Source organism: Wenzhouxiangella sp. YN1 (assembly GCF_056324145.1).
Window position 1 is genome coordinate 1 of record NZ_JBJNIO010000154.1, and the last position, 57,671, is coordinate 57,671.

At 63.5% G+C, this 57,671-nt stretch carries 41 protein-coding genes and 1 tRNA gene (1 of these 42 running past the window's edge); 27 read left to right on the top strand and 15 right to left on the bottom strand.

The features are described from left to right. Positions 1-187: 187 nt before the first annotated feature. From ACEWQZ_RS09885 to ACEWQZ_RS09940, 12 genes are all read left to right on the top strand, one after another. A complete protein-coding gene (locus ACEWQZ_RS09885) occupies positions 188-337 on the top strand; it encodes a transposase (protein ID WP_476482927.1) in 150 nt (49 codons plus the stop codon). Positions 338-410: 73 nt separating this feature from the next. Continuing rightward, the gene (locus ACEWQZ_RS09890; protein WP_476482928.1) at positions 411-1,601 is read left to right on the top strand and encodes an O-antigen ligase family protein; all 1,191 of its coding nucleotides are present in this window, start codon (positions 411-413) and stop codon (positions 1,599-1,601) included. A 174-nt stretch (positions 1,602-1,775) separates the two neighbouring features. Further along, positions 1,776-2,849, top strand: a complete 1,074-nt coding sequence (wecB, locus tag ACEWQZ_RS09895; RefSeq protein ID WP_476482929.1) for a non-hydrolyzing UDP-N-acetylglucosamine 2-epimerase — start codon at positions 1,776-1,778, stop codon at positions 2,847-2,849. Positions 2,850-2,881: 32 nt separating this feature from the next. Next, the gene (locus ACEWQZ_RS09900; protein ID WP_476483180.1) at positions 2,882-3,979 is read left to right on the top strand and encodes a glycosyltransferase; all 1,098 of its coding nucleotides are present in this window, start codon (positions 2,882-2,884) and stop codon (positions 3,977-3,979) included. Positions 3,980-4,277: 298 nt separating this feature from the next. Continuing rightward, positions 4,278-4,727, top strand: coding sequence for an asparagine synthase-related protein (locus tag ACEWQZ_RS09905; RefSeq protein WP_476483181.1), 450 nt, complete (start codon positions 4,278-4,280; stop codon positions 4,725-4,727). Next, entirely contained in the window at positions 4,724-5,842 is a 1,119-nt protein-coding gene (locus tag ACEWQZ_RS09910) for a glycosyltransferase family 4 protein (RefSeq protein WP_476482930.1), read from the top strand. Before ACEWQZ_RS09905 ends, ACEWQZ_RS09910 begins: the two co-directional genes overlap by 4 nt. 295 nt (positions 5,843-6,137) lie before the next feature. Next, positions 6,138-7,040 carry a sulfate adenylyltransferase subunit CysD gene (gene cysD / locus ACEWQZ_RS09915; RefSeq protein ID WP_476482931.1) on the top strand — a complete coding sequence of 301 codons (903 nt, stop codon included), beginning with the start codon at positions 6,138-6,140 and terminating at the stop codon, positions 7,038-7,040. A 52-nt stretch (positions 7,041-7,092) separates the two neighbouring features. After that, entirely contained in the window at positions 7,093-7,524 is a 432-nt protein-coding gene (locus ACEWQZ_RS09920) for a four helix bundle protein (protein ID WP_476482932.1), read from the top strand. Beyond that, a complete protein-coding gene (gene cysC, locus ACEWQZ_RS09925; protein ID WP_476482933.1) occupies positions 7,524-9,707 on the top strand; it encodes an adenylyl-sulfate kinase in 2,184 nt (727 codons plus the stop codon). Before ACEWQZ_RS09920 ends, cysC begins: the two co-directional genes overlap by 1 nt. Before the next feature lie 68 nt (positions 9,708-9,775). Continuing rightward, entirely contained in the window at positions 9,776-11,182 is a 1,407-nt protein-coding gene (locus ACEWQZ_RS09930; RefSeq protein WP_476482934.1) for a hypothetical protein, read from the top strand. Then, positions 11,179-12,810 carry a hypothetical protein gene (locus ACEWQZ_RS09935; protein WP_476482935.1) on the top strand — a complete coding sequence of 544 codons (1,632 nt, stop codon included), beginning with the start codon at positions 11,179-11,181 and terminating at the stop codon, positions 12,808-12,810. Before ACEWQZ_RS09930 ends, ACEWQZ_RS09935 begins: the two co-directional genes overlap by 4 nt. Positions 12,811-12,812: 2 nt before the next feature. Further along, positions 12,813-13,883 (top strand): MraY family glycosyltransferase, encoded by a 1,071-nt coding sequence (locus ACEWQZ_RS09940; protein WP_476482936.1) that lies wholly within the window; start codon positions 12,813-12,815, stop codon positions 13,881-13,883. 677 nt (positions 13,884-14,560) lie between these two features. Here ACEWQZ_RS09940 and ACEWQZ_RS09945 read toward each other — a convergent pair. After that, positions 14,561-14,647 (bottom strand) — tRNA-Leu (locus tag ACEWQZ_RS09945). A gap of 413 nt (positions 14,648-15,060) precedes the next feature. Between ACEWQZ_RS09945 and ACEWQZ_RS09950 the strand changes: the two genes are divergently transcribed. From ACEWQZ_RS09950 to ACEWQZ_RS09970, 5 genes are all read left to right on the top strand, one after another. Beyond that, entirely contained in the window at positions 15,061-16,224 is a 1,164-nt protein-coding gene (locus tag ACEWQZ_RS09950) for an acyl-CoA dehydrogenase family protein (protein ID WP_476482937.1), read from the top strand. Positions 16,225-16,280: 56 nt separating this feature from the next. Next, on the top strand, positions 16,281-21,239 hold the full coding sequence (locus ACEWQZ_RS09955) for an NAD-glutamate dehydrogenase (protein ID WP_476482938.1): 4,959 nt from the start codon (positions 16,281-16,283) through the stop codon (positions 21,237-21,239). A gap of 24 nt (positions 21,240-21,263) precedes the next feature. Beyond that, positions 21,264-22,022: an NAD kinase gene (locus ACEWQZ_RS09960; protein WP_476482939.1), complete on the top strand. Its 759-nt coding sequence runs from the start codon at positions 21,264-21,266 to the stop codon at positions 22,020-22,022. A 527-nt stretch (positions 22,023-22,549) separates the two neighbouring features. Further along, positions 22,550-23,071 carry an REP-associated tyrosine transposase gene (locus tag ACEWQZ_RS09965; RefSeq protein ID WP_476482940.1) on the top strand — a complete coding sequence of 174 codons (522 nt, stop codon included), beginning with the start codon at positions 22,550-22,552 and terminating at the stop codon, positions 23,069-23,071. Positions 23,072-23,787: 716 nt separating this feature from the next. Continuing rightward, entirely contained in the window at positions 23,788-27,102 is a 3,315-nt protein-coding gene (locus tag ACEWQZ_RS09970) for an amidohydrolase family protein (RefSeq protein ID WP_476482941.1), read from the top strand. A gap of 88 nt (positions 27,103-27,190) precedes the next feature. On the opposite strand, the gene ACEWQZ_RS09975 is transcribed toward ACEWQZ_RS09970, so the two are convergent. From ACEWQZ_RS09975 to tdh, 6 genes are all read right to left on the bottom strand, one after another. Next, positions 27,191-27,679 (bottom strand): hypothetical protein, encoded by a 489-nt coding sequence (locus ACEWQZ_RS09975; protein ID WP_476482942.1) that lies wholly within the window; start codon positions 27,677-27,679, stop codon positions 27,191-27,193. Positions 27,680-27,718: 39 nt separating this feature from the next. After that, a complete protein-coding gene (gene rimO / locus ACEWQZ_RS09980) occupies positions 27,719-29,089 on the bottom strand; it encodes a 30S ribosomal protein S12 methylthiotransferase RimO (RefSeq protein ID WP_476482943.1) in 1,371 nt (456 codons plus the stop codon). A 209-nt stretch (positions 29,090-29,298) separates the two neighbouring features. Then, positions 29,299-30,072, bottom strand: a complete 774-nt coding sequence (locus ACEWQZ_RS09985) for a cobalamin-binding protein (protein WP_476482944.1) — start codon at positions 30,070-30,072, stop codon at positions 29,299-29,301. 116 nt (positions 30,073-30,188) lie between these two features. After that, the gene (locus tag ACEWQZ_RS09990; RefSeq protein WP_476482945.1) at positions 30,189-31,523 is read right to left on the bottom strand and encodes an MFS transporter; all 1,335 of its coding nucleotides are present in this window, start codon (positions 31,521-31,523) and stop codon (positions 30,189-30,191) included. A 43-nt stretch (positions 31,524-31,566) separates the two neighbouring features. Continuing rightward, positions 31,567-32,760: a glycine C-acetyltransferase gene (gene kbl / locus ACEWQZ_RS09995; RefSeq protein ID WP_476482946.1), complete on the bottom strand. Its 1,194-nt coding sequence runs from the start codon at positions 32,758-32,760 to the stop codon at positions 31,567-31,569. Between the two features lie 61 nt (positions 32,761-32,821). After that, positions 32,822-33,868, bottom strand: coding sequence for an L-threonine 3-dehydrogenase (gene tdh, locus ACEWQZ_RS10000; RefSeq protein WP_476482947.1), 1,047 nt, complete (start codon positions 33,866-33,868; stop codon positions 32,822-32,824). 245 nt (positions 33,869-34,113) lie between these two features. Between tdh and ACEWQZ_RS10005 the strand changes: the two genes are divergently transcribed. Further along, complete coding sequence (locus tag ACEWQZ_RS10005) at positions 34,114-34,314, top strand: hypothetical protein (protein WP_476482948.1); 201 nt, start codon at positions 34,114-34,116, stop codon at positions 34,312-34,314. 48 nt (positions 34,315-34,362) lie between these two features. Continuing rightward, the gene (locus ACEWQZ_RS10010) at positions 34,363-35,736 is read left to right on the top strand and encodes a hypothetical protein (RefSeq protein ID WP_476482949.1); all 1,374 of its coding nucleotides are present in this window, start codon (positions 34,363-34,365) and stop codon (positions 35,734-35,736) included. Here the strand turns inward: ACEWQZ_RS10010 and ACEWQZ_RS10015 are convergent. Together ACEWQZ_RS10015 and pspF are read right to left on the bottom strand one after the other, a co-directional pair. Continuing rightward, entirely contained in the window at positions 35,730-36,506 is a 777-nt protein-coding gene (locus ACEWQZ_RS10015) for an SIR2 family NAD-dependent protein deacylase (RefSeq protein ID WP_476482950.1), read from the bottom strand. The two genes, ACEWQZ_RS10010 and ACEWQZ_RS10015, sit on opposite strands and share 7 nt — an antisense overlap. A 69-nt stretch (positions 36,507-36,575) precedes the next feature. Continuing rightward, positions 36,576-37,589, bottom strand: coding sequence for a phage shock protein operon transcriptional activator (gene pspF / locus ACEWQZ_RS10020; RefSeq protein ID WP_476482951.1), 1,014 nt, complete (start codon positions 37,587-37,589; stop codon positions 36,576-36,578). Positions 37,590-37,819: 230 nt separating this feature from the next. Between pspF and radA the strand changes: the two genes are divergently transcribed. The 8 genes from radA (at position 37,820) to ACEWQZ_RS10060 (ending at position 45,857) form a co-directional block, all read left to right on the top strand. After that, on the top strand, positions 37,820-39,196 hold the full coding sequence (gene radA / locus ACEWQZ_RS10025) for a DNA repair protein RadA (RefSeq protein WP_476482952.1): 1,377 nt from the start codon (positions 37,820-37,822) through the stop codon (positions 39,194-39,196). An 81-nt stretch (positions 39,197-39,277) separates the two neighbouring features. Beyond that, positions 39,278-39,859 carry a YdbL family probable chaperone protein gene (locus ACEWQZ_RS10030; protein WP_476482953.1) on the top strand — a complete coding sequence of 194 codons (582 nt, stop codon included), beginning with the start codon at positions 39,278-39,280 and terminating at the stop codon, positions 39,857-39,859. Positions 39,860-39,984: 125 nt separating this feature from the next. Continuing rightward, complete coding sequence (rlmD, locus tag ACEWQZ_RS10035) at positions 39,985-41,310, top strand: 23S rRNA (uracil(1939)-C(5))-methyltransferase RlmD (RefSeq protein ID WP_476482954.1); 1,326 nt, start codon at positions 39,985-39,987, stop codon at positions 41,308-41,310. After that, complete coding sequence (gene nagZ / locus ACEWQZ_RS10040; protein WP_476482955.1) at positions 41,307-42,326, top strand: beta-N-acetylhexosaminidase; 1,020 nt, start codon at positions 41,307-41,309, stop codon at positions 42,324-42,326. The genes rlmD and nagZ overlap by 4 nt, the downstream gene beginning before the upstream one ends. A gap of 34 nt (positions 42,327-42,360) precedes the next feature. Beyond that, entirely contained in the window at positions 42,361-43,518 is a 1,158-nt protein-coding gene (locus ACEWQZ_RS10045) for a mechanosensitive ion channel family protein (protein WP_476482956.1), read from the top strand. Beyond that, the gene (locus ACEWQZ_RS10050) at positions 43,508-44,068 is read left to right on the top strand and encodes a phosphoribosyltransferase family protein (RefSeq protein WP_476482957.1); all 561 of its coding nucleotides are present in this window, start codon (positions 43,508-43,510) and stop codon (positions 44,066-44,068) included. Before ACEWQZ_RS10045 ends, ACEWQZ_RS10050 begins: the two co-directional genes overlap by 11 nt. Further along, positions 44,065-44,802, top strand: a complete 738-nt coding sequence (locus ACEWQZ_RS10055; protein WP_476482958.1) for an S-methyl-5'-thioinosine phosphorylase — start codon at positions 44,065-44,067, stop codon at positions 44,800-44,802. Before ACEWQZ_RS10050 ends, ACEWQZ_RS10055 begins: the two co-directional genes overlap by 4 nt. 125 nt (positions 44,803-44,927) lie before the next feature. Beyond that, positions 44,928-45,857 (top strand): hypothetical protein, encoded by a 930-nt coding sequence (locus ACEWQZ_RS10060; protein WP_476482959.1) that lies wholly within the window; start codon positions 44,928-44,930, stop codon positions 45,855-45,857. Positions 45,858-46,085: 228 nt separating this feature from the next. Here ACEWQZ_RS10060 and dnaE read toward each other — a convergent pair whose 3' ends face one another. From dnaE to ACEWQZ_RS10090, 6 genes are all read right to left on the bottom strand, one after another. Next, positions 46,086-49,580, bottom strand: a complete 3,495-nt coding sequence (dnaE, locus tag ACEWQZ_RS10065) for a DNA polymerase III subunit alpha (protein WP_476482960.1) — start codon at positions 49,578-49,580, stop codon at positions 46,086-46,088. 247 nt (positions 49,581-49,827) lie between these two features. Then, positions 49,828-51,486 (bottom strand): Na+/H+ antiporter NhaC family protein, encoded by a 1,659-nt coding sequence (locus ACEWQZ_RS10070; protein ID WP_476482961.1) that lies wholly within the window; start codon positions 51,484-51,486, stop codon positions 49,828-49,830. Beyond that, entirely contained in the window at positions 51,483-54,191 is a 2,709-nt protein-coding gene (locus ACEWQZ_RS10075) for a DUF349 domain-containing protein (RefSeq protein ID WP_476482962.1), read from the bottom strand. Before ACEWQZ_RS10075 ends, ACEWQZ_RS10070 begins: the two co-directional genes overlap by 4 nt. Positions 54,192-54,254: 63 nt before the next feature. Next, the gene (locus ACEWQZ_RS10080) at positions 54,255-55,541 is read right to left on the bottom strand and encodes a TraB/GumN family protein (RefSeq protein WP_476482963.1); all 1,287 of its coding nucleotides are present in this window, start codon (positions 55,539-55,541) and stop codon (positions 54,255-54,257) included. 144 nt (positions 55,542-55,685) lie between these two features. Then, positions 55,686-56,690, bottom strand: a complete 1,005-nt coding sequence (locus tag ACEWQZ_RS10085) for a GGDEF domain-containing response regulator (protein ID WP_476482964.1) — start codon at positions 56,688-56,690, stop codon at positions 55,686-55,688. A 49-nt stretch (positions 56,691-56,739) separates the two neighbouring features. Continuing rightward, positions 56,740-57,671, bottom strand: the 3' end of a protein-coding gene (locus ACEWQZ_RS10090) for a DUF6701 domain-containing protein (protein ID WP_476482965.1). Its footprint extends 3,274 nt past the window's final position; 932 of the gene's 4,206 nt are visible here — the last part of the coding sequence; its start codon lies off the right edge, out of view; its stop codon occupies positions 56,740-56,742.

A 57,671-nucleotide genomic window follows, 5' to 3' on the forward strand; every position in this document is an offset into this window, starting at 1 on the left:
GTGCTCCAGCGCGTAGGTCAGCACCCGGCCAGCAAAGTCGAGCAGCTCACGCCCAGGCTGTGGAAAGAGCACTTCGCCAGCAAGCCGCTTGTATCAGACGTGCAGTGGATCGACCAGTAACGGTCGGGAATGAACGCTTACTTCCGCTCGCGGTTCGAGCCGGGCAAGCGTCGTACTTGAGGACATCATGACGATCATAGTCATCGGCGCGACCAATGCCCGAGCCGAGGGCTTCAACACCATGATCCAGAAGACCCAGCGCGACGCCCGCGGGTGCAGAAACAAGGAACGATTTATGGCTGCGATCTGCTTCTACCTGCGTGACCTCGATCTCTAATCCAGAGGCGGTCTGGAAATAACTGTTACCCATACGAATCAGTGAAAAGCCAGTTTCATTTTGGATGCCAAAGTTGATTATTAAAGAAAACAGTTTGTATAGGTGGATCGCAGCTGCGTGTTTTTTGTTGCTGTTATCACATTATTACACTTATGTCTTTTTCATGGGGCAGCCACTCCCTGTAATAAGTATCCTTGCCCCTTTTGCGCTCCTAGTGTTTATGCCTCTAGAGTTCAAGCGGCCTACTGTGGGCCACTTGGGTGTTCTTTGTTATGGGGTAGTTGGAGCCGTATACGTTCTTCTTTCTGTGATGTGGTTCGGAAACGTACGGTGGTTAGGTGGCCTGCCAGCGTTCGTCTTTGTGCCGATCCTCTTCTTTTCTCTAGGTAAATATACAGACGAGAGAATAACAAGAAGTGCGATAGCGATTCTTCTCATTTTGACTGCGTTATTCTCGTTCTTTCACATGAACAAGCAAATTAATTTTTTGGGTCTTAGTGAGATATCAAGCCTTGTTTCACGAAATACCCAAGACCTCTGGGCTGGACGAGTTCTGTATGGTCGGCCAGTAGGCGTGTGGCCAGACCCGAATATTAACAGCTTTTATGCAGCCTTATGCTTTTGGTATGTTCTAACTTTTCGTGAGAGTTACGGTCGACTTCTGTCCGCTATTCTTATAACAATTTCTCTTTACGTTATGAGTGTGGCGGGAAGCCGCGCAAGCTTGTTGGCTCTTGCGATTTCGATCGGGGTGTACATTGCTGCTAACGGCTGGCACCTATTGGCACGCTGGCAGGTGGTGGGCGCTGTTACTCCGTTCGCTTTTCTGTTTATCTGGCTTATGGTTTCGTCGCCTCACCTAGAAACTAGATTTTTATCTATGGTAGACCCGGGTATGTTTATTGCTGACAGTAGTGTTACCGAAAGGTTAGCCGCTTGGAAAGAGAGCATTGCTGTGTTTGTGGAGCACCCCGCAGGAGTAGTTATCCCGCCGCAGTTTGTTTCATCGGTGACGCCCGATAATCAGTTCATCTACTTTTTAGTTCGGGGTGGTTTAATTTACGCATCTATATATATCTTCATGTTTCTGGCAGTTTGCTACACGTTTTTTCAAAAACGAAATGAGGCGCGTTCTATAGGGCTAGCTGTTACTGCGTTCGTGTTTATTAATTCAATGAGTATAGTTGTGTTCAATTTGCTTATTTCCGGGTTATACTTTTCTTTGATAGGGTATCTGATAACGACTGAGAGATATGTGCGGTGATTGCGCTTAGGTTGAGATACTTATAATGGCATTGGTAGTGGATTTCTTCTATGAACTTAGTCTAGCCATTTGTGGTGTTCCAGCCCCTCGCTGCGGCGCAGTGGGTGGCGACCTTGCTGGGCGATTGGCCACTGCTTTACTTACCTTTCGAACGGCAGGAGAGAACCTCACCCCATGTCCCGAATAATGACCATCCTCGGCGCCCGCCCCCAGTTCATCAAGGCGGCTCCCGTTAGCCGCGCCTTCGCAGAGGCCGGAATTGACGAGGCGATCGTCCATACAGGCCAGCACTTCGATGAGGATATGTCCGATGTCTTCTTCGCGGAATTGGAGATCCCTAGGCCCGCATTCCACCTGGGTATCCATGGTGGCGGTCACGGGGTCATGACCGGCGCTATGCTACAGGCGCTTGAGCCACTAATGGAGTCGGAGCGACCGACTTGGGTGCTGGTGTACGGCGATACGAACTCCACCCTGGCCGGGGCACTGGCGGCCAGCAAGCTGCATTTCCCAGTGGCACACGTCGAGGCAGGCTTGCGCTCCTTCAACCGCCGTATGCCTGAGGAGCAAAACCGGATCGTGACCGATCATCTCGCGGATCTGCTGTTTACTCCTACCGACACAGCGACTGTTCGACTTCGGGAGGAAGGCATACCGGACATCCGTATTCGTCAGGTCGGCGACGTGATGTACGACGCCGCGCTTTACTATGGTCGTCTGGCGGACGAGCGTAGCGACGTCCTTGACCGACACAGACTTGATCGCGGGGGATATGTGCTTGCTACCGTCCACCGCCAAGAAAACACCGATGATCGCCAGCGGCTCGCGGCCATCTTCCGCGGCCTGCTTGGGGTGTTATCGGATTGGCCGGTTGTCCTGCCCCTGCATCCCCGGACTCGCTCTCGGCTGGAAGCCTTCGGGCTCACCCACCTGCTGCATGGGCTTACGGTTATCCCGCCCGTCGGCTACCTCGACATGGTCATGCTCGAACGCTATGCTCATGTCATCGCGACCGATTCCGGCGGTGTGCAGAAAGAGGCATACTTCCACGGCGTGCCGTGCGTGACTCTGCGGGATGAGACCGAATGGGTGGAGCTGGTAGAGTTGGGTTGGAACCATCTAGCTCCGCCGTGCTCAGCCGATATTGCACAGGCGTTGGCACATGCCAGTGTCGGAGTTAAGGAAGCGCGTTCCCCGTATGGCGAGGGGGATGCTGCTCACCAAATTGTCCGACAACTGGGTTTGTGACAGTGCGTGTATTGCATCTTTCAGTGATCCGCATGTCTCCAGGGCAGCGGCAGCAACTTGAAGCTGAACGGCGGGAGTCTCAAAGTTTAGATAGTGCGGCATGGCATACGGTGGCCCTGACGGTGCAAGCGAATGATGCTTGTTTTGCCAAACAACTTCCTTTCGGGTTTCGGGGCGTGTTTTCTAGAAAGCTCTATGCTTGGGTGTGGCTTCTCAAACATGCTACGGATTATGATGTGGTTCTCGTCAGGCATATGTCATTCGATCCGTTCGCGTTTCTTTTTGCGCGCTGGGTTCGCAATCGAGTCACGGTACACCACTCCAAGGAGATGGAGGAGTTGAGGCAGATACGTCGAAACTGGAAGGGGCTTGCAGCTTCATGGCTTGAGCGCATCACGGGTCGTGCCGCGGTGCGGACTGCGCGAGGCTTGCTTGGCGTGACAGACGAGATCCGGAGATACCAGCTTGCCAACCGGGGTGTCGATCCTAGGTTACCTTCGGGTGTGTATCCCAACGGGATTTGTGTTGCCGATGTAAATATCGTTGCTGACCAGCGATCAAAAGATCGCGTCGAGCTTGCTTTCCTTTGTGGTCGGTTCTCTCCTTGGCATGGTCTCGATATTCTGCTTGAGCGATTCGAACGTGAGTCGGCGAACGGAGAGCGCACTAAGCCGATAACGCTCCACCTGATTGGCCATCTTTCCGAAGTGCTCAAAGCGCAAGTGGAGCGCGCTTCTAGAAAGCTGGTGCGTCACAGACTAATAGTGCATGGCCTTATATCTGCCGATGAATATCGAGCGATATTCCTGCGCTGCCATATTGGATTAGGCTCCTTGGCCATGTACCGAGGCGGGCTTGAAGAGGGTGCGACTCTCAAAGTCAGGGAAATGCTTGCGATGGGAGTGCCGGTTTTCTCAGGACACCGGGATGCTGCCATCCCCGATGGCTTTTCTTATTATCGATATGGGCGTGTCGAGCTAAGTGAGATTGTTGAATTTGCAAATCAGGTTGCAAACGTGCCGAGAAGCGAGGTGAGGGCTGAGGCACAGCAGTACATCGACAAGCGCTCTTGTATGCAAAACGTGGTTGACATGCTCACTGGCAGCGCTGTTGTGCGATGTGGGAATTGACGGATTCATGAGGCATGCCAAACAGCCCGGGTCGTCGGCTTTGACTATGGCCCAGACGATAGCGAGGTCTGGATCGGCGACGTAGCTGGCCTGGCGTTGGCGTGTCGGCGTCTCCTGATTCTCGTTTCCCCGCCGCCAGGCGCCACCATCTATATTGAACTGGTTTCCCAAGCTAAAGGGGCGGCAGAGATCCATTCAGCGCAACACCAAGCCGGATACCAGTCTCTCAATCCGAGCGGTTGCCGGAGTGTCCACTTCCCCTAAAATCGGTCCACCAGATAACTGGAATTACGGCATGATGACGGTCCTGACCAGGAGGTCATCATGCGAAAGAGCAAGTACAGCGAGGATCAGATCATCGGCGCCCTTAAGCGAGCCGAACAGGGTCCCGCTGGTGGATCATCGGGTGGTGAGGTTTGCCTGCCTTGTGCCTACCGAGTACAAGGTTCGCGATGGGCAGGGCAAGTGGCTGCTCCGCCAGGTGCTGTACCGCTACGTGCCGCAACGGCTTATGGATCGTCCGAAAATGGGGTTTGGTGTGCCGATCGAGCATTGGCTGCGCGGGCCCTTGCGTGAATGGGCCGAGGAGCTTCTCGATGAAAGGCGCCTGCGTGAGGAGGGTTTCTTTGATCCCAAGCCTATTCGACGAATGTGGCAAGAGCACGCCTTGGGCAAGCGACGCTGGCATTATTACTTGTGGGGTGTGTTGATGTTTCAGGCCTGGAAAGAACACTGGAAGGTGACATGACAGGCAAGGTCTTGATCGCAGCCAATACGGCTTGGTATCTGGCCAATTTCCGCCTGAATCTGATACGGGCCTTGCAGGAAGCGGGGTACGAGGTTGTAGCGGTAGCGCCTTGGGGCGATGATGCAGCGCGGCTGGAGGCTGCCGGGGCGAGTTTCATGCCGGTGGACATGGACAATAGCGGCACCAATCCCTTGAAGGATTCAGCGCTGTTTCTGCGGCTTCTGCGCGTGTTGCGTCGGGAGCGGCCTGCTGCGTATCTTGGATATACGGCAAAACCCAACATTTATGGCGGGCTGGCCTGCCGTGTGCTCGGAATAGCGTCGATTCACAATATCGCAGGCCTTGGTACCGCGTTTATCCATGACACGTGGCTTACCCGTCTGGTGCGGCGTTTGTATGCCAGCGGCCTGGCCGGCGCGGCCAGAGTGTTCTTTCAGAACCCTGACGACATGGCGATGTTTCTGGATCGTGGGCTGGCGCCGGCGGATAAAGCCGAGCAATTGCCGGGCTCGGGAGTGGATACGAAGCGATTCATGCCGGTCAGCAATGAAAGAGCCGCGGGCTCTTTCCGTTTTCTTCTGTCCGCCCGGCTGCTTTGGGACAAGGGGATTGGCGAGTATGTGGAGGCATGTCGCCAGCTGCGTGCCGAGGGGAGAGAAGTCGAGTGCCGGCTGCTGGGCTTTCTTGGTGCGGACAATCGCACGGCAATTGACAAGACCACGGTCGAACAGTGGGAAGCCGAAGGCGTTGCCCAATACCTGGGGAGTACCGATGACGTGCGGCCCGTGATTACAGAAGCGGATTGTGTGGTGCTGCCAAGCTATTATCGTGAAGGCACGCCACGATCCTTGCTGGAGGCAGCCAGCATGGCACGGCCGTTGATTACCACCGATGCTGTTGGCTGCCGCGAGGTGGTAGACGATTGTGTAAATGGTTATTTATGTCGCCCCAGGGATGCGGACGATCTTGCGGACAAGATGCGTATGATGATGGATTTGTCTGCCGACGACAGGGTGAAAATGGGATTGAAGGGCCGAGAGAAGATGCTCAGGGAGTTCGATGAGCGAATCGTGATTGACCGCTATCTGGAAGTGGTCGAAGAGGTTTTACGCTAACTTCGGGGTGGCGCGGCATGATTGGCCGTGTTGTTCCTTGGCAATTGCGTGGTCGGGGCGGCCTTGGCGTGGATGAATCGCGACCTGGAGGTCGCTCCTACAGCGGGAGTTGGATGTAGGAGCGGTCTTCAGACCGCGACGGGCTTCGGTCGGGTTTTATCGCGACCTGGAGGTCGCTCCTACGGTAGGAGTTGGATGCAGGAGCGGTCTTCAGACCGCGATGGGCTTCGGTCAGGTTTTATCGCGACCTGGAGGTCGCTCCTACAGGTGAATTCTAGTTTTTGAGCGAGATTTTATGATCAGCAGGCATTTGCAAGCGCTGGAGGCGGAGTCCATCCACATCATCCGTGAGGTGGCAGCGGAATTCGAGCACCCGGTGATGCTGTATTCCATCGGCAAGGACTCGTCGGTGATGCTGCACCTGGCGCGCAAGGCGTTTTATCCCTCACCGCCGCCGTTTCCATTGCTGCACGTCGATACCACCTGGAAGTTCCGGGAGATGTACGAGTTTCGCGACCGGATGGTGAGCGAGGTGGGCATGGAGCTGTTGGTCCACGCCAATCAGGAAGGCGTTGATCAGGGGGTGGGGCCGTTTACGCATGGCTCGAAGGTGCATACCGATATCATGAAGACTCAGGCGCTCAAGCAGGCGCTGGACAAGCATGGTTTCGATGCCGCTTTTGGCGGGGCGCGGCGTGATGAGGAAAGCTCGCGCGCGAAGGAGCGGGTGTTTTCATTTCGTGACCGGAATCACCGGTGGGACCCGAAGAACCAGCGTCCGGAGCTGTGGAATATCTATAACGGACGCGTTCACAAGGGCGAGTCGATCCGGGTGTTTCCGCTGTCGAACTGGACCGAGCTGGATATCTGGCAGTACATCTACGCCGAAAATATCCCGATGGTGCCGCTGTACTTTGCCGCCGAGCGGCCGGTGGTCGAGCGCGACGGGCTGCTGCTGATGGTCGATGACGAGGCGCGTTTCCCGTTCGCGCCCGGCGAAAAGCCGGAAATGCGGATGGTGCGCTTCCGGACGCTCGGCTGCTGGCCGCTGACCGGGGCGGTCGAGTCCAGCGCGACCACTTTGCTGGAGGTGATCGAGGAGACGATTTCGGTGCGCAACTCCGAGCGGCAAGGGCGGGCCATCGATCAGGATGCCGGGGCCTCGATGGAGCAGAAGAAGATCGAGGGGTATTTTTAAGAAAGTGTGAAGTGTGAAGTGTGAAGTGTGAAGTGTGAAGTGGAGGTTGCGGATGAGCTATTTTTCTTTTGAGGATCTGGAGGTCTGGAAGAAGGGGTGTCGGGTGGCGGTGGAAGTTTGTTCGTTGCTTCGTGGCTCGCGGGAGTGGGGCTTGCGGGATCAGATGATGCGGGCGGCAGTTTCGATTTCTTCAAATATTGCTGAAGGGGCTGAGCGGAGTGCGCCTCGGGATTTTGCTCGGTTTCTGGATATTGCGCGTGGCTCGGCAGCGGAGTTGCGAACTCAGCTTTACATTGCGGCTCGAGCAGAAATGGTGCCTGGCGACAGCGCTCATGAACTAATCATGGAATTAAAGGAAATATCTTCAATGCTGCACAGCCTTGCTCAACAGCAACGTGCCAAGGTGAAGGACGACACTTCACACTTCACACTGAACACTTCACACTGTTCTGACACTTCACACTCTCACCAAGAGCTCTACTGATGGCTGTTTCCGATATAGAGACGATTCTCGCCGAAGACTCCCGAAAGGATCTTCTGCGCTTCATCACTTGTGGCTCGGTCGATGATGGCAAGTCAACCCTGATCGGGCGGCTTCTGTTTGACTCCAAGCAGGTCTACGAGGATCAGTTGGCATCGGTTGGTCGCGACTCGAAGAAATGGGGCACGCAGGGGGATGCGGCGGATCTGGCGCTGCTGGTCGACGGCTTGCAGTCCGAGCGTGAGCAGGGCATCACGATCGACGTGGCCTACCGCTATTTCGCGACCGCCCGGCGCAAGTTCATCATTGCCGATACGCCGGGGCATGAGCAGTACACGCGGAATATGGCCACCGGGGCGTCCACGGCCGAGCTGGCGATCATTCTTGTGGATGCCCGCAAGGGATTGCAGGCGCAAACGCGGCGGCATTCGTTCATCGTTTCGCTGCTGGGAATTCGGCAGGTGATTCTGGCGGTGAACAAGATGGATCTGGTGGATTTCGACCGCAATCGATTCGAGTCCATTTGTGCTGAATACCGACAGTTTGCCGGCAAGCTGGCGCTGGATGAGGTGCTGTGCCTGCCGGTGGCGGCTCTTGGCGGTGACAATGTGATTGCCCGTGGCGACAATCTGGCCTGGTTTGATGGGCCGACGGTGATCGAGGCGCTGGAGGAGGCGGATTCCGGGTTGGGCGTATCGCGATCTGGAGATCGCTCCTACGGCGATGAATTGGAGGGTAGGAGCCGTCTCCAGACTGCGATGGGCTCCAATCCGGCTGAGGGATCGCGATCTGGAGATCGCTCCTACGGCGATGAATTGGAGGGTAGGAGCGGTCTCCAGACCGCGATGGGCTCCGATCCGGCTGGGGGATCGCGATCTGGAGATCGCTCCTACAGTGAAATTCTGGAGGGTGGGAGCGGCCTCCAGGCCGCGGATGTTTCGGGTGAGGCTTCACAATCCGGAGATCGCGCCGACGGTGAGGCGTTGGGCGAGTTTCGTCTGCCGGTGCAGTACGTGAATCGCCCGAGTTCTGATTTTCGCGGCTTTGCCGGCACGATTTCGGGCGGCGCGATTGCCGTTGGCGATCCGGTGATGGTGGTGCCGTCGGGGCGCCAGAGCGCGGTCGAGCGCATCGTGACCTTTGACGGTGACCTGGATTCTGCCCGCGTGGGGCAGGCGGTGACCATCACGCTGGCCGACGAGATCGATATCAGCCGCGGCGATTTGCTGGTGCATCCGCAGGAGCGGCCGCGGGTGGCCGAAGCCCTGGATGCGCGCGTGGTCTGGATGGCCGATGCGCCGCTGCTGCCCGGGCGCCAGTACGACATCAAGATGGGGCCGAAGACGCAGTCGGCCATTCCCGAGAGCGTGCACCACCGAATCGACGTCAACAGCCTGGAGCATGATCACGTTGACCGCCTCGAGCTGAACGGGATTGGTCTGGTGCGCTGGCGCTTGAGCGGCCAGGCGGCTTTCGACAGCTATCAGCGCAACCGCCATACCGGCGCTTTCATCATCATTGATCGCGTCACCAACCTGACGGTGGGCGCCGGCATGATCGTGCGGCCGGTTACCGACACCCTGGCCGACAAGTCGCAGAATGTCGTGTGGCACGAGCACAAGGTGACCAAGGCGCAGCGCTCGGGCCAGAAGGGCCAGCATCCGGCCGTGCTCTGGTTTACCGGCCTTTCGGGCGCCGGCAAGTCGTCGGTGGCCAACGCGCTGGAGCAGGCGCTGTTCCGGCGCGGGCACCACAGTTATCTGCTCGATGGCGACAACGTTCGTCACGGGCTCAATAGCGACCTCGGATTTACCGACGAAGATCGGGTCGAGAACATCCGGCGCATCGGCGAGGTGGCGCGGCTGATGGCCGACGCGGGTCTGGTGGTGGTTACTGCCTTCATCTCGCCGTTTCGATCGGATCGTGCGCTGGTGCGCGAGCTGATGGAGCCGGGTGAATTCATCGAGGTGTTCGTCAGCGCCAGCCTGGAAGCCTGCGAGCAGCGGGACCCCAAGGGCTTGTATGCCAAGGCCCGGGCCGGGGCGATCAAGCACTTTACCGGTATCGACTCGCCCTATGAGCCGCCGGAGCAGCCTGAGCTGACCCTGGATACCGAAAAGCTGTCGGTGGAAGAGTCGGTGGATGAGATCCTGGAGTTCATGCAACACAAGGGTATACTGCACTGACTTCCCCGGTTTGATTCGCGATGTTGGCAGACACGGCGAAAATCTTGTTTGCGCTGGGGCTCCCGTTTGTGACGGGGGCCCTTTTTGTTTGTGCCTGCTGGCAGACGCCACGGCCGGGCTATCGCCTGGCCGTGATCGGCATGGCCTTTCCCCTGGGGATGGTGGGCGTGGTGGCCGGCTATATCGGCCTGGACCGCCTGGGTCTAGGCCTGCACTTTGGCTGGAATGCAGCCACTCAGGCGCTGCTGGCGGCGGGCTTTGGTCTGGTGGCTTGGCGACGCCGGCTGCCCCTGGCGCTCGCTGATGCTCATCGCCACGGTGGCGACTGGCCCGGCACAGGGTATGCCGCCCGCTGGCTGATTGCCGGCCTGCTCATCTGGCTTGGCATCCGCTGGCTCGGGGTGGTGGTCGAGGTGGTTCAGCGCCCGCTGTTTCCGTGGGATGCCTGGTATGCCTATGGCAACCATGCCAAGGTCTGGTTCTTTCACCCTGAGCTGGATGTGTTTGCCAGCGGCGGGCGCTGGTTTCAGTCCGCCGCGTCTGCCTGGAGCTCTGGTGGGCTGCGCCATCCACCCGGAATCGGCTTGACCCAGCTGTGGCAGGCGCAGGCGCTGGGGCGCTGGGACGATGCCTTGATGAACGTCGGCTGGCCGCTTGCTGGTGCCTCGGCCGGGTTTGTCTTGGCCGGTTCGCTGCGGCTGGCGGGCGGCAGTTTGTTACTGGCTGTTCTGGCCGCAGCCGCTTTGTTGACCCTGCCGATATTGAATGTCCAGATGGTGCTGGCAGGCTACGGCGACCTGTGGATCGGGGTGCTGGTGTTGATTGCGCTGGCCACTGCCGGGCTGGCCAGAGAGCGGAACCAGCCGCTGCTGCTGATCGTTGTTCTGAGCGCGATGGCCGGCACGCTGATGTTCAAGGAGACCAGCCTGCTGTGGGCGCCGCTGATCGTGCTGGGTATGCTTTGTGCCTGGGTCCGGCTGCGCTGGGTGGTGCTGGCCGGCGCCTTGCTCGGCCTTGCCGCGGTGCTGTTTCTGTGGTGGCAGCAGATGACGGTCAGACTGAGCACGCTTGGAAAGTTCGGATTCGACGCGGACGGTCTGGTCTGGCCCCACCGGATCACCATGGCGGCCTGGCAAGAGGTGGTGATGTGGCCCGATCTTCTGCGACATCTGTTCGTTTACGACAATTGGCACTTTTTCTGGTACCTGATGCCGCCAGCGGCGGTGCTGGGGCTCTGGCTGGGCTGGCGTGATGGTCGCCAACGAGCGCTGTTGGGCATCTGGATGGCGGTGGCCCTGTGTTTTACGGCGCTTGTGGGCATGTTTGCCGTCACCACGCTTGGCGATGCGGTGATTGGCGGCAGCAGCGTCAATCGGCTGCTGCTTCATCTGGTGCCAGCCATGGCGCTTCTGGCCGGGCTGGTTGCGGTCCGGCTGGAACGGGCCGGCGGGTCGCTGCGAGAAGCGCTGCCATGAGTTCACGGCAGCTGTTGATTCGCCTGTTTCTGGCCGCCGCGGGCTCGGCCATCTTGCTTTGGGGAGCATTCTGCCTGTGGTTCATGTACGGGCAGAACTACCGGCAGGTGATGACGCCCGTCGAGATACCCGGCGAAGCCTGGTGGATGGTCACCGGCGAGGGGCAAGCGACTGACCATGGTTTTGCGATGACCGGGCCGGGCTACCGGACCCAGGCGATAGCCGCCGCCAGGCTGCCCGTGGTTGTTTCCGCTGATGACATTGAGTCGGTCACGGTGCACTTGGCCAGTTTGGGTGGTTTTCACTCCTTGAGCCTCGGTCTGGGGCAGGGCAGCAGCCCGGCCCGGGCCGAAACGCTGCCGGTCGAGTGGGCTGATGAGCAGGTGGCCCACGTCAGCGTCAAGCGGCTGCGGCTGCATGAGGGCCGGGTTGAGCATGTGGTTGCGCGCGCTACTGGCGGGCTGGAGCCGGGGCTGGAAATCGAGTCCACCGTTCTGCACCAGGCCCGGCCGGCATTTCTGGAGCTGCAGGGGCTGCTGCTGCGCAGCCTGGTCAGTACTGGCGAATGGACGCAGCGCAGCATCAATCATAATCGCCCCGATTTCCGCCCCTTGCGAGTGGCGCCGGTGGTCGTTGCCGGGCTCTGGGCCATCTTGATATTGGGGCTGCTGATGCTCTGGCCCGAGCTGCGCCGGGGCACACGGCCGCTGACGGCTGCTGGCGGCGCCTTTTTGCTGGCCTGGCTGGTGCTGGATCTGGGTTGGCAGATCACGCTCTGGCAGCGGCACGCGGCGGCAGTGGCACAGTTCAGCGGATTGAGTCCCGGCGAAAAACGCCGCACCGAGATGGACGGTGCGGTGTTCGCGTTTGTCGATGATCTGAAAACCAGGCTGGACGATCCCTGGCGGCGGGTGGTCATCTTTGGGGATTCGGAATTTACGCACTACCGCGCAAGGTATTTTGCGCTGCCGCAGCCGGTCATCAGCCGCGAGCGCGTCAGTAAGCGCTGGCTTCGCCGGCTTCGCTCCAATGATGTGCTGGCGCTGGTTCATCTGGATGAGGCGCTGAAGGAAAGACCCGTTCGGGTGCAGTCGGCACCGCAGCGCGCGACGCGCACGCTTGATCTGGCCGCAGTCGCCGGGCGCCATGCCGAGCTCGCGCCCTGCAGCGAACTGGCCGTTGAAGGGCCTTGTGATCAAGGCTTTCTGCGTCTGCGCGAAGGCGAAAAGCCGTGGCTGGTCGAGCTGCCGTATACCCGGCAACTTGCCTCGGGCATCTGGCGGATGCGGCTTGATCTGGTCGGCGGGCGCCGGGGCGGTTGGGTGCGGTTGGAAGTCTATCGGCGCAGCGAGGACGATTCCGCGCGCCGCTGGGCGTGGCGCGAGGCGTATGTTCCGGTAGATGAGGCCGGCCATATCGACGTGGCGTTTCGTGTCGACGAGGCCGGTCAGTATCTGGTTCGGCTTCGCCCGCTCGATGCCCGGGGTGTGGGTGTCACCTCGGCCCGGCTGCTGCCCGTGAAAGCCGACGAGGGTCTGGTAGAATTGAGCCTCGATGGCTCGCCGCCCTTCTTTCTGGCGCGGCGGCTGCTCGAGCAAGAGGGGCATGCAGCGTGGGAGATGCTTTGAACATGGGGGCGTTGACCTGGAATATCGTGGCGGCAATGGGGGCCGCTTTTTTCATTGTGCTGCTGGCGGTGCCGATTCTGCGCGCGCCGGCGCATCAGATCAACCTGGTGGATCATCCGGGCGGGCGCAAGCGCCATGCCTGCGCCGTGCCGATGATCGGCGGGCTGGCCATGTTTGCCGGCTTCGGCATTGCCCTGATGCTGGTCGAGGCCTCGTTGCGGCCCTTTGCCAGCCTGTTGGCCGGCATGGGGCTGCTGCTGATGGTCGGGGTGATCGACGATCTCATCGACATCAAGCCCGGCGCCAAGCTGTTCGCGCAGATCATCGCAGCGCTGTTGATGACCTCCTGGGGCGTGGTGCAGGTCGGGTCGCTGGGTGACCTGGTTGGCATCAAGCCGATCGAGCTGGGCGAGTGGGCCATTCCGTTTACCGTGTTTTGTACGGTGCTTTTGATCAATGCCGTCAACATGGCCGACGGCAGCGACGGCCTGGCGGGCGGTTTGACGGCGGTTGCACTGGCCATGCTGCTGGCCGCCGGCATTCTGGGCGGCGCGAGTCGATCTTTCCTTGGCGTGACTGGCGTGCTTCTGGCAGCTGTGGTGGCGTTTCTGTGCTTCAACCTGCGCCTGCCCGGCCGAAAACACGCCACCGTTTTCATGGGGGACTCGGGCAGCATGATGCTGGGTTTTGCCCTGGCCTGGCTGTCGGTATATCTCGGCCAGGTAGAGCAGGTGGATATCTATCCGATCTCAATCGCCTGGATTCTGGTGCTGCCGGTGCTGGATGTGGTCACGCTGTATGTTCGCCGCATCATGAAGGGGCGCAGTCCGTTCACCGCCGACCGCGAGCATCTGCACCATGTGCTGCTGCGCTCCGGCGTTTCGGTCACGACCACGGTCTGGATTCTGATCGGCGTGATGGCCGCCTTCGGGTTGATCGGCGTTGTGGGCTGGCAGCAGGGCTGGTCCGAGCACTGGCTGTTTGTGGGCCTGGTGCCGGTGTTTGTCGGCCAGTATCTGTGTTCCATTCGGGCCTGGCGAATCATGAAGCTGCTGCGCCGGCGGCGCCGGTAGTACCGCAGGAGCAGCCTCCAGATCGGGATTGGCTCCGTTCGGGTGTTGGCTTCGCGACCTGGAGGTCGCTCCTACGGTTCCGGTGGCGATTGTTGTTGTAGGAGCGATCTCCAGATCGCGAAAGCTCTGCTCGGGCGCTGGCTTCGCGACCTGGAGGTCGCTCCTACGGCTCGGGTGGCGGTTGTTGATGTGGGAGCGGTCTCCAGACCGCGATCAGCTCCGTTCGGGTGTTGGCTTCGCGACCTGGAGGTCGCTCCTACGGTTCCGGTGGCGGTTGTTGTTGTAGGAGCGATCTCCAGATCGCGAAAGCTCTGCTCGGGCGCTGGCTTCGCGACCTGGAGGTCGCTCCTACGGTTCCGGTGGGGATTGTCTTTGGGGGGGGGTATTATGGTGCCCAGGGGGAGACGCTGAGTTGGAACTCCGCAAGCGCTTCTTCACGCTGCGCGTGAAACCGCACTCGCTCCGTGATTGAAATCGGTTCCGTACCGAGTTGGTTCGTCAAGCGGGAGTGTAGAACTGGTGCCCAGGGGGAGACTCGAACTCCCACATCCTTTCGGACACTAGCGGCTGATGTGCTTCGCGCGCGCTTCTTTGCGTTTCACGCAAAACCGCACCCGCTATGCGATTGGTCTGAATCGCTTCAGGTGCACGAGGCGGATGAATTAGGGGGAAGTAAGTGGTGCCCAGGGGGAGACTCGAACTCCCACATCCTTTCGGACACTAGCACCTGAAGCTAGCGCGTCTACCAATTCCGCCACCTGGGCAGGTGGAAGCGCGGCATTATAGGACAAGCCGCGGGATTTTCCAAATTTTTCTGTCTTGCTGCTCTGAAGCCAAGAGGCTCCGGAATAAAAAGGCGGCCGGAGTTTCGGCTCCGGCCGCCGGAATAGGTGTGGCCCAGGCAAGGGGGGAACCTGGGCCACGATCCGGATGGGGAAGGGGGGAACCCCGGTCCGGAAGTTGTGATTCTACGAAACCCGCCGACACTGTCAAGCAACATTTGGACATATTGTGAGGTTGTTCACATCTTTGGCGCCGGCGGTCGTCAATATCTTGACGGCCGGTTCTCCGGCGACGCTTTGTCCATCAGCTTTTCAGCGGGTTGTCGGCCTGTCTTCGGTGTTCGGGCGGAGTATAATCGGAACTGCTGAATTTCACTTGTCAGGACACGACTTCCATGGATTTTCAACTGACCGACGAGCAGCAGATGATTCAGGCTGCTGCGCGCGATTTTGCGCGCGACGAAATTGCCCCGATCGCATCCGAGTTCGATGCCTCGGGTGAGTTTCCCCTCAAGACCATTCAGGGCATGGGCGCGCTGGGGCTGATGGGCATCGAGGTGCCCGAGGCCTACGGTGGCTCCGAGCTGGATACGATTGGCTATGTGCTGGCGATGATGGAGGTCTCCGCCGTGGATGCGGCGCACGGCACGATCATGTCGGTCAACAACTCGCTTTTTTGCAACGGTATTCTCCAGCACGGCACCGAGGAGCAGAAGCAGAAATATGTGCGTGCCATCGCTTCCGGTGACGAGATCGGCGCCTATGCGCTGACCGAGCCGCAGTCGGGTTCGGATGCGGCCAACATGAAGGCGCGGGCGGTGCTCAGCGACGACGGCAGTCATTACGTGATCAATGCCCGCAAGTCCTGGATCACTTCCGGGCCGGTGGCGCGCTATCTGGTCTTGTTTGCCAACACTGATCCGGACGCTGGCTCGCGCGGGGTGTCGGCTTTCATCATTGACGCCGAGCGCGAAGGCTTTCATCGCGGCAAGCTCGAGCCCAAGCTGGGAATTCGCGCCTCGGCGACCTGTGAAATCGAACTGACCGATTACAAATGCCCGGTCGAAGACCGACTGGGCGATGAAGGCCAGGGCTTCAAGATTGCCATGGGCGTGCTCGATGCCGGGCGTATCGGCATTGCCGCGCAGGCGGTGGGCATTGCCCAGGCCGCCTACGAGGCCAGCGTGGACTATGCCCGCGAGCGCAAGGCTTTCGGCGCCGAAATCGGCACGTTCCAGATGATTCAGTCCAAGCTCGCCGATATGAAAACCCGCCTGGAGGCCGCGCGCCTGCTGACCTTGCGGGCAGCCTGGGCCAAGATGAAGGCCAGCGAGACCGGGGCCCGCTTTACCCTCGATGGCTCGATGGCCAAGCTGTTTGCTTCGGAAACGGCCATGTGGGTTGCCCATCAGGCGGTGCAGATTCACGGCGGTATGGGCTACAGCAAGGAGATGGCGGTGGAGCGGTACTTCCGCGACGCCAAGATTACCGAGATTTACGAAGGCACCAGTGAGATCCAGCGTATGGTGATTGCAAGAACCGAAACCGGGTTGCGGTAACGGCCACTGCGGACGCTGGCGGTGAATGAACCACAAGTATTATCAGGAAGGATTGAATGAGTCACAGTAGCGACAGGAAGGCGGATATCCTCGAGAGCGTCAATCGGGTCGTGGCCCGGGACGAAGGGCGTGAATTGGGGCCGGAGTTCGTCCGGCGTTTTCTTCGCCGCGTGCCGGTTGACGAGCTTGAAACGCTGTCGACCGAAGAGCTGGCGTCCATGGCCACCGACTTTCTCGAGTTTGCCCGCCAGCGTGCGCGCGCCGAGGTTCGCCTGCGCGTTTTCAATCCGGATGCCGAGACCCACGGCTGGGAGTCCACGCATACCGTCATCGAGATCGTCAACGATGACATGCCGTTTCTGGTGGATTCGGTGGTGTTGGCACTGTCCGAGCTGGGCATTGCGGCCCATCTGATCATTCACCCCGTCATGCGCGTCAAGCGCGATGAGAGCGGTCAGCTCGTGACGCTGATCGAAGACGGCGAGGATGCCGGCCAGGCCGAGTCGGTAATGCAGCTGCAGATCGATCGGCAGAACTATCCGGAAATGCTGACCAGGATCGAACAGCGCATTCTGGCGGCGCTCGCCGATGTGCGCCGGGCGGTGGCGGACTGGAAGCCGATGCTGGCCCAGGCGCGCGAGATTGCCGCCGAGCTGCCGACCAAGCACACGCAGCTGTCGGAGCCGGCGCGCCAGGAGATTCGCGATTTCTTCGAGTGGCTGGCCAACGATCACTTCACTTTCCTGGGCTATCGTGAATACGTGATCGAGGAGCGTGACGAGGGCCGTGTGTTGACGGCCGTGGCCGACAGCGGTCTGGGCATCATGCACCCTGAGCATCGCGATGCGCCGGTACGCGCGCTCAGAGAGCTCAGCGGTGGCGGTCAGCACGTTTCACCCGACGATCCGGTCATCATCACCAAGACCAACGCTGCCTCTACCGTGCACCGTGGCGGTTATATGGATTACATCTCGGTGCTGTACTTCGATGAGCAGGGACAGGTCACCGGCGAGAAGCGCCTGATCGGGCTGTTTACCTCCGGCGCCTATATCCGTCGCTGCGAGGACACACCGCTGGTGCGCCGCAAGGTGGAAGAGGTGGTTCGGCTTTCGGGCCTGCAGTCGGGCAGCCATGCCGGCAAGGCCCTGATGCACATTCTCGAGACGCTGCCCCGCGACGAACTGTTTCAGGCTTCCAGTGACGAGCTGCTGGAGCTGGCCATGGGCGTTCTCGACCTGCAAGAGCGCAGTCAGACGCGTCTGTTCGTTCGCCGCGAGCGCTTCGGCCGCTTCTTCTCCTGCCTGGTGTTCATTCCGCGCGAGCGCTTCAATACCGAAAACCGCGAAAAGATCCAGAACATCCTCAAGCGTGCGCTCAACGGCGAGCGGCTGGATTTCGGCGTGCTGGTGGGCGAATCCAAGCTGGCGCGCGTGCACCTGGTGGTGCGCCCCACGGGCGATGCCAACGTGGACGTCGACATCGAGGCCATCGAGGACGAGATCAAGCAGGCCATCCGCTCCTGGGAAGACGATCTGACGGAAATCCTGATTCGCGAGCACGGCGAGGAGCACGGCCTGGATCTGGCGCGGCGTTTCGGCCGCGCATTTCCGGTGTCCTATGTCGATGATGTCTCGCCGCACGTGGCCAGCTATGACGTCGTCAATCTTTCCATGCTCAGCGAGCTTGACGACCTGCGGATGAGTCTTTACAAGCCGCGCAGCCGCGCCGCGGGCCTGCTGCGCTTCAAGATCTTCAAGCACGGCGATCCGCTGTCGCTGTCGGATGTGCTGCCGATGCTGGAAAATCTGGGCATGCGCATCGTTTCCGAGCGCCCCTACGAGCTCAATGTGGCCGGCGAGCACGAGGTCTGGATTCAGGATTTCGACATGCGCCCGCCGGGTGATGCCGACATCGATCTGGACCAGGTGCGCGACAAGTTTCAGGACGCCTTCGAGCAGGTCTGGCGGCAGCGCTGCGAGAACGATGGTTTCAATCGCCTGGTGATGCTGGCCGGCCTGGACTGGCGCCAGGTCAATCAGCTGCGTGCCTTCTGCAAGTACCTGCTGCAAACGGGCATGCCATTTTCACAGGCCTACATGGAGCAGACGCTGGCAGCCTGGCCGCTGGTGGCGCGCCTGTTGGTGGAGTACTTCGAGACGCGCTTTGATCCGGCGCGCCGCAACGAAGAAAAGTCGCAGCGCAGCAGCGCGCGTGAGCACCTCGAGGCGCAGTGTCGCGAACTGGCCGAAAGCTTTGACGACGAGGTGCTCTCCGAGTTTCTCGACGAGATCTGCCAGGCGCGCGAAGGTGAGCCGTCGGGCGATGTCGAGTCCTTGCTGCGCAAGACCATTCTGCGCGCGCTCGACTCGGTCAGCTCGGCCGACCAGGACCGCATTCTGCGCGGCTTCTGCGATTTGATCCGCGCCACGCTCCGCACCAGCGCCTTCCAGCGCGACGAGCAGGGTGAATATCGCGAGTACCTGGGCTTCAAGCTGGATTCCGCCCAGGTGCCGGACCTGCCGCTGCCCCGACCGTATCGTGAGATCTGGGTCTATTCGCCGCGCATGGAAGGCATTCACCTGCGCGACGGCAAGGTGGCCCGCGGCGGGCTGCGCTGGTCGGATCGACGCGAGGATTTCCGCACCGAGGTGCTGGGTCTTCTGCGCGCCCAGAGCGTCAAGAACACCATGATCGTGCCGGTGGGCGCCAAGGGCGGCTTTGTGGCCAAGCAGCTGCCCGAAGGCAACGCCCGTGACGCGGTGATGGCCGAGGTGGTTCACTGCTACCGCAGCTTCATCAATGGCATGCTCGACATCACCGACAACCTTGACGGCGACAAGGTGCTGCCGCCGCGGGATGTGCTGCGTCACGACGATGACGACCCCTATCTGGTGGTGGCAGCCGACAAGGGCACGGCGACATTCTCCGACATTGCCAATGCCATTTCTGCCGAACACGGCTTCTGGATGGGCGATGCCTTTGCCTCCGGCGGTTCCAACGGCTATGACCACAAGAAAATGGGCATTACCGCCCGCGGCGCCTGGGAATCGGTCAAGCGCCATTTCCGCGAGCTTGATCACGACACCCAGAGCGAGGACTTCACCGTTGTGGGTATCGGCGACATGGGTGGCGACGTGTTCGGCAACGGCATGTTGCGCTCGGAGCATATCCGTCTCAAGGCCGCCTTCAACCATATGCACATCTTTCTCGATCCGGATCCGGACGCGGCCAGCAGCTACGCCGAGCGCAAGCGTCTGTTCGAGCTGCCACGCTCGACCTGGGCTGATTACGACGACAAGCTGATCTCGGCCGGCGGCGGCGTGTTTTCGCGTCAGGCCAAGGCCATCGAACTGTCCGAACAGGTGCGCGAGTGGCTGGGCGTGAAGGAAACCTCGCTGGCGCCGCACGAGCTGATCAAGGCCATTCTCAAGGCGCCGGTCGATCTGCTGTGGAACGGCGGTATCGGCACTTATGTCAAGGGTGAGGCGGAGTCGCACGCCGAAGTCGGTGACCTGGCCAACAACCTGGTACGCATCAACGGTGGCGATATCGGCGCGCGCGTGGTCGGCGAGGGCGGCAACCTGGGCATGACCCAGCGCGGCCGCATCGAGTACGCCATGGCCGGCGGGCGCAACAACACCGACTTCATCGACAACTCTGCCGGCGTGGACTGCTCCGACCACGAGGTCAACATCAAGATCCTGCTCAACGATGCCGTCGAGCGCAACTTGATCGATCTTGACGAGCGCAACCAGCTGCTGGCCGATATGAGCGACGAGGTCAGGGATCTGGTGCTGCAGTCGAACTACCTGCAGAACCAGGCGCTGAGCATGATGGAGGCCATTACCAGCGATCGTCTGGGCGCCGAGGCGCACTTCATTGCCGTGCTCGAGCATCAGGGCGTCATCGACCGCGATCTCGAGGAGCTGCCCGACGAGGAGGAGCTGCGCGAACGCGTGGCCCGGGGCGAGGGCCTGACGCGCCCCGAGCTGGCGCTGTTGCTGTCCTACAGCAAGATCACGCTCTATCAGGATCTGCTCGAGACCGACGTGCCGGAGGATCCCTACCTCTCGGCTGAGCTCAAGAACTACTTCCCCACGCCGCTGCGCGAACGCTTTGGCGACTTGATGCCCGAGCATCGCCTCAAGCGCGAGATCATTGCCACCAAGGTGACCGACAGCATCGTCAACCGCATGGGTGCGCCGTTCGTGATGCGCATTCGCGAAGACACCGGTGCCAGCTCGGCGACGGTGGCCAAGGCCTATACCGTGGCCCGTGAGATCTTCTCGGCGCGCGAATTCTGGCAGCGCATCGAGTCGCTGGACAACAAGGTGCCGGCAAGGCTGCAGCTCAACGCCCAGCTGGAAATGTGGGACCTGCTGCGCCAGGTGACCCGGCGCCTGATCACCCTGCCGGGTGGCTATGACATCGATATCTCCAGCAAGGTCGACCGCTTTGCGCCGGGCATCCGGCGTTATCAGGAGGCCCTGCCGGAGATGCTGCAGGGCGAGCTCGAGGAGGCGCTGCACTCCCGCCAGGTCGAGCTGGTCGAGGCGGGCTTCAGCGAGGAGGTCGCGCATGAAGTGGCCGGGGTGCGTTTCGCCTACTCGGCGCTGGATATCGTCGATGAGGCGCGCAGGCAAGAGCGTGAAGTCGAGGAAGTGGCCGGCATCTACTTCCGACTGTTCGACTTCCTGAGCCTGAAGTGGCTGCGCATCCAGGTCGAGAGCCTGCCGGTCGAGCGCCAGTGGCACGCCCACGCCCGCGGTCATCTGCGCGATGATCTGTATCGCTATCATCGCGAACTGACCCGGCGCATTCTGCTGGAGGCCGCTGATGAAGAGCATTCGGTACAGGTCTGGATGGACCGGCATGAGGACGCGGTCAATCGGATCGGCCTGATGCTCGAGGAAATGCGCAACACCGCCTCGCCCGACTATCCGGCGCTGCAGGTGGCGGTCAACGGTCTGAAACAGCTGCTGCACGCGACCAACCGTGAAGCCGTTGACGCCTGATTGCCGCCCAGGAGAGTAGATACCGTGCAAGTGGCCATTCTCGCCAGCACTCATCCCGGCTCGCAGGACGCTGCGCGGGCCCTGCGTGAGCGCTACGGCGAGGTGGCCCTGGACGCCGCCGAGGTGCTGGTGGTGCTCGGCGGCGACGGTTTCATGCTGCACACCCTGCATGAGCACGTCGACCGCAACCTGCCGGTGTTCGGCATGCGCCTTGGCGAGGTCGGTTTTCTGATGAACCGCTTCGCCGAGGACGACTTGCTCGAACGCATTGCCGCCGCGCGCGAGGTGGTGCTCAATCCTTTGAAGATGACGGCCACCGACCAGAGCGGGCAAACGGCTCAGGCGGTGGCCATCAACGAGGTCGCCCTGCTCAGGCAGACCAATCAGGCCGCGCACATCCGCATTCTGGTCAACGGCCGTGAGCGCGTCGAGCGCCTGGTCGCAGACGGCGTGCTGCTGGCCACCGCCGCCGGCTCCACCGCCTACAACCTTTCCGCCCACGGCCCGATACTGCCCCTGGGTACCGAAGCGGTCGTGCTGACCCCCATCTCCCCTTTCCGCCCGCGCCGTTGGCAGGGCGCGATTCTGCCGGCTTCGGCTGAAGTTTCTTTCGAAGTACTGCAGCCCAGCTACCGCCCGGTCAGCGCCACCGCCGACTACGACGAATTCCGCGACGTCACCCGGGTGGACGTGCGCCAGCAGCACAACATCACCCACCGCCTGCTGTTCGATCCCGAGCATTCACTCGAAGAACGCATCCTCTCCGAACAGTTCCTCCAGTAACCACCCCCGCTTCGCCCGAACGCTGGCTTCGCGACCTGGAGGTCGCTCCCACGGTTCCGGTGGCGATTGTTGTTGTAGGAGCGATCTCCAGATCGCGATTGGCTTCGCCCGAACGCTGGCTTCGCGACCTTGAGGTCGCTCCCACGGTTCCGGTGGCGATTGTTGCTGTAGGAGCGATCTCCAGATCGCGAAAGCTCCGCTCGGGGGTCGGCTTCGCGACCTTGAGGTCGCTCCTACGGTTCCGGTGGCGGTTGTTTTTGTAGGAGCGATCTCCAGATCGCGATGGGCTCCGCCCGAACGCTGGCATCGCGACCTGGAGGTCGCTCCCACGGCTCGGGTGGCGATTGTTGTTGTAGGAGCGGTCTCCAGACCGCGATTGGCTCCGCTCGGGCGCTGGCTTCGCGACCTGGAGGTCGCTCCTACGGTTACGGTGGCGGTTGTTTTTGCTGTGTGCTTCGCCCCGGGGCTTGCAAACGGCATTCGGCTTTTCTAGTCTGAATCTGGCGTTGGTTATTGGGGTGGTCTTTATGGATCGAGGCGAATCCTTGCATCCCGGCAGCAGGGCGTTGCGTTTTGGGCGCTTTTCCCAGCCGGGCATGGCTTATCTGGTCACGGCGGTCACGAGCCGACGTGAGCCGCTGTTTGATCGACTGGACTTAGCGCGAGCCGTGATTCGATCGTTGCGGCACAACGATGCCTGCGGCTGGACGGCGACCGCTTGCTTCGTGCTGATGCCCGACCACCTTCACTGGCTGTTCCAGCTGGGCGATGAGAAGTCGCTTTCTGCGGTGATGCGGGATTTCAAGGCCTACACCGCCCGACAGGTCAATCAACAGCGCGGGCTGAAGGCTCGGCCGGTCTGGCAGAAGGGGTTTCACGACCACGCTCTGCGTGAGCACGAGGATCTCAGGCGGGTGTCGCGTTATGTGATCTGCAACCCGCTGCGTGCGGGGCTGGTGACCCATTTGCGTGACTATCCGCACTGGGATGCCTGGTGGTTCCGCCCCGAGCGCGGTGCGCCGATGGAGTCCGCGTTGCTGGGGCTGTGAAAGCGCGACCTGGAGGTCGCTCCTACAGCTCGGGTGGCGATTGTTGTTGTGGGAGCGATCTCCAGATCGCGAAAGCTCCGCTCGGGGGTCGGCTTCGCGACCTGGAGGTCGCTCCTACGGCTCGGGTGGCGGTTGTTGTTGTAGGAGCGGTCTCCAGACCGCGATCAGCTCCGCCTGGACGCCGGCTTCGCGACCTGGAGATCGCTCCTACGGCTCGGGTGGCGGTTGTTGTTGTAGGAGCGGTCTCCAGACCGCGATCAGCTCCGCCTGGACGCTGGCTTCGCGACCTGGAGGTCGCTCCTACGGCTCGGGTGGCGGTTGTTTTTGTGGGAGCGGTCTCCAGACCGCGATTGGCTCCGCTCGGGCGCTGGCTTCGCGACCTGGAGGTCGCTCCTACGGTTCCGGTGGCGGTTGTTTTTGTGGGAGCGGTCTCCAGACCGCGATCAGCTCCGCCTGGACGCCGGCTTCGCGACCTGGAGATCGCTCCTACGGCTCGGGTGGCGGTTGTTGTTGTAGGAGCGATCTCCAGATCGCGAAAGCTCCGCCCGAACGCTGGCTTCGCGACCTTGAGGTCGCTCCTGCGGCTTGAGAGGTATAATCGGGATTGGTGTGGGCGGCCGGGTGGCGTTGCGTAAGCGGAGGGTTGCATGGGCTGGTTCAGGCATGCTTCGCGCTTTCGTGGTCTTGTACACATTCAATGACGAGGAACAGGATAGATGTCATACAGATTGTTATTGCCCCTGCTTACACTTTTTCTGGCCATGCCACTGGCGGCCCAGGAAAACGGGCAGGTTGACGGTTCCGAGAAGGAAGCGCATGCAGAATGGTCGGTCAACGAGCCGCCGGGTGACTGGGAGACGATCAGCATCGACACCGATGAGGTGACCTGGTCGGATGTGGACGTGCACCCGGACGGCGAAAAGCTGGTGTTCCACATGCTTGGCGATATCTACACGGTGCCGGTGTCGGGCGGTGAAGCAACCGCGCTGACCGACGATCTGGCCTGGAATTTCCAGCCGCGCTACAGCCCGGACGGCAGCGAGATTGCCTTTGTTTCCGACCGCGAGGGCGCGGAAAACATCTGGATCATGAATGCCGACGGCTCGAATCTTCGGCAAGTGAGCAAGGAGCGCGATAATCTGCTGCACAACCCGGCCTGGTCGCCGGACGGCAACTACATTGCCGCGCGCAAGGGTTATTATTCGCAGCGCTCGATTCCGGCCGGTTCCATCTGGATGTACCATCGCGGCGGCGGCAAGGGCGTGATGCTCGTTGATCGTCTGCACGGCGAGCAGTCCCAGAAGAATATTGCCGAGCCGCATTTTTCGCCGGACGGCCGCTATGTCTACTTCAGCCAGGACATGACCCCCGGCGCGGTGTGGGAGTATAACCGCGACGCCAACAAGGGCATTTTTGCCATTCGCCGTTTCGATCGCGAAACCGGCGAGACCGAAACCGTGGTTTCAGGGCCTGGCGGCGCCATTCGTCCGGTGCTCTCGCCCGACGGCAAGCAGCTGGCTTTCGTGCGCCGCAATCCCACCGAGCTGACCTCGCGGCTGATGGTCAAGGACTTGAAGTCGGGCATTGAGCGCACGCTGTTTACCGAGCTCGAGCGTGACAAGCAGGAAACCTCCGGCGATATGGGCAATTTCCCCGGCTTTTCCTGGATGCCCGACGGTGAATCGATCGTGATCTGGACCGGCGGCAAGTTCCATCGCATCGGCACGGACGGTTCACACCAGCCGATCGAGGTGCATGTTGCGACTGAAAAGCAGATTCATCCGGCAATTCAGCGCACGGTCGAGGTCTCGCCCGATCGTTTCCCGATCCGCATGGCGCGCTGGACCCAGCGCAGTCCCGACGGGCGCCATGCCATCTATCAGGCCATGGGTTATCTGTGGCTGCACGACCTCGAAAAGGACAGCCACCGCCGCCTGACCAAACAGGACGAGCACTGGGAGTTCTACCCGCGCTTTTCGCCCGACAGCCGATCGGTGGTCTACACCACCTGGCACGACGAAGAGCTGGGCTCGGTGCGTATCGCGCCGATTGGCCGCGGTCGCAGCCGCACCCTCAGCGACGAGCCGGGGCACTACATCGAGCCGTCTTTCTCGCCCGATGGCAAGCAGGTGGTTTTCGTGCGCACGGCCGGCGGTTACCTGACCTCGCCCAACTGGTCCGAGCGTACCGGCTTGTACGTTGCCGAGGCCGATGGCGACGGCATGCGTCGCGTGCACGACAGCGGCAGCAATCCGCAGTTCACGGCTGACGGCCAGCGCCTGCTGTTCTCGCAGGGCAGCAGCGACGGGCTGGCGCTCAACAGCGTCAACCTGCAGGGCAATGACCTGCGCGAGCACCTGCAGGGCAAGTGGATAACCGAGTATCGGGTATCGCCCGATGGCCGCTGGGTGGCCTTTACCGAGCATTACAACGCTTATGTGGCGCCCTTCTTCGCGGCCGGCAGCAAACTCACCATCGGCGCGGATTCACAGGCCTATCCGGTACGGCAGGTTTCGGGCCGGGCCGGCAATCATCTGCACTTCGACGCCGACAGTTCGGCGATTGGCTGGGCCCATGGCGCCCGCCTGTACCGGCGTGAACTTCACGATGCCTTCGCCTTTCTCGAGGGCGCTCCGCAAGAGCTGCCCGAGCCGGAAACCGAGGGCGTTGAGCTCGGCTTCGAGGTGGAGTCCGACCGCCATGACGCGCGTATCGCTCTGGTGGGCGGCCGCGTCGTGACCATGCGTAACGCTCAGGAGCAGCAGGAAGTCATCGACGATGGCGTGGTGCTGATCGAAGGGCATCGTATCCGTGCCGTGGGCTCGCGCGACGAGGTCGAAATCCCCTCCGGGTTCGAGACCGTGGATGTCGCCGGCAAGACCGTGGTGCCCGGCCTGTTCGATTCGCACGCGCACGGCCCCATGAGCAGCCGGCAGCTCACGCCGCAGAAGAACTGGTCGCAGCTGGCCAACCTGGCGTTTGGCGTGACCTCCATTCATGACCCGTCCAACGACAACGCTGCCATCTTCTCGATGGCGGAGCTGCAGCGGGCCGGCGAGGTGGTGGCGCCGCGCATCTGGTCGACCGGCCGGATTCTCTACGGTGCCCTGGCGCGGGGCGCGACCGCGAGGGTCAATTCCTATGAAGACGCCGAGTTTCATGTTCGCCGGCAAAAGGAGCTGGGCGCGATTTCGGTCAAGAGCTACAACTACCTGCGACGTGATCAGCGCCAGCAGGTGCTGGAGGCTGCGCGCAATCTCGACATGCTGGTGGTGCCCGAAGGCGGCATGCGCCTGGAGCAGAACCTGACCCACGTGGTCGACGGCCACACCGGGATCGAGCACAGTCTGTCGATCAAGACCGCTTATGACGACATCCGGCAGCTGTGGAGCCAGACCGATGTGGTGTACTCACCGACCTTCGTGGTGGCCTACGGCGGCCTGATGGGTGAGGAGTACTTTTACGACCGCTACGACGTGTGGAAAAACGAGCACCTGCTGAGCTTCGTGCCCAAGTCGATCGTTTACCCGCGCTCCATCCGACGCCCCAAGGCGCCCGATGAGCATTACAACCACGTTTTCGTTGCCAAGCAGGCGAAAGCCTTCAACGAGTTGGGTGTGCCGGTGGTCATTGGTGCCCACGGCCAGCTGGCCGGGCTTGGCGCACACTGGGAGATGTGGGCGATGGTGCAGGGCGGCTTTTCGCCCTGGGAGGCGCTGCGTGGCGCCACCATCGACGGCGCCGAGTACTACGGCATGGGCGATGAAATCGGCTCGATCGAAGCCGGCAAACTCGCCGATCTGTTCGTGATCGACGGTAACGTGCTCGAAGATATCGAGCAGAGCCAGAATGTGGTCTACACCATGCTCAACGGTCGCCTCTATGATGCTGCGACGATGGACCAGCTGGCCCCTGAAAAGGTCGAGCGCAAGCCGTTCTTCTTCGAGAGCGAGGGCGGTGATGCCTGGGTGCCCGAAACGATGGACTGGGTCGAGAGCCTGGGCCGCGAGCACGGCTGGCACCACCACTGATTCGACCGCAAGGCCAACAAAAAACCCCGCCGGCACTGCCGGCGGGGTCAGATCGAAAAGCTGAGCCGGGTTTGCTCAGCGCACTGAATCAACGACCGCCGCGCTTTTCCTCACGCAGTTTACGCGCCCGTTCGATGATATCTTCGCCGGTCAGGCCGTCGAGCGATTTGTAAAGGCTGGGCAGGCCGGACCAGGCGGCGGTGTCGTAGGTGCCGAGAAAGCGCAGCGCCGAATCCAGCCTCTGGTATTGCGCCTTGGACGTATCCATCGCGATCAGCTCGAGGCTTTCCTGAAACGCCTGCGGGCTGCTGCCGTCGAGCACCATCGTCAAGCCATAACCTTCTTCCTGGGCTTCGCCTTCCACGCGCGGAATCTTCTTTTCAGGATCGACGCTGTCACGGCGCTGCAGGGATTCCGGTTCCCGGTCCTGGCGTTCGCCGCGGCGCACGATCTTGCGCCCGCTGTCGCTGGACTGGGTCTGCGCCTTTTCCTCGGGTTTTTCGGCCGGCGCCGGATCGTCCGCGCCGCAGCCGATGGCCAGAAAGGCCATGCTCATGATGAAGAGGGTCTTCTTCACGGTTTTCTCCATGGTTGAGTTGAGTGGGGTCTTGCCCGCTTAGATGGTCGGAGTCTCGCCGGGTTCCGGCTCGTCAACGACGCGGGCGTGCAGGTCGTATTCGTCAGCTCGGGTAATGCGCACCATCAGGCCGTCGCCGGGCTGCGGGTCTTCGGCGCCGGACACGATCACCTGGCCGTCGATCTCGGGCGCATCGCCGTAGCTTCTGGCAATGGCGGTGCTGCCTTCGACCGCGTCGACCAGCACCGGCTCGATGCCGCCGACCCGGCGCTCGAGGCGGGCCGCGCTGATGCCGGCCTGATGCTGCATGAAGCGGTGCCAGCGTTCTTCGGCCACTTCGTCGGGCACGGCATTGGCCAGCTGATTGGCCGCAGCGCCTTCGACCGGCGAGTACTTGAAGCAGCCCACACGGTCGAGCTGAGCCTCGTCGAGCCAGTCCAGCAGCTGCTGAAAATCGTCTTCGGTCTCGCCGGGAAAGCCGACGATGAAGGTCGAGCGAATGACCAGGTCGGGGCACTCCTGGCGCCAGTTGCGGATGCGCTCGAGCGTGTTTTCCGCCGCCGCGGGCCGGCGCATGGCTTTCAGCACCGAGCGACTGGCGTGCTGGAAGGGGATATCCAGATACGGCAGGATGCGCCCGGCGTTCATCAGCTCGATGATGCGGTCGACGTGCGGGTAGGGATAAACGTAGTGCAGCCGCACCCAGATGCCCAGCTCGCCGAGCGCGTGGCACAGATCGTAAAGCCGGGTTTCGTATTCGCGATCGCGCCAGTAATCGGTCTGGTACTTCAGGTCGACGCCGTAAGCGCTGGTGTCCTGGCTGATGATCAGCAGCTCCTGCACGCCGCGCTCTGCCAGCTGTTCGGCCTCGCGCATCACCATGCCCAGCGGTCGGCTGGCCAGGCGACCGCGCATCGACGGGATGATGCAGAAACTGCACTTGTGGTTGCAGCCTTCTGAAATCTTGAGATAAGCGTAGTGCTGCGGCGTCAGTTTCAGCCCGCCCGGCGGTACGAGGTCGAAGCGCGGGTCGTGCGGCCGCGGCAGGTGGCGGTTGACCGACTGCACCACTGCCTCGCCTTGCTGGGGGCCGGTCACGCCAAGCACTTTCGGGTGAATGCGCGTGACTTCTTCAGGCTTGGCGCCCATGCAGCCTGTGACCAGCACCTTGCCGTTGGTCGACAGCGCTTCGCCGATGCTCTCGAGTGATTCGGCCTTCGCCGAGTCGATGAAGCCGCAGGTGTTGACCACGACCAGATCGGCGTCGGCGTAGCTGGGCACGATATCGTAGCCCTCGCTTTTCAGACGCGAGACGATGTCTTCGGAATCCACCAGGGCCTTGGGGCAGCCCAGGGAAACCAGGCCCACGGCGGGGCGGTTGTCGCGGTTATCGCGGTCGGGTTGTGTCATGGGTGGGTATTCTACCCTTGGCGGGGGATCTGGGGGTTGGGGTTTGAAGTGTTCGGTGTGAAGTGTTCAGTGTGAAGTGTGAAGTGTGAAGAAAAAGAAGGGTGTTGGGTGGCGCCTTGGGTCGGAGTGGCTACGGGCTTACGGCAAGCCGAAAAACCTCTAAAGCCCGCCCTTCACACTTCACACTTCACACTATCAACTTCCACACTTCAAACTCCCCGCCTCACGCGGTCGACGACTTGGCGCAGCTTTTCGATGCCGTCCAGCAGGCGTGGTCCGGGGCGGCCGAGCCAGGCTTCGCTGATCGGGAGGATGCGGTTGTGGGTGATGGCGGGGATGTTTTCCCATCCTTCACGGCGGCGGACGACGTGGGGGCGGTATTTGCTTTCGTCGACGCCGCACCAGCTCATCACCACGGCCTCGGGGGCGCCTGAGCGCGCCATTGCGCCGTCGATCTGCAGACTCTCGGCTTCACGGTCTTCCCAGGGGTTGATGCCGCCGGCCAGGCGGAGCATTTCGTTGACCCAGGAGTTGCGCCCCGGCACGATCACCGGCTTGGGCCACCACTCGACCAGAATCGGCACCGGCGGGCGCTCGGGCAGCGGCGCGGCGAGCGCGGTTTCGAAGTCTGCGGCCAGCTGCTCGGCGGCACTCCCGGCGTCGAGTGCGGCACCGATGCGCCGGATATCGGCGGCCACATCGGACAGGGTGTGTGGCTGGGTCACCAACAGCGGCAGCCCGGCGGCTTCCATGCGTTCCAGGCAGCGCTCGTGGCCCGGAACCGTCAGCGAGGTGATGACCAGGTCGGGCTCGAGCGCAAGGATCCGCTCGACGTCGACGTCCAGGTCCGCCCCGATGCGCGGCAGCCTGTCGACCACCTCCGGGGGGTGATCGGAATGGTCATCCACCCCCACCAGCCAGTCGGCCCGGCCCAGCGCGCAGATGATCTCGGTGTTTGAACAGGTGTGGCTGACGATGCGCATGGGGGTAATGTTAAGTGTGAAGTGTGAAGTGTGAAGTGTGAAGTGTGAAGTGTGAAGTGTGAAGTGTGAAGTGTGAAGTGTGAAGTGTGAAGTGTGGCGGGGCTTTTCTTGAGGCTTCACAGTTGGTTCTCTTTCCAGCTGTCGGCTGCGTGGTGGCCGCGGGTTTCGTTGATGGGCCAGGCGCAGACGATGGCGGCGGAAAACAGCAGCAGGCAGAAGACGATGGCCGTGGCCAGTCCCAGCCAGGCTTGCAGCAGGCCCAGACCAAGGATACCGAAAATGGCGGCCAGTTTGCCCGCTGTGCCCCAGAAGCCGAAGAACTCGGCGGCCTTGCCGCGCGGTGTCAGCGCGCCGACCAGGGCGCGCCCGGCCGATTGCGACGAACCCAGGCTCAGGCCCGCCAGCAGGCCGGCGCCGAGAAAGACGTGCTGGGCCTGCCAGCGCACGCCCAGCCAGTTGCGCGCCAGCTCGGCAACCGCCGGGGTCTGCCAGATGGCGGCAATGGCTGCCAGCCACAGCACCAGGGTGGTCAGATATGTGCGGCGCGCACCGATGCGCCCCTGAATCAGGCCGAAGCTGATTGCACCCAGCGCAGCGGTGATCTGCACGGTCACGAACATGGCGATGCGGATCGATTCGTCCCAGCCGATGACTTGCGCGCCGTAGATGAAGGCAAAGCTGATGACGATGTAGATACCGGCCATCTTGAAGAAGATGGAGGCCAGCAGCCAGCGCATGTCTTGAAAATGCCGGACGCGCCCGAAGGTGCGTCTCAGGCGCCTGAAGCCGACGTGTACCGCGCTGTCGCCGGGTCGGAGCGCGCGCCGTGCGCCTCTTTCCTTAAGCCACAGAAAGGTCGGCAGGGCGGTGATCAGAAAGAAGACCGCGGCGAAGGGGCCGACCCAGCGCACGCTGTCGTAGTTGGCCAGGCTCACCTCGCCGAGGAAGAGCAGGGCGAAGGCGGTCGAGACCAGCCCGCCGATGTAGCCCAGCGACCAGCCCAGGCCGGAAATCCAGCCCAGGTCCCGGCGCGGGCCCAGGCTCGGCAGAAAGCTGGCGATGAAGCCCTCGCCGATGGCGTAGGCAAAGTTCGAGACGATGACCAGCAGCATCGCGAACACGATCCAGCCCGGCTCGACAAACCACAACAGCGCGGTGGCGATCACGGTCAGAAGATAGCTGGCAAACAGAAAGGCCTTGCGCCGGCGGCCGTGATCCATGATCGCGCCACAGACCGGATTGGCAACCACCACCAGGGCGTAGGAAGCCGCCAGGGCAACGCTCCACAGCAGGTTGCCCAGGCGATAGTCGGGGCCGTCGCCGACGATCACCCGGGTAAACAGGTCGCCGAAGACTACCGTGATGATGAGCAGCGTATAGGCCTGGTTGGCGAAGTCGAACATCGCCCAACCGAGGATTTCCTTCGCTGGCGCCCGCTTGCGAGTGACCATCAGATGGCTCCGGACGCGGCGCTGCCGGCCGGAACGCCGGGATTCAGTCGATCACGCCCAGGCGTTTGCCCACCCGCGTGAAGGCTTCCACGGCCTGCTCCAGGTGCTCGCGGGTATGCGCGGCTGAAATCTGGGTGCGGATGCGCGCCTGACCCTTGGGCACAACCGGAAAGAAGAAGCCGATCACGTAGATGCCTTCGGCGAGCAGTTCGTCGGCCATTTTCTGCGCCAGCGGCGCGTCGTGCAGCATCACCGGAACGATCGGATGCTCGCCCGGCAGCAGCTCGAATCCGGCCGCGTCCATGGCCTGCCGGAAGAAGCGGGTGTTTTCGTCAACGCGGTCGCGCAGCGCGCTTGATTCGGTCAGCATCTCGAACACTTTCAGGCTGGCGGCCACCAACTGCGGCGCGAGCGAGTTCGAGAACAGATAGGGGCGCGAGCGCTGGCGCAGCATGTCGATGACTGGCTGGCTGGCGACGGTGAAGCCGCCCATGCCGCCGCCCAGGGCCTTGCCCAGGGTGGAGGTGAAGATATCGACCTTGTCGAGCACGCCGTGGTGCTCGGCCGAGCCGCGCCCGGTGGGCCCGAAAAAGCCGGTGGCGTGGGCGTCGTCAACGGCGACGAGCGCGTCGTATTTTTCTGCCAGGGCGGTGATCTCGTCGAGTTTGGCGACGTAGCCGTCCATGGAGAACACGCCGTCGGTGATGATCATGCGGGTGCGCTTGTCCTGCGTTTGCTTCAGGATGTCCTCGAGTGCCTCCATGTCCGAGTTCGGATAGCGGTGGCGCTCGGCCTTGCACAGGCGCACGCCGTCGATGATCGAGGCGTGGTTGAGCTGATCGGAAATGATCGCGTCTTCCGGGCCCAGCAGCGGCTCGAACAGGCCGCCGTTGGCGTCGAAGCAGGAGGCGTAGAGAATCGCATCGTCCTTGCCGAAGTATTCGGCAATGGTTCTTTCGAGCTTTTTGTGCAGATCCTGGGTGCCGCAGATGAAGCGCACCGAGGCCAGGCCGAATCCATAGTCGTCGAGCGCCTTCCGGGCGGCGTCAATGACCTCGGGGTTGTCGGCCAGGCCGAGGTAGTTGTTGGCGCAGAAGTTGAGCACCTTGCCGCCCTCGAGCGTCTCGATCTCGACGCGCTGCGGCGTGGTGATCTGACGCTCGCGCTTGTACAGCCCGTCGGCCTCGATCTGCGCCAGCTCGTCGCGGAGTCTTTGAAGAGTTGCTTTGTCGCTCATTGCCTGATTCCTTATAAAACCCGAAGCCTGTGTCCATCTGTGGACAACTGCATTTGATCTTTCACTCGATCTCGCCGGTCCAGTCGCACACGATCTTGCCGCACTGGCCCGAGGCCATCAGTTCGAAGCCGGTCTCGAAGTCGTCGATGGCGATCTGGTGGGTCAGCGCCTTGTGCAGCGGAAAGCCGGTGAGCACCATTTGGGTGATCTTGTACCAGGTTTCGTACATGCGCCGCCCGTAGATGCCGTGGACTTCCAGGCCCTTGAAGATGACCTGATCCCAGTCGACCCCGGCGTTCTTGGGCAGCAGGCCAAGCAGGGCGACCTTGCCGCCGTTGTACATCAGCTTGAGCAGGTCGCCGAAGGCGCGGGGATTGCCCGACATTTCCATGCCGACATCGAAGCCGTCGATGCCCAGTTCGGCGCGCACGTCGAGCAGGCTTTCTTCATTGACGTTGAGCGTGCGCGTGGCGCCCATGTCGCGGGCCAGCTGCAGGCGGTAATCGTTGACGTCGCTGATGACGATATGGCGTGCGCCGACGTGCTTGGCAATGCCGGCAGCGATGATACCGATCGGGCCGGCGCCGGTGATCAGCACGTCTTCGCCCACCAGGTCGAACTGCAGCGCGCAGTGGGCGGCGTTGCCGAAGGGGTCGAAGAAGGCGGCCAGCTCGGAAGGGATCTCGTCGGGAATTGGCCACAGATTGGTCACCGGTACGACCACGTATTCGGCAAATCCGCCGTCGCGGTTGACGCCGATGCCTTCGGTGTTGGGGCACAGATGCGGTTTGCCGGCGCGGCAGTTGCGGCACACGCCGCAGACCACGTGGCCCTCGGCCGAGACGCGCTGGCCTTCTTCGTAGCCGCGCACGCCTGATCCCAGCTCGACGATATGGCCGACAAATTCGTGACCCAGCACCAGCGGCGGGCGGATGGTGCGCTGTGCCCACTCGTCCCATTGGTAGATGTGCAGATCAGTGCCGCAAATAGAGGTCTTTTCGAGTTTGATCAGAACCTCGTTGGCTCCGGGCGCGGGTACGGGAACCTCGCGCAGTTCCAGGCCGGGAGCCGCGTCGGGCTTGACCAGCGCGCGCATGGTGCTCGTCATGGATGGTCTCCGGGGTTGGGCAAAGAGGCCCATTATAGGGCCTTGCGCCAAATCGGGTGGCCGGCTTGACAAGTTCGCCGCCAATGCGAACAATTCGCATTTCACGTGTCGTGACCCGTCACCTGCAGCCAGCGCGGCGCCCTGAGAAAGGGCAGTTCGTGCAAGCCAGCCGGGTTCCGTGCAGGCCCTGGTGGCGTGCATGGCAAGGGCCGGTTTGAACTCATTGCACCCTGGGAGCTGAATGCATGACGCATCGATTCGAGCCCGTGCTGGCCATTTTCCTGTTCTTTCTTGCCGCCGCGGCGAACGCTGACCCCGGCTATATCGTGCTGGCGCCCGATCGCGGCTTTGTCGGCAACAACCTGGCGCGGGCGGCCTTCGAGCCGTTGGCCGAAGCGCGCGATGCCCGCCTGGTTTTCGTGACCGACGAACGCGGCAAACCCTAATTCCACCGCGCCGTCGAATCGCTGCGCGCTGCCGGCGCCGAGCGCGTGGTGCTGCTGCCGCTCTATCTCACGGCCGCTCATCCTGATTTCGAACGCATCGAAGACTGGCGCCGCGACGTGGCGGCCCGCAGCGGGGAAATCGTGCTCGGGCGCCCCTTCGGTCAGAGCTATCTTGCAGTTCGCGCCGCGGGTGATCGACTGGCAAACGCCCGCACCCACGCCGGCCGCCTTGTGGCGGTGGGCCATGGTGCCAGCGATGCGGCCAACGCGGACGCCATGTCTCGCGCGCTGGAGAAGCTCGCCGTGGCTGCCGCCGGCGGCCGGCACTTCGATTCGGTGCAGGCGCGCGTGCCACTGCAGGACGACGACCTGTCCGCGGCGCTGGACGATCTGGGCGAGCAGGACCGAGTGCTGCCGCTGCAGGCCGGGCCGATGTTCAGCGAAATGATGGCTTATTCGAACTGGCTCGAGCGCTCGCTGCCCGACGGCGCCGAGCTGATCCATGGCGAGTTGTTTTCGCATCCGGCGGTAACGGCCTGGATGCAGCGCGAGGCGGCCCGCTATCAGCCCGTTGAGGACAAGCGCCTGGGCGTGATCGTGCACGCTCACGGCGCCGGCTTTCACTGGAACGAGACCATGCGCCAGGCCGCGGCCCCCCTGGCCGAGGACTACCTGCTGGATTTCGCCTTCTCGATGGGCGGAGCCGGCACGCTCACCCGCGCTATCGAGCGACTGCAGCAGCGCGGGGCCGAGGCGGTGGTGATCGTGCGCGTGTTCAGCATGGCCGACTCGTTCATCGGCGGTATCGAGCGCCTGATCGGCGCCGATTACGAATCCTGCCGGCCGGCCGATCTCGGGCCCATGCACGGCCACGGCGAGCCGGCACCCCGGGTGCTGACCTCGCTGCCGGTGGTTACCCGCGGCGGGCTCGAGGATCATTCGCTGTTTGCCCGGGCGCTGCTCGAGCGCGCGCGTGAGCTTTCCGAGGCGCCCGAGCGCGAAACCGTGCTGCTGGTCGCCCACGGCAAGGGCGATGATGAAGGCAACGCGCGCTGGCTGGCGCTGCTCGATTCGATGCGCCGGCAGATGCTCGCGCACGGCGGCGAGGAATTCCGCGCCATCGAGATCGGCACCTGGCGCGAAGACTGGCCGGACAAGCGCGAGCAGGCGGTCGACGACGTGCGCGCGAAGATCGAGGCCGCGCAGCAGAACGGCGGCCGCGCGCTGCTCGTGCCCGCCCGCACCACCGGCCAGGGCCCGGCGCGGGAGCTGATTGCGGATCTGGACTACGAGCTGGGCGAGGGTTTCGCGCCGCATCCGCTGTTTGTCGACTGGCTGCGCGAGCAGGTCGAGCAGGGCAGGCAATCAATCGTCTACGCCGGCCCGCAGGACTGGCGGTGCCAGTGGTCTGGCTCTCAGTGAGCCTGGAGTGATGCCGCCAGGGCCGGCAGCCAGGTGGCCGATGGCCCGGCCAGGTGCCAGCGCGCCAGGGCCGTCAGCTCGCTTTCCTGCGGGTTGATCTCGACGACCGTGGCGCCGTTGCGCGCGGCAATGGCCGGCAGGCTGGCGGCGGGCTGAACGGCGCCACTGGTGCCGGCCACCAGCATCAGATCGCAGTGCTCGGCGATCTCGAAGGCGGCCTGAAGAATGGCCTCATCGAGCGCTTCGCCGAACCAGATCACGTCGGGACGGGCGAGACCTTCGGGATGATGCGGCGAGGGCGGCGGCTTGTGGTCGGCGTGATCGCTCAGCCAGCCTGCGTCGATCTCGCGACGAGTGACCGAGCAGATGCTGCGCTGGATATTGCCGTGCAGCTCCAGCACCGGATCCGAGCCGGCCAGGCAATGAAAGCCGTCGACGTTCTGGGTGATCAAATCGAGCTGCGGCACTTGCGCGGCCAGCTTGACCAGAGCGTGGTGGCCGGCGTTCGGTTCGGTGCGGCCGATCAGCTCGCGGCGCCACTGATACCAGTCCCAGACGGTGGCCGGGTCGCTGGCAAAGCCGTCGGGCGAGGCCAGCTGCATCGGGTCGAAGCGCTCCCAGACGCCGGTCTGGGCGTCGCGAAAGGTCGGAATGCCCGACTCGGCCGATACGCCGGCGCCGGTCAGCACGGCCACTCGCCGGGCCTGGCGCAGGGTGTCGCTCAGATCGGCAGGCAGGCGCTCGGGGTCGCTGCAGGTTATTGTATTCATGCGTGTTTTACTTCCCATGGGGTGAGCCTATCGTGGCACACGCGGGCCGGTGAGTGGCTGCTGCAGGCTTCAGCTGTCGTCTTCGCCGGCATCGGGTCGGCGGCCGATACCGTGTTTGCGGACGATGCCGCGCAGCTGGTCGTAACTCAGGCCGAGCTTTTCGGCGGCGCGCGTCTGCTGGCCGCCAGCGGCCGCCAGGGCGGCTTCGGTCAGGCGCCGTTCCTGCTTGTCGAGCCAGGCGCGCAGGTCGATGTTGCCCTTTGCCGGATCCGGCAGGCGGTCGTCCTGGTCTGCGGCCTGCGGTCGCCAGGGCGAGGCAAAAGGGTCGAACTCGATCGTCTCGACCGCCGCTTGCGGTTCTGTGAGACGATAGACCGCCCGCTCGACCACGTTCTTGAGTTCACGCACGTTGCCCGGCCAGGGGTAGGCGAGCAGGGCGTCGATGACGGCAGACGAGAAGCCGGCGAAGAACGGCCGGTTCATCTCGCGGGTCATGCGCATGGCAAAATGTTCGGCCAGCGGCAGGATGTCCTCGCGCCGCTCCCGCAGCGGCGGCAGGGTGATGACATCGAAGGCCAGGCGGTCGAGAAGATCGGCGCGAAAGCGGCCCTCAGCGGCCAGTGACGGCAGGTCGACGTTGCTGGCGCCCACGATGCGCACGTCGACTTCCAGCGGCCGGGTCGAGCCCAGGCGCTCGAACTGACCGTACTCGATCACGCGCAGGATCTTCTCCTGTACCGCCAGCGAGGTGCTGGCCAGCTCGTCGAGAAACAGGGTGCCGCCGTCGGCGCGCTCGAAGCGCCCCGCGCGCTGTCTGGACGCGTCGGTAAAGGCGCCGGCCTCGTGGCCGAACAGTTCGGATTCAAGCAGCGATTCGCTGATTGCCGCGCAATTGAGTTTGACCAGCGGTTGATCCCAGCGTGGCGAGAGATAATGCAGCCGCTCGGCGACTACTTCCTTGCCGGTGCCGCGCTCGCCCACGATCAGCACCGGGCGATTCAGCGCCGCCGCCCGGGAGATGTCCTCGATCACGTCGAGGAACGCCGGGGATTGACCGATGACTGGCTGCTCAGTCGGGCTCATTGGGCTGCGGCCACACCGGTGCAATACCCTTTCGGCGGGCTGCCGGGTGAGCGCAAAATTCCGCATCCGAAGCAGCAAATCCGAAACCAGCGCTCCGGGCCGGAATTGGCAGACACGCTGAGTCGGCCCGGGTTTTCGGAGTTGTTTCGGATGTCGTATTTCGGATTGGGTGTTTGCAGTTCAATCACCAACATTGCCTTCCCGGTCGCCATCTCTGCCAGAATACGTGCATGGCCAGGCCCAAGTCAGTGTATACCTGCCGCGAGTGCGGCGCGAGCTCACCCAAGTGGTCGGGGCAGTGCCCCGACTGCCAGGCGTGGAACACCATGGAGGAAGGCGTGGCCGCGGTGCAGGCTGCGGTCAAGGGCCCGAAAGGCCGGGGCAACTGGACCGGCACGGCATCGGCCGCGGTCAGCAATCTGGCCGAGGTGCGGGCGGAGGCCGCCCGCGATCGTCTGTCTTCGGGCCTCAGCGAGCTCGATCGCGTGCTCGGCGGCGGCCTGGTGCCCGGCTCGGTGGTGCTGCTCGGCGGTGATCCGGGCATCGGCAAATCCACGCTGCTGCTGCAGGCCCAGGATGCGGTGGCCGCCGGCCACGGCAGCCTGTATATCACCGGCGAGGAGTCGGCCGCGCAGGTGGCGATGCGCGCGCGCCGGCTGAATCTCGATCCCGCCCGCCTGGACTGCCTGACCGAAACCAGCCTGGAAGTGATTCTGGCCACGGCGGCCGCGCGCAAACCGGCCTTCATGGTGGTGGATTCCATTCAGACGCTGTGGACCGAGGCGCTGCAGTCCGCGCCCGGTGCGGTGGCCCAGGTGCGCGAATGCGCCGCCCGCCTGGTGCAGTTTGCCAAGCAGACCGGCTGTGCCGTGGTGCTGGTGGGCCACGTTACCAAGGAAGGCGCGCTGGCCGGCCCGCGCGTGCTCGAGCACATGGTCGACGCGGTGCTGTATTTCGCCTCCGATTCCGGCAGCCGCTATCGCCTGGTTCGTGCGGTCAAGAACCGCTTCGGTGCGGCCAACGAGCTGGGCGTGTTCGCCATGACCGACAAGGGTCTCAAGGCGGTCGCCAATCCTTCGGCCATCTTTCTGTCGGGTCAGGAAGATCCGGCGCCGGGCAGCTGCGTGCTGGTCACGCGTGAGGGCACGCGGCCGATGATGGTCGAGGTGCAGGCCCTGGTGGCGCCGTCGAATCTGTCCAACCCGCGGCGGGTGGCGGTTGGTGTCGACCCCAACCGCCTGGCGATGCTTTTGGCGGTCATGAATCGCCACGCCGGCGTGGTCGTCGGCGACATGGACGTATTCGTCAGCGTCGCCGGCGGCATGCGGGTGACGGAAACCGCCAGCGACCTGGCCATTGCGCTGGCAATTCAGTCTTCACTGCGGGAAAAACCCCTGCCCCGAGGGCTGGTCGCTTTTGGTGAGGTGGGGCTGGCCGGGGAACTGCGCCCGGTCTACAACGGCGAGGAGCGCCTGCGTGAGGCGGCCGGGCAGGGCTTTGACACCGCGCTGGTGCCCGAAGCCAATCTCAAGGGCGTCAAGGCCCGCATCACCGCCCGCGGCTGCAAGCGCCTGAGTGACGCGCTGGCGGCAGCGCGCGATGTTTGATCAGCGGGCCGGTGCCCGTTCAGGCATAATTCAGGGCCTGCGTGTGAGATTGCCATTCAGGTTTCCTTGGAGAGTCCAGACATGAACCGATGCATTTCGCTTGCCGGTATTGCCAGCGTGCTGATACTGGCGGCCTGCGTGACGATCAACGTGTATTTTCCCGAGGCAGCGGCCGAGCGGGCGGCGGACCGTTTCATCCGCGACGTGCTCGGCGACGATGTGCCGGCGGCGCCTTCGGATGAGCCCCAGGCCGCGCGCACGCCCTGGTGGCACGCGCTCTCGCCGGTTGCCGCAGCGCATGCCCAGAGCCCGGACATCGATATCAACACCCCGCAGATCCAGTCGATCAAGCAGCGCATGGCTCAGCGCCAGCGCGAGCAGCTGGCGGCGTGGTTCGACGCCGGCGCCATCGGTTTTTCGCGCGACGGCCTGGTCGAAATTCGCGAGCGCTCGGCGGTCGGCCTGTCCGAACGCCGCAATCTCGAGCGCGTGGTCAACGAGGAGAACGCTGATCGCAACGCCGTCTATCGCGAAATCGCGATTGCTAATGGCCATCCCGAGTGGGAAGACGATATTCGCGAGACCTTCGCGCGCCAGTGGATCGCGAACGCGAAATCGGGCTGGTACTACCAGCAGGAAGACGGAAGCTGGACGCAGAAATAGGTGGGTTGGCTAGTTGGCTAGTTGCGCCGGGATAGGCTTTTCTAACCAGCCAACCAGCCAACCAGCCAACCAGCTAACCAGCTAACCAGCTAACCAGCTAACCAGCTAACCAGAAACAGGTATTCATGGGAAGAAGACGTCGTCGCCTGCCGACAGAGCCGATCACGGTTGAAATCAGCGATCTCTCGCACGACGGGCGCGGCGTGGGGCGGCACGGCGACAAGGCCGTGTTCGTGCACGGTGCGCTTCCGGGCGAGACCGTTTCGGCTCGGCTGATCGGGCGCAACCGGCGTTTTGACGAAGCGCTGTGTGAAGAAGTGATCGCGGCTTCGCCCGAGCGCGTCGAGCCTGATTGCCCGTGGTTCGATCGCTGCGGCGGCTGTGCGCTGCAGCATCTCGATCACGCCGCCCAGATCGAATGGAAGCACAAGCGCCTGGTCGACAACCTCGAGCGCATTGGCGAGGTGCGCCCCGACGAGTGGTGGCAGCCGATCGCGGCCGAGCCCTGGTATTACCGCCGCCGCAGCCGCTTGAGCGCGCGGCGGGTCAAGGGCAAGGGGCGCGTGCTGGTGGGGTTTCGTGAGCCGCAGGGCCGGTTCGTGGCCGATATCGGCGACTGCCGGGTACTGCATCCGGATTTCAGCGACCGCCTGCAGAGCCTGTCCGAGCTGATTGGCGAGCTTTCGGTGGACGACGCCGTGCCGCAGATCGAGACCGCCAGCGGTGATGACGCCTCGGCGATGGTCATCCGCCATATGCGCGAATTGACGGCCGACGATGTCATGGCGCTCAAGCGCTGGTCAGACGAAAATGGCATTGCGGTTTATCTCCAGCCCAAAGGGCCCGAGACCGTGCACAGGCTCTGGCCCGATGAACACGAGTTGAGCTATCGGCTCGACGATTTCGGTCTGGAGCTGGCTTTTCACCCGCAGCATTTCATTCAGGTCAACGCCGCGATCAATCGTGCGCTGGTTGCCCGGGCGCTGGAGCTGCTCGATCCGGGGCCGGAAGATCGCGTGCTTGACCTGTTCTGCGGCCTGGGCAATTTCACCCTGCCGCTGGCTACCCGCGCCGGTCACGTTACCGGCATCGAGGGCGCAGCCGAATTGATCGAGGCAGCCGGTGCCAACGCCCGACGCAACCAGCTTGATAACGTCGAGCTCGACGTGGCCGATCTCACCGCGGATGTGTCTTCCCGGCCCTGGTACCGCGCCGGCTTCGACGGCGTGCTGATCGATCCGCCGCGCAGCGGTGCGTTCGAGGTGCTGCCGATGATTGCCGGTTCAGGGGCGAAGCGGGTGGTTTATGTCTCCTGCAACCCCGGCACGCTGGCGCGCGATGCCGGTGAACTCACGCGGCAGCACGGCTTTCGCCTGGTCGGAGCGGGTATTGCCGACATGTTTCCGCATACTGCGCACGTTGAATCCATCGCCCTGTTCGAGCGCATATGAGTCGAACCTTGCCGCTGGGGCCGTTGATCGTGGGTATCGACGGCACCGAGCTTGACCAGGCCACCGCTGAGCGCCTTTGCCATCCGGCCGTGGGCGGTGTGATCCTGTTTGCCCGCAATTACGCGTCGCCCGATCAGCTGCGCGCGCTGACCGCTGCCATTGCCGCGCTGCGTTCGCCGCGCCTGCCGGTCACCGTTGATCAGGAGGGCGGGCGGGTGCAGCGCTTCCGGGCGGGGTTTACGCCGCTGCCGCCGCCGGCGGTGATCGGGCGCTGGTATCGTACGTATCCCGATCGCGCCCGCGATCTGGCCTACCGCCACGGCCGCGTGATGGCCGCCGAGCTGCTCGGTCACGGCGTCGATCTGAGTTTTGCTCCGGTGCTTGATCTGGATCGCGGCAGCACCGTCATTGGCGATCGCAGCATGAGCTCGGATCCCGAGGCCGTCGCCGATCTGGGTGCTTTCTACACTGCCGGAATGAAGGATGCGGGCATGCGTTGCTGCGCCAAGCATTTTCCGGGGCACGGCTCGGTGGCGGCCGACTCTCATCATGAAGTCGTGGTCGACAACCGCGACCTCAGTGCCCTGGATGAAGATCTGGCGCCGTTTGCCGAACTCGCTGCGCGGCTTGACAGCATCATGATGGCGCACGTTTGCTATCCGGCGCGCGATCCAGAGCCTGCCGGATTCTCGCGTGCCTGGGTGGTCGATATCCTGCGGGAGCGACTGGGGTTCGGCGGGCTGGTGATTTCCGACGATCTGGACATGGCGGGCGCCGCGCCGGCCGGCGCTCTGGCCGAGCGCGTTTCGAAATCGCTGGCGGCCGGTTGCGATGCGGTGCTGGTCTGCCGCCCGGAATCGGTGCGCTCGCTGCTCGAGGATGACAGCCAGTGGCCGGTGCCGCCGGCCGGCAAGCTGGAGCGACTCTACGGCCGGGCCATGGCCAGCCTTGATGAGCAACTGCTGGTGCCCGAGTTCCGGGCCTGGCGCGACTCGCTCAGGGCGCTTTGCCGCTGAGCGCCAAACCCGGGATCAGGAATCAGGGACAAGCATGCAAGAACTATTCGATTATTTCAGCAGCCTCGCCGGGGTTCCTACCTGGCTGGTCAAGGCCTTCGTCATTGTGCTGGCAGCCTTGCTGCTCGAGCTCGTTTACCGCATCTTCATCACCCACCTCGGTCGCCTGGCCGACCGCAGTACACACCTGTGGGACAACGCCCTGGTCCACGCCGGCCAGCGCCCGATTTCGCTGTTGATCTGGTGGCAGGGGCTGGTGATCGCCGCGCGCGCGATTGCGCCCCACACCGAGGTTGTGGCCTTTGCGCCCGAGTTTCTCGACATTGCCCAGCAGCTCGGCGTGGTGGTGGGAGCCACCTGGTTCCTGTTTCGTCTGAGTACCGGTTTCGAGAGGGCCTTCATTGCGCATCGGCGCATGCGTGACGAGCACGTCGACGTGACCACCGTGACCGTGCTTGCCCGTATCGTGCGCATTGCCTTCGTGGTCACCGGCATTCTCACCGGCCTGAGCATTCTCGAGATTCCGATTTCGGGCCTGCTGGCCGCCGGCGGCGTCGGCGGTCTGGCCGTGGGCATGGCCGCGCGCGACATGCTGGCCAATTTCTTCGGCGGCTTTACCGTCTTCATGGATCGGCCGTTTTCGGTTGGCGACTGGGTGCGCTCGCCCGACCGCGAGATCGAGGGCACGGTCGAACGCATCGACTGGCGCATCACCACCATCCGCAAGTTCGACAAGCGCCCGATGTACGTGCCCAACGCCACCTTCACGACGGTGACGCTGGAAAACCCCTCGCGCATGAGTCATCGCCGCATTGCCGAGCATATCGGCGTTCGCTACGATGACTTCGGCGTGCTGCGCGAGCTCGTCAAGGCCATCCGCGCCTACGTCATGAGTCATGAAGATCTCGATACCACGCAGACGACGATGGTGCACTTCGATCGTTTCGGCCCGAGCTCGCTCGACATCATGCTCTACTGCTTCACCAAGACCGTGGTGTGGACCGAATACCATGAAAAGCGCGAAGACGTGCTGCTCGGCATCGGCGAAATCATCGAGGCCCACGGCGCCCAGGTCGCTTTCCCGACGCGCACGCTCAAGGTCGACATGGGTGAAGCGCTGGCCGATGAGGTGCGCGAATCGATCATGAACCCGTCCGGTAACGACAACGGAGGCCGTGGTGGTGAAGGCTGAAGCCGCTGCGGACAGTCCGCACTGGCCCGCCGGGGCCGAGTGCCTGTTCGGAGCGGAACAGGTGCATGCCGCGCTCGATGCGCAGGCCAGGCGCGTTGCCGAGAGGTTTGCCGCCGATGATCGACCGCTGGCCATCATTGCCCTGATGAAAGGCGGCATGTACCCGGCCATCGAGCTGGGCCGCCGCCTGCGCGGCGCGGTGCGTTTCGACTATGTGCACGCCACGCGCTATCGCGAGGCCACGCGCGGGGGCAGCATCGATTGGCAACACTGGCCGCAGCAGCCGGCCGGTGATGGTCCACTGCTGCTGGTCGACGATATTCTCGACGAGGGCTACACCCTCGCCGCGGTGGCGGAGCGCTTTCGCGAGCAGGGCTGCGAGCAGGTCGGTACGGTCGTTCTGGCGCGCAAACAACACGATCGCGGCCTCGATCGCGGCTGGGTCGATGATTTTGCCCTCGAGGTGCCCGATCGCTACGTGTTTGGCTGCGGCATGGACTACCGCGGGCTGTGGCGCCAGCTCGACGGCATCTGGGCGCTGCCGGCATGAGTCTGGGCATCATCGGCGGCACCGGGGCGCTGGATCTGTTCGATGTGCATGAACAACAGCGCATGGACACCCGCTATGGGCGACCATCGGCCGCGCTGGCCAGAGTCACCGCGGGCGCAAACGACGCCTGGTTTCTGGCCCGCCACGGCCGGCCGCACCGCATGCCGCCGCATCGCATCAATTATCGCGCCAATATCGATGCCCTCCATCGGCTCGGCGTCGACCGCATCATCGCGATCAACGCGGTGGGCAGCATGAGCCCGCAAACGGGTCCGGGGGCGCTGGTTGTGCCCGATCAGCTGCTGGACTACACCTGGGGTCGTGCGCACAGCTTCAGCGATGATGACATCAGTCCGCTGCAGCACGTCGAGTTCGGCGAGCCCTTCGCCGGCCCGACCCGTCGGGCCCTGCTGGCGGCGTGCGCACGCGCCGGGATCGACTGTGTCGACGGTGGCTGCCTGGCCGTCACTCAGGGACCGCGCCTGGAAACCGCCGCAGAAATCCGACGGCTGAGCCGGGACGGCGCCACGCTGGTGGGCATGACCGCCATGCCGGAGGCGTCGCTGGCGCGTGAGGCCGGCATGGACTACGCCAGCCTGTGCGTGGTGGGCAACCTGGCGGCCGGCCTCGGCGAGCAGGGCGTCAGCGAACAGGCTGTCCACGCAGCTTTGTCGAAAGCCATGGGGCGGGTGCAAGCGCTGTTTGCGGCCCTGGAGCCTGTGGCAGCGCTCTGAATGGGCTGTGGGCCCGCCCCTGGGGCCGCGAAGTGTGACCCGCTTCTCCCTGATTCTGCTTGGTTTTTTCTCGATTCGATCTTATCCTGTAAGTTATCGTCAAATGAACCGGCGAGGATCCGAGAATGCCCGAAACCCCCAGTCTTTCCGTACTCGAAACCGGCCAGAAGGAGCGGACCGTCATGCGGTCGCTGCTCAATCTTGCCGGTGTGCGCAACGGGGGGGGAACCTGGCGAGTGCTCGACGAGCCCGGTGGCGACGTGACCATTGTCGATGTCGACACTGAAGCCGGTGAGTCGCGCTGGCGCGAGCTGCGCGAGTCCGGGCACAGTCCGATTGCGCTCACCCGTCGCCGGGAATTTGCGGCCGAGCACGTGCTCAACAAGCCCTTGCGTTCGCGCGAATTCCTCAACCTGCTCGAGCGCCTGAGCTCCCGGGACGAGGCGGCACCGGAGCCTGAACGCAAGCAGGCGCCAAAGACGGCCGGGAAAGGGGCAACCGAATGGCTCGGACTCGAGCAACCCCACGATCCCGATTACGCCACCCTGGCCGAACACCTGCGGCGGCAAACCTGGAACAGTCCGGTTGCGATTGATCGCGCCGGCTGGCCGCGCCTGGTGATCGATCCCGGCTCCGGCAGCTGGTTCTACGACGGGCCCATGGCCGACATGAAGCCCCAGACCTTTGCCCAGGCGCTGCCGGCATCGGCCGGCAAACCGGTTTCCAGCGCTGACCTGGTGGCCGAGGTGGAAAGCGTCGTCCGCCGCCCGCTGAGCGAATTGAAGTGGTTCGCCGGCCTGGCCCAGGCGCGTGGCCGGCTGCATCCGGATCTGCTGGGAGACGTGCAGTTCATGCTGACCCAGGCGCCGAGCGAGGCAATGAAGAACGAGCGCTATGCGCAGCTCGCCCGCATTCTGATCCGCGCGCCGTTGAGCATCGACGAGCTGCACCGCCAGTCGGGCGAATCACCGGAAAATATCGCCGCCTTTCTCAACGCCTGCTATACGACGGGACGGTTGTTGGTCAATCGAGCTGTGGCGGCGGTGGGGTTTTGAACCAGGGGCGTTGAACACGCCTGAAGCTCTCAGGCACCAAGCGCCAGATCCCAGACAAATTCGAATGATCGAAACGCCAATGTTCGAAACGGCCTGCGGCCGGCTTCGGAATTTGCGGTCGCCCCGGATCAGCGAGATCTGGTTCTGATCGTTGAAGAGTGAGTCATCGAGATTTGTATTGATTTTCCCGCTTGTTGCTCGCTTTCCCCGGCGAGCGCCCGCCAGCCTTCAGTATTTCAACCTGACTTCTCCGATCCCCGGTACTCCGCTGAGCGCGGCCAGCAGTTCCGTCGACGGCGTGACGCGCCAGTTTTCTCCAAGCTCCAGCACGGCGCGGGCTGACTGGTTGCGGTACTGGATGACCACCGGCGTGTGGCCCTGGCGGTAGGGCTGCAGGGCGGCGGCGAGATCCTGTCTCAGCGCCTTCGGCGGCCGGTCGATCTCGACATCCACGTGTCTGGCAAACTGAGAGCGGGCTTCGTCGACGCTCATGACCTCGTCGGCCACCATGCGATAGCCGCCGCGGAAGCTGTCGACTTCCACCCGCCCCTTGACGATGACGATCTCGTCGGCCAGAAGCCGCTCGCCGATCTGCTGGAACAGACGATCGAATACGGCAACCTCCAGCCGCGCCGTGCCGTCATCGAGGGCGATGAAGGCGCCCTTGCCGGGGCGGCGCCGAATGGCGGCAATCAGGCCGGCCAGGGTCATTGGCCGGCCCTGACCGCGACGGCCGCTGTGGCCACCACCACCGTGGCCGATCAGCGCTTCGATACCGTCAAGCGTGGTGGTTGTGGTGTTTGCCAGCTCGTCGCGCAGCTCGTCCATCGGGTGGCCGGAGAGGTAAAGCCCCAGGGTTTCCTTTTCTGCACGCAGCCGCTGGCGCAATGTCCAGTCACGCAGCTCGGGCAGCGGGCGTTCTTCGAAGGCGGTCTCACTCTGGGCGGACACGCCGCCGAAAAGGCTCGACTGACCGGCTTCGCGGTCGGCCTGGTAGCGCTCGGCTTCGGCCACGGTGTCCGGCAGGCTTTGCATCAGGGCCGCGCGGTTGCCGTGCAGGCTGTCGGCGGCACCGGAGCGGATCAGGGTCTCGAGCGTGCGGCGGTTGAGCCGCGACAGATCCACCTCGCGGCACAAGTGAGCCAGCGAGGTGAAGCCGCCGCAGCGGGTGCGAATATCGACCAGGTTTTCCACGGCCCCCTTGCCCACGCCCTTGAGCGCACCCAGGCCGTAGCGGATGGCGCCGTTTTCGACCTCGAAACGATATGCCGAGCGGTTGACGTCGGGCGGCAGGATTTCCAGGTCCATCAGCCGGCAGTCCTCGATCAGGTTGGCGATCTTGTCGGTCTTGTCGAGGTCGGCCGAAAGCACGGCTGCCATGAACTCGGCCGGGTAGTGCGCCTTCAGCCAGGCGGTGTGATAGGCCACCAGGGCGTAAGCGACCGAGTGCGACTTGTTGAAGCCGTAGCGGGCGAAGGTCTCCATCAGGTTGAAGATCGACTGGGCCTGGTCTTGTTCGATGCCCTTGTCGGCGGCGCCGGAGACGAACAGCTCGCGCTGGCGCTCCATTTCCTCGGCGTTCTTCTTGCCCATGGCGCGGCGCAGCAGGTCGGCGGCACCGAGGCTGTAGCCGGCCAGCTCCTGGGCAATCTGCATGACCTGCTCCTGATAGAGGATCACGCCCCAGGTGGGTTCGAGAATGGGTTCGGCCAGTGGGTGCGGATAGCGCACCGGCGCCCGACCGTGTTTGCGGTCGATGTATTCCTCGACCATGCCGGCATCCAGCGGGCCCGGACGGTATAGCGCCACGGCGGCGACAATGTCGTTGAAGCTGTCGGGCTTGAGCTTGCGCAGCATCTCCTTCATGCCCGGGGATTCGAGCTGGAACACGGCGGTGGTGTGCGCCGCGCGCAGCAGTTCGAAGGCCTTGGCGTCGTCGAGCGGCACGTCGTCGAGGTCGATCGGCGCCTCGCCGGAAGTCTCGCGTGTGGCGTTCACCGCCCGCAGTGCCCAGTCGATGATGGTCAGGTTGCGCAAGCCGAGAAAGTCGAACTTGACCAGGCCGATTTCCTCGACATCGTTCTTGTCGAACTGGGTGAGCACCGACTGCCCGTCGGGCTCGGTGTAGAGCGGGGTGTAGTCGGTCAGGGGGCCGGGGGCGATCACCACGCCGCCGGCGTGCTTGCCGGCGTTGCGCGAAAGGCCTTCGAGCGAGCGCGCAAGGTCGAGGATCGAGCGGGTGTCGTCTTCCCGCTCGTAGCGGGCCTTGAGTTCGGGCTCTTCGTCCAGCGCCTTGCCCAGGGTGATGTCGAGCTGGTTGGGAATGAGCTTGGCAATGGAGTCGACAAAGCCGTAGTTGTAGCCGAGCACGCGCCCGCAGTCGCGCACCACGGCCTTGGCCGCCATGGTGCCGTAGGTGATGATCTGCGCGACCTGGTCGCGACCGTAACGCTGGGCGACATACTCGATCACGCGGTCGCGGCCCTCAACGCAGAAGTCGATATCGAAGTCGGGCATGGAAACCCGTTCAGGGTTGAGAAAGCGCTCGAATAAAAGCTCGTAACGCATTGGATCCACGTCGGTGATCCCGAGACACCAGGCCACGACAGAGCCGGCGCCCGAGCCGCGTCCGGGCCCGACCGGCACGCCGTTGGCGCGCGCCCAGGCAATGAAGTCGGCCACGATCAGGAAGTAGCCCGAAAAGCCCATCGAGACGATGACCTTCAGTTCGCGTTCGAGGCGCTGGTCATAGTCGTCTCGCGACAGATCGTCGGCCAGGCCGTGGCGTTCGAGGCGTTGCTCGAGGCCCTCGAAGGATTTGACCCGAACAAAGTCATCCTCCGTGTCTCCCTCCGGAACCGGGAAGGCGGGCAGAAAGTATTCGCCCAGACGCAGTTCGAGATTGCAGCGCCGCGCCAGGTGCAGGGTGTTCTCCAGCGCCACCGGCAGATCAGCGAAGAGCTCAGCCATTTCCTCGCCGCTTTTCAGGTACTGCTCGTCGACATAATCGCGCGGCCGGCGCTTGTCGTCGAGCAGCCGGCTCTGATGGATGCACACGCGGGCCTCATGCGCGAAGAAGTCGTCGCGGGTCAGAAAGCGCACGTCGTTGCTGGCCACCACCGGCAGCTGGCGGCGAACGGCCAGGTCGAGCAGCCCGGACTCGATCACGCGTTCGTTTTCCCGGCCCATGCGCTCCAGCGCCAGATAAAGGCGGTCCGGAAACAGGGCTTCCCAGTCTTCCAGGCGACTCTGCGCCAGGCTGCGCTGGCCGCCGGCCAGCGCCTCGCCGACATCGGACTGGCGTCCGAGCAGCGCGATCAGCCCCTGAGTATGGCCTCGCAGCCAGGCCGGATGCACCCGCGGCTGACCGCGGAAGCGACCGTCGAGAAAACTCCGCGAGAGAATCCGGCACAGGTTGAGGTAGCCCTCCCGATCCTGCACCAGCAGGGTGACGACGCCGAACCGTTCGGCATCGGCAACGTCCTGGACGCGCAGATCGGCACCGACGATCGGCTTGATGCCTTTCGCCATCGCCGCGCTGAAGAATTTGACCAGCCCGAACAGGTTGTGCCAGTCGGTTACCGCCACCGCCGGCATGCCGAGCGCGGCCGCGCGCTCGACCAGCTCACCGATACGCACCATGCCGTCTTCGAGCGAGTATTCGGTATGCAGCCGCAGATGAACGAAGGGCGGCGTGGAGGTTCGGGGGGCTTCGTCGGGCATTGGGGGATTATAGACGGAAGGGGCTTTGGAATAAGTGTTAAGTGTTAAGTGTTAAGTGTGAAGTGTGAAGTGTTGGGAGTTCAGGGGGTTATGCGGGTTATTTGATGTGTCGTGCCACTTTAGTTGGGGCGTCTCCCAAGCAGTGGGTCGCCTGGTGTTCGGGCACTTGCCCACCCTGCGGCTGCGCCCCAATCAATAGCACTCACCCAACCAAGCCCGCCACTTCACACTTCACACTTAACACTTTTTAGTCAACCTTCCTCCCAATCATCCGAACCCCCAAAATCAGCGCAGTGGCGCCGACCGGCAGGCACAGCCACCACGGCACGCCGAAGCCGGCCGGCAGGGTGCCCAGCACGATGGCGATGACGCCGGCAAACATGGCGTAGGGCAGCTGGGTGCGCACGTGTTCGACGTGGTCGCACTGGCTGGCCATCGAAGACAGGATGGTGGTGTCGGAAATGGGCGAGCAGTGGTCGCCCCACACGGCGCCGCCGAGCACCGCGGCCACGGTGCCGTAGAGAATCGGCATGTGCTCGCTGCCCTCCATGCCGTTGCCGGTCATCAGTACCCAGCTCAGGGGCAGCATCAGCGGCAGCAGAATGCCCATGGTGCCCCAGCTCGAGCCGGTGGCGAAAGCGGTGGCTGCCGCCAGCACGAAGACCAGGGTGGGCAGCAGGCCCGGATGCAGGCGGTTGCCCAGCAATTCGGCAAGAAACCCTGCGGTGCCCAGCTCGCCGGTCATGCCCGATAGCGCCCAGGCTAGCACCAGGATGACCACCGCCAGGAGCATGCTGCGCAGCCCGGTGAACCAGGCCGCCATCAGCTCGGCGGTGCTCAGGCTGCGGTGCAGGACGGTCATGACTACCGCCGCCAGCACGCCCAGCAGCGAACCCCAGAGCAGAGACTTGTAGGGATCGGCGGTACCGATGACTTCCTGGAGTGTTTCGCCTTCGCCGCTGAGAAACAGCCCGCCCACGACAGAGAAAATCAGGACCAGAACCGGCACGATGGCGTTGCGCGCCAGAAGCGGCGTGCGCTCGCCGGGCTGGACCTGCTGCATGTCATCGTCGATCAGCGAGGTGCTGACGGCGTCCGGCGCTACCCGGCCGTGATCACGCGCCCGCCTTTCGGCCTTGTACATCGGACCGAAATCGCGGCCGTAGAGCACCACGGCAAAGACCAGCACCAGCGCAAACAGCGGGTAGAAACTGTAGGCGATGGAGTGCATGAACACGAAATAGGCGTTGGCTTCCAGGCCGGCGATGTTTTCGATCGCGCTGCGGATCAGGCCGACCTCGTAGCCGATCCAGGTCGTGACCAGGGCGAGGCAGGCGATCGGGGCGGCCGTGGAGTCCACCAGGTAGGCGAGCTTTTCACGCGAAATCTGCATGCGGTCGGTCACCGGGCGCATGGTATTGCCCACCACCAGGGTGTTGGCATAGTCATCGAAGAAGATGGCCAGGCCCATGGCCACGGTGGCGAGGCTGGCGCGCATGGCGCTGTCGGCATAGTCGACGATGCGCTCGACGACGCCGTGCAGGCCGCCGTTTTTGGAAATGATGCCCACCAGTCCGCCGACCATCATCGAAAACAGGATGACCGCGGCGTGGTCGGGGTTGGCCAGCGCATTGACGATATGCAGCTCGAAGGTTTCGAGCATGGCCACCCACAGGCCGATCAGGGAAAAATCGTGCAGTGCCCAGGCGCCGAGCCAGATGCCCACGAACAGGGCCGGAACCACCTGCCGCAGCAGCAGCGCCAGGGCAATGGCGACCAGCGGCGGCAGGACCGAAACCCAGCCGAAATGGCCGGCTTCTTCGACCGCGGCAAACAGGACAGGACTGGCGAGCAGGGCGGTGCACAGCGCCACCAGGCGCAGCGTGAGGATGAGGTTTTTATTCATTGGATTCCCGACATCGAATCGATGGCATTCTGGCACTTCAGGTAGCGCTTTGCCATTCCCGAGTGCTGGTCGTTTGGTTGCGGAAAGCTTGCGTACCAGCGGCGCCGCAGTTCAGCCAGTTCTCCGGCCAGATCGGTCGCGGTGCTGCGTTCACTCATGCGCTGGGCCAGGCGCTCGACCTGATGGTTCATGCGCGCTTCGCGGTCTTCTGCAGGCGAGTCCAGTCCGGCAAGAAATTCCAGCTCGATGAGCACCTGTCGCGCCCGAGCGCCGTTGTCGGCCACTTGCTGCGCCAGCTCGTCGTCGCCGAGCGCGTCGTCGTCGAGCGCCTCCAGCGCAGCTCTCAGGCGATTGGCCTGAGGTCCGTCGATGGCCAGCTCGGGCGGCGCGGGGGGCATGTCTCGGCCTTCGCGGCGCGCCAGCCAGGCCTGCTGAACGTGCTCGGCCAGTCGGTCGAGTTGTTCGCTGGCTTGGCGGCGGGCGGCCCTTTCATGATCGTGAACGCGCTTTTCAAGCTGTTGCCGCGCGCTTTCGAAGCGCTCGGCCAGCCTGGCCGGGCGCTGCTCGGCCGCTTCCCATTCGGATTCGACGGTGCGGAACCGGCCGCGTGCCTGGTCGAGTTCGCTGTCGTCGGCGGTCGCCAGCGCTTCGGCCTGGGTCACCAGTTCTTCCAGCGCGGCGTACTCGGCCTGGCGCTGTTGACGTTGCTCATCCTGCTCGCCGCGCAGCTTCTCGAACAGCGGGTCGATGGGGGCGCGAAATTCGGTCCACAGCTGCTGCTCGATGCGCCGGCGACCGCTGCCGGCATCGCGCCAGCGCACCTGCAGGGCCTTGGCCTTGTCGATGGCGGTCTTGAGGTCGGCTTCGTGCTCGAGCGCCTGGGCTTCGCGGATCAGACCGCGTTTGCGCACTTCGATGGCTTCGAAGGCCTGATCCAGCCGGCCGGAAAGGGCGTCCATGAGCGCCCGCAGCCGCGCCGCCGCTTGCCCGCGTGACTTCGGCGGCAGGTCGTCGAGACGCCGGATGGCCAGGCGCGCACCGCGCACGAATTGCGTGAGTGTCTTGATGTCGCTGTCTTCTGCCTCGGCTGCGGCATGACCGCGCTCGACAAACGTGTCGAGCTGTTGCTCGTTATCGGTCTGGACTTCGTGGCGCTTTTCGAAGTAGGGCTGAGCTTGCTCGAAGGCCTGTTTGCAGGCCGTCTGGAAGCGGCGCCACTGGCCCGTGGGCGCAGCGTAGCGGCGTTTGTCGCCGGGCAGCACTTCCAGGGCTTCAAGCTGCTGCCACTCCCGACGCGCTTCTTTCAGCGCTGCCGAGATGGCGTCGGGATGCTGCCCGGAGTCGGCGAGCTGTTCGATTCGCTCGATGATTTCGTCGCGGTGCTGGTTGTTGGACCAGTGTTCCCAGTTGCGCATTTCTCGCAGGCGGCCTTCCAGGCGGGCAAGGCGGCCGGCAGCTTCGCGCGGCCTCTGGCGCGGCTTGAGCCGGCTCATGCGGCGGCGCAGTTCGCGCAGCCCGGCCTGGGCGGCGGCCGTGTCGCCTGCTTCGATCACCCCGGCGACGGTGTCGAGTTCCTGCGGCCAGTTGGTGCTGTCCGGCGCGGGCGTCGGAGCCGATTCTGGTTTCGGTTGCCGGCGCGGTGCGGCCGTGACGGCGCGCTCCCGGCGCTTTTGCAGCGCCCGCAGAATCGGCAGGGCACGCTCGCGCAGCGCCTGGTCGGCGGGAACGGGAACGGCGATGGCCTGCCAGGCGCGATCGAAATCGCCCAGCAGTCCGGCGGCCTGATTCGAGTCGATCTCCGGCGGATCGGGCAGGGCCTCCAGGCGCTCGACAACGGCGCTCAGCTGTTGGTTGGCTGCGTCCTCCTCCGGGACGGTGTCGGCCGACGGCTGCGCGTCTTGTGTTTGCGCGCGCGGCTCGCGCCGCGGGGCTTCCAGTGCGCGGCGGGCGATGGCCAGGGCGCCGGAAAAGCGGCGCTCCAGCGCCGCCGGCGGCTTGTGGCAGGCCTGCCAGGCGATTTCCAGTGCCTCGAGCTCGGTTCGCGGCGGCTCGTCGTGTTCGCCGCGGGCCAGGCGCTCGGCGCGCTCGACCAGGCGGGCGGCGGTGGCGGCGCCGAGGTCGTGTTGCCCGCTGCCCGCCTGCAGGGCATCAAGCCGCTCGGCAACCGCCTGCGTGCGGCGCTTGTTGCGGCGCCTCAAGGCATCATGCATGCGCTCCAGAGTCGAGATCCGGTCGATGCGCTCGATCAGCGACAGCGCGAGTTGATGATCGCTTTCTGCAATTGCGCAGTCGCCCAGAAAGCCGGGAGAGTCGATGCGCGCAAGCGCCTCGGCGCGCACGGCGCTTTCGGGCGCCTGGCGGGCCGCCCGGCGGATGAATTCGTCGTGATCGATGCGGCGCAACCACTCCAGCCGCTCCTTGAGCAGCTTGTCGTTGGCTTTGTCAATGACCGCCCGGAACAGAAAGGCGTCGGCAGCCTCGACAATGGCGCTGTCGGACTCGCGCAGGCGGGCATCGAGCCAGAAGGGTTCGGTGTTGATGCGGCGCAGAGCGGCCAGACGTACCGTGGCCGATTCGTCGTGTTCGGCAATACGGCCCAGCTGCTGCACGAGCTCCGGATCCTCGTTTTCGGCAACGGCCTGCGCCCGAACGGCGGGGTCCTTTCGCTGCCAGGGCTTTCCGAAAAACCTTGCCTTGATGCTCATGACCGTTTGTTCCCCTCCTGTTGAAGCGTGGGTGATTGTGGTTTCGCCGCGCCAAAATGCCTGTCAGGTCAGCTGCTGTACCATCCGGAAGCCGGCCACCCAGGTGCCGACGGCGGAGCCGAGATTGGACAGGAAGAACACCAGCAGAACCCGCGAAACGCGGTTTTTCCACCAGCCTGAAAGTCGAACCACATCATCGCGCAGGCTTTCGAAGTCGCCCACCCGTGGTTTTCGCAAGCCCGCCTCGACCGCACCCGTGACCATGCCGGCACCGATCGTGGGGTTGAGAGAGGTCAGCGGCGCGGCCAGCAGGGCGGTGATGACGGTCAGCGGATGGCCGCCGGCAATCAGCGCGCCCAGCGCCGAGAGCGTGCCGTTGATCACCACCCAGGTGGCTACCAGCGCCCAGCCCAATTCCGGCGAGCGCGAAAATCCGATGATGAAACCGGTGGCGACCAGGGCGAGAACCAGCCAGGGCAGCGATTTCAGGAATCGCGATGCCGGCGGCATGGCGTTGAGCTGTGCCACCGTGTCAGCCGGCGGTCTTGAGTGCTCGCCATCGCCGTTGCTCTGGTTCTCGCTCTGGTCCTGGTCCTGATCCTGGCCCTGATTCTGGCCCTGCAGTGCCTTGCTGGTGCCTTCCAGGTGGCCGGCGCCGATCACGGCGAGGACCCGGCGCGGGGCGCGATTCTCGTTTTCCTGCCGCAGGCGCGCCGCCATGAAGCGGTCGCGCTCGGCAATCAGCGCGTCGTAGAGTTCCGGTGCGTTTTCGGAGAATTCGCTGAAGGTCTCGGTGAGCAGGTCGCCTTGCTTGAGGCGCTCGATGTCTTCCTCGGCGACCTTCTGACGCGAAAACATGGACATGACCAGGCCGTTGAGCATCAGCCAGCGCTTCCACCACGACAGCCGCCGGGAGGCGCGCCGCAGGGTGATGCCGATATCGCGGTCGATGAGCTGCACCGGCAGCCCGGATCGACGCGCTGCCTCGATGGCCATCTTCATTTCTGCGCCGGGCTCGATGCCGAACTGCTCGGCAATGCGGCGCTGGTAGGCCGACAGTGCCAGCGAGGCCATCATCATGCCGGCCTTGCCCTGGCGGATGATCTGGAACAGATTCATGTCGCGCCAGGCGTCGCGTTCGGTCAGGGACTGGTAACGCGGGGCGCACAGCTCGATGGCCACGGCGTCGTAGTGGCCGCTGTCGATCAGGCGCTCTACCGCCTCGGCGCTGGTGCGCGAGACGTGGGCGGTGCCGAGCAGTACGTAGTCCACGCCGTCGCGGGTCACCTGGCGGACGGGCTCGTCACCAAAGAGGTCGGACGGTTCGGGTGTCGTCGAGGCAGATGTCATCAAGGCTGGTTCGGCAAAACAATGCAGCAGTTTAGCTGATCGGGAAGGCTTGCGAGCGCCGCAAGACCGGCGGGTTGCCCCATGAATGCCGAAAACTTCCGCCGCGGCCCCGCGAGCGCCGGGCGGCCTGCGACCGGAGGGGAATCAGTGGCGGTTCGTTTCGCTCTGCGGGCGGGTGGAGGTCCGCCAGTGGACGAGTTTCAGCGCCTCGTCGAGCAGGATTTCCGGGTCGTCCTCCTCGGCCAGGTCGGGAAATTGCACGGCAAAGCGAACCTCGATGGGCACTTCCATGCTGGAAAAGCGCATGCGGCTGCCCACCAGGCGCTGGCGCAGCCGGCGGACCAGAACCCGTGCTCCGTCGCGTCCGGTGGCCATGAGGATCACGCTGTAGAGGTCATCGGCGGTTCGGTGAATACTGTCTTCGTCGCGGAGCACATCGACCAGGATCCGGTCGAGATTGCGCATCACGGCATCGGCCCAGTGGCGGCCAAAACGGTTGTTGAGCTGCCAGTAGCCCTGAAACTGGATATGCAGCAGCGACAGTTCGAGGCGCTGGCGCTGATGAAAGCTGATGGTCTGCTGCAGGCGCCGGCAGTAGCTGGCCGGCTCTTCGGGCTGCTGAAACGGGCTCTGCGGCCTGGTGGCCGGCGCCAGCTCCGAAGGCAGGCCGGCAATGCGCGGGGCGGCCGGCGCTGAGGCGCGGTTGTCGGCCACCAGCGCATGGCGCAGATCCTCGGGACTGAAGGGTTTGGTGATGAAGTCGCTCGCGCCTTCGCTGATGGCCAGTTCGCGCGCGCTGGCTTCATCGTTGCCGGTCACCACCAGAACGGGCAGCTGGCGAATGCGCTGCTCCGAAGACTGGCGAATGCGCCGGATCAGCTCGTGGCCGTCCATTACCGGCATCATCAGATCGGTGAAGACCAGATCGATCTGATCGTCGCCGTTCAGCCGGCGCCAGGCGTCGCGCCCGTCTTCAGCCAGCACCACCTCGCAGTGGTCATGCAGAAACCGGCTGCCCGCATAGCGCATCAGCCGGGAGTCGTCGACAAACAGCACGCGCCGATGCCGGCTGGATTGATCGATTACCTGCAGCATGGATTCCTGCCTGCCCGATATTGCGGTGGCTACCGCTTCCCTGCGAATGGTCATTCTGCGTCATGTGCTCCTGGCGTGCAACTTATCCACAGCCGGCCCCGATCTATTGCGGTGCAGTTTCGCGAATGTAAATGCGCTGGCTGTTGCCGTCAAACAGGCCGAAAGTGGCGCGCGCTTCGGGGTTGTCGTCGAAAGCACCGCTGTCCTCGAGATCGTCTTGCAGGAAAGACCAGCGGCTGTCGAGCCCCAGCAGCACCTTGACCCAGCCGGGTGAACCGGGCTCCGTGAAGCGGAATCTTCCCCTGCCGGGCCCCGGGCCGGAATCGGAGCCGCAGGACGGCGGTTGATCGCCCAGAGTCAACACGCTGCAGGAGGTGTCGATGTGGGTATTGCCGCCGCCGACAGAAACGGTGTCGGCCCCGCTGCCGCTATCATTCTGGTCGGTGTCGAGTGAGACCTCAGCTACAAGATCAATCGCGGTGCACTCGTCGGCCTCGTTGACCCGCCAGGTGGCGCCGTCCCAGTACTCCGCCCGCCAGGGCAGATCGAGCGGGCCCAGCTCGGAGCCGATGGCGTTGTCGATGACGATGCGGCCGAAGCGCAGCTCGGTCGAACCGACCAGGCCGCTGCCGCTGAGTGAGACGCCGTCGCCGTCGATCGGCGCGGTGGTGACCTCATAGTCCGGGTAGGGACCTTCAGGGCCTGAACGCGGCAGTGTCAACTGCGCGCTGGCATCGCCGGCCCCCATGGTCCAGGCAACGGTTCCGCCATTGATATGCGGCGCGGGTGTGCCCGACAGATCGAGATCGCCACCGCCAAGGAACTCAAAGGCGCCTTGATAGTTGGCCGTCGTGATTCCGTGTGCGTTTTTTGCGTACAGGGTGAACTTCGCGTCGAAGCGTTCGCCGATATAGGTGAAAGGACTGTCGTCGCACTCGCCGAGACCGGCGCGACCGATGATTTCGCCGCTGCCGAGCTCGAAATGGTCCGGGATGAAGCGCCCGACGTGATCAACCTGACTGCCGACGACATCGG

Excerpts from the sequence above, each read along its gene's own strand:
- ACEWQZ_RS09885 (WP_476482927.1), top strand. The coding sequence starts at position 188 with ATGACGATCATAGTCATCGGCGCGACCAATGCCCGAGCCGAGGGCTTC.
- wecB (WP_476482929.1), top strand. The coding sequence starts at position 1,776 with ATGTCCCGAATAATGACCATCCTCGGCGCCCGCCCCCAGTTCATCAAG.
- ACEWQZ_RS09900 (WP_476483180.1), top strand. The coding sequence starts at position 2,882 with ATGTCTCCAGGGCAGCGGCAGCAACTTGAAGCTGAACGGCGGGAGTCT.
- ACEWQZ_RS09905 (WP_476483181.1), top strand. The coding sequence starts at position 4,278 with ATGACGGTCCTGACCAGGAGGTCATCATGCGAAAGAGCAAGTACAGCG.
- ACEWQZ_RS09910 (WP_476482930.1), top strand. The coding sequence starts at position 4,724 with ATGACAGGCAAGGTCTTGATCGCAGCCAATACGGCTTGGTATCTGGCC.
- cysD (WP_476482931.1), top strand. The coding sequence starts at position 6,138 with ATGATCAGCAGGCATTTGCAAGCGCTGGAGGCGGAGTCCATCCACATC.
- ACEWQZ_RS09920 (WP_476482932.1), top strand. The coding sequence starts at position 7,093 with ATGAGCTATTTTTCTTTTGAGGATCTGGAGGTCTGGAAGAAGGGGTGT.
- cysC (WP_476482933.1), top strand. The coding sequence starts at position 7,524 with ATGGCTGTTTCCGATATAGAGACGATTCTCGCCGAAGACTCCCGAAAG.
- ACEWQZ_RS09935 (WP_476482935.1), top strand. The coding sequence starts at position 11,179 with ATGAGTTCACGGCAGCTGTTGATTCGCCTGTTTCTGGCCGCCGCGGGC.
- ACEWQZ_RS09940 (WP_476482936.1), top strand. The coding sequence starts at position 12,813 with ATGGGGGCGTTGACCTGGAATATCGTGGCGGCAATGGGGGCCGCTTTT.
- ACEWQZ_RS09950 (WP_476482937.1), top strand. The coding sequence starts at position 15,061 with ATGGATTTTCAACTGACCGACGAGCAGCAGATGATTCAGGCTGCTGCG.
- ACEWQZ_RS09955 (WP_476482938.1), top strand. The coding sequence starts at position 16,281 with ATGAGTCACAGTAGCGACAGGAAGGCGGATATCCTCGAGAGCGTCAAT.
- ACEWQZ_RS09965 (WP_476482940.1), top strand. The coding sequence starts at position 22,550 with ATGGATCGAGGCGAATCCTTGCATCCCGGCAGCAGGGCGTTGCGTTTT.
- ACEWQZ_RS09970 (WP_476482941.1), top strand. The coding sequence starts at position 23,788 with ATGTCATACAGATTGTTATTGCCCCTGCTTACACTTTTTCTGGCCATG.
- rimO (WP_476482943.1), bottom strand. The coding sequence starts at position 29,089 with ATGACACAACCCGACCGCGATAACCGCGACAACCGCCCCGCCGTGGGC.
- ACEWQZ_RS09985 (WP_476482944.1), bottom strand. The coding sequence starts at position 30,072 with ATGCGCATCGTCAGCCACACCTGTTCAAACACCGAGATCATCTGCGCG.
- ACEWQZ_RS09990 (WP_476482945.1), bottom strand. The coding sequence starts at position 31,523 with ATGGTCACTCGCAAGCGGGCGCCAGCGAAGGAAATCCTCGGTTGGGCG.
- kbl (WP_476482946.1), bottom strand. The coding sequence starts at position 32,760 with ATGAGCGACAAAGCAACTCTTCAAAGACTCCGCGACGAGCTGGCGCAG.
- tdh (WP_476482947.1), bottom strand. The coding sequence starts at position 33,868 with ATGACGAGCACCATGCGCGCGCTGGTCAAGCCCGACGCGGCTCCCGGC.
- ACEWQZ_RS10005 (WP_476482948.1), top strand. The coding sequence starts at position 34,114 with ATGACGCATCGATTCGAGCCCGTGCTGGCCATTTTCCTGTTCTTTCTT.
- ACEWQZ_RS10015 (WP_476482950.1), bottom strand. The coding sequence starts at position 36,506 with ATGAATACAATAACCTGCAGCGACCCCGAGCGCCTGCCTGCCGATCTG.
- pspF (WP_476482951.1), bottom strand. The coding sequence starts at position 37,589 with ATGAGCCCGACTGAGCAGCCAGTCATCGGTCAATCCCCGGCGTTCCTC.
- radA (WP_476482952.1), top strand. The coding sequence starts at position 37,820 with ATGGCCAGGCCCAAGTCAGTGTATACCTGCCGCGAGTGCGGCGCGAGC.
- ACEWQZ_RS10030 (WP_476482953.1), top strand. The coding sequence starts at position 39,278 with ATGAACCGATGCATTTCGCTTGCCGGTATTGCCAGCGTGCTGATACTG.
- rlmD (WP_476482954.1), top strand. The coding sequence starts at position 39,985 with ATGGGAAGAAGACGTCGTCGCCTGCCGACAGAGCCGATCACGGTTGAA.
- nagZ (WP_476482955.1), top strand. The coding sequence starts at position 41,307 with ATGAGTCGAACCTTGCCGCTGGGGCCGTTGATCGTGGGTATCGACGGC.
- ACEWQZ_RS10045 (WP_476482956.1), top strand. The coding sequence starts at position 42,361 with ATGCAAGAACTATTCGATTATTTCAGCAGCCTCGCCGGGGTTCCTACC.
- ACEWQZ_RS10055 (WP_476482958.1), top strand. The coding sequence starts at position 44,065 with ATGAGTCTGGGCATCATCGGCGGCACCGGGGCGCTGGATCTGTTCGAT.
- ACEWQZ_RS10060 (WP_476482959.1), top strand. The coding sequence starts at position 44,928 with ATGCCCGAAACCCCCAGTCTTTCCGTACTCGAAACCGGCCAGAAGGAG.
- dnaE (WP_476482960.1), bottom strand. The coding sequence starts at position 49,580 with ATGCCCGACGAAGCCCCCCGAACCTCCACGCCGCCCTTCGTTCATCTG.
- ACEWQZ_RS10070 (WP_476482961.1), bottom strand. The coding sequence starts at position 51,486 with ATGAATAAAAACCTCATCCTCACGCTGCGCCTGGTGGCGCTGTGCACC.
- ACEWQZ_RS10075 (WP_476482962.1), bottom strand. The coding sequence starts at position 54,191 with ATGAGCATCAAGGCAAGGTTTTTCGGAAAGCCCTGGCAGCGAAAGGAC.
- ACEWQZ_RS10080 (WP_476482963.1), bottom strand. The coding sequence starts at position 55,541 with ATGACATCTGCCTCGACGACACCCGAACCGTCCGACCTCTTTGGTGAC.
- ACEWQZ_RS10085 (WP_476482964.1), bottom strand. The coding sequence starts at position 56,690 with ATGACCATTCGCAGGGAAGCGGTAGCCACCGCAATATCGGGCAGGCAG.